The organism is uncultured Sphingobacterium sp., from assembly GCF_964277905.1.
GTDB classification, from domain to species: domain Bacteria; phylum Bacteroidota; class Bacteroidia; order Sphingobacteriales; family Sphingobacteriaceae; genus Sphingobacterium; species Sphingobacterium siyangense.
On sequence record NZ_CAXYKD010000020.1, the window covers coordinates 1 to 57,671 of the forward strand.

Annotated in this window: 53 protein-coding genes, 1 tRNA gene and 1 other RNA gene (1 of these 55 running past the window's edge); 36 read left to right on the forward strand and 19 right to left on the reverse strand. The window is 39.9% G+C overall.

The window, feature by feature from the left end; translation table 11 throughout:
- Nucleotides 1-7: 7 nt before the first annotated feature.
- Nucleotides 8-92: transfer RNA gene (locus tag ACHWSC_RS08625), tRNA-Ser, on the forward strand.
- Between the two features lie 66 nt (nucleotides 93-158).
- Here the strand turns inward: ACHWSC_RS08625 and ACHWSC_RS08630 are convergent.
- Nucleotides 159-1,049 carry a winged helix-turn-helix domain-containing protein gene (locus ACHWSC_RS08630; RefSeq protein WP_394676476.1) on the reverse strand — a complete coding sequence of 297 codons (891 nt, stop codon included), beginning with the start codon at nucleotides 1,047-1,049 and terminating at the stop codon, nucleotides 159-161.
- 172 nt (nucleotides 1,050-1,221) lie between these two features.
- On the opposite strand from ACHWSC_RS08630, the gene ACHWSC_RS08635 reads away from it, so the two are divergent.
- Both ACHWSC_RS08635 and ACHWSC_RS08640 read left to right on the forward strand, forming a co-directional pair.
- Entirely contained in the window at nucleotides 1,222-1,764 is a 543-nt protein-coding gene (locus ACHWSC_RS08635; RefSeq protein ID WP_394676477.1) for a hypothetical protein, read from the forward strand.
- A gap of 316 nt (nucleotides 1,765-2,080) precedes the next feature.
- Nucleotides 2,081-2,617: an ExbD/TolR family protein gene (locus ACHWSC_RS08640; RefSeq protein ID WP_394676478.1), complete on the forward strand. Its 537-nt coding sequence runs from the start codon at nucleotides 2,081-2,083 to the stop codon at nucleotides 2,615-2,617.
- A gap of 187 nt (nucleotides 2,618-2,804) precedes the next feature.
- On the opposite strand, the gene ACHWSC_RS08645 is transcribed toward ACHWSC_RS08640, so the two are convergent.
- Nucleotides 2,805-3,371, reverse strand: a complete 567-nt coding sequence (locus ACHWSC_RS08645; RefSeq protein WP_394676479.1) for a hypothetical protein — start codon at nucleotides 3,369-3,371, stop codon at nucleotides 2,805-2,807.
- 188 nt (nucleotides 3,372-3,559) lie between these two features.
- Between ACHWSC_RS08645 and ACHWSC_RS08650 the strand changes: the two genes are divergently transcribed.
- Nucleotides 3,560-3,952 (forward strand): group III truncated hemoglobin, encoded by a 393-nt coding sequence (locus ACHWSC_RS08650; protein WP_394676480.1) that lies wholly within the window; start codon nucleotides 3,560-3,562, stop codon nucleotides 3,950-3,952.
- Nucleotides 3,953-4,061: 109 nt separating this feature from the next.
- On the opposite strand, the gene ACHWSC_RS08655 is transcribed toward ACHWSC_RS08650, so the two are convergent.
- The 3 genes from ACHWSC_RS08655 to fbaA form a co-directional block, all read right to left on the reverse strand.
- Nucleotides 4,062-4,730: a sterol desaturase family protein gene (locus ACHWSC_RS08655; RefSeq protein ID WP_236582760.1), complete on the reverse strand. Its 669-nt coding sequence runs from the start codon at nucleotides 4,728-4,730 to the stop codon at nucleotides 4,062-4,064.
- A 234-nt stretch (nucleotides 4,731-4,964) separates the two neighbouring features.
- A complete protein-coding gene (locus ACHWSC_RS08660; protein ID WP_088162828.1) occupies nucleotides 4,965-5,639 on the reverse strand; it encodes a head GIN domain-containing protein in 675 nt (224 codons plus the stop codon).
- Between the two features lie 135 nt (nucleotides 5,640-5,774).
- Nucleotides 5,775-6,854: a class II fructose-bisphosphate aldolase gene (gene fbaA, locus ACHWSC_RS08665; RefSeq protein WP_046672381.1), complete on the reverse strand. Its 1,080-nt coding sequence runs from the start codon at nucleotides 6,852-6,854 to the stop codon at nucleotides 5,775-5,777.
- A 315-nt stretch (nucleotides 6,855-7,169) separates the two neighbouring features.
- Between fbaA and ACHWSC_RS08670 the strand changes: the two genes are divergently transcribed.
- From ACHWSC_RS08670 to ACHWSC_RS08695, 6 genes are all read left to right on the forward strand, one after another.
- Nucleotides 7,170-7,517 carry an ArsC family reductase gene (locus ACHWSC_RS08670; protein ID WP_394676481.1) on the forward strand — a complete coding sequence of 116 codons (348 nt, stop codon included), beginning with the start codon at nucleotides 7,170-7,172 and terminating at the stop codon, nucleotides 7,515-7,517.
- Between the two features lie 169 nt (nucleotides 7,518-7,686).
- Nucleotides 7,687-9,633, forward strand: a complete 1,947-nt coding sequence (locus ACHWSC_RS08675) for a M1 family metallopeptidase (protein WP_227550236.1) — start codon at nucleotides 7,687-7,689, stop codon at nucleotides 9,631-9,633.
- Nucleotides 9,634-9,754: 121 nt separating this feature from the next.
- A complete protein-coding gene (locus ACHWSC_RS08680) occupies nucleotides 9,755-10,441 on the forward strand; it encodes a carboxypeptidase-like regulatory domain-containing protein (RefSeq protein ID WP_075994047.1) in 687 nt (228 codons plus the stop codon).
- Nucleotides 10,442-10,557: 116 nt separating this feature from the next.
- Nucleotides 10,558-10,971: an Rrf2 family transcriptional regulator gene (locus ACHWSC_RS08685; RefSeq protein ID WP_088162831.1), complete on the forward strand. Its 414-nt coding sequence runs from the start codon at nucleotides 10,558-10,560 to the stop codon at nucleotides 10,969-10,971.
- Between the two features lie 7 nt (nucleotides 10,972-10,978).
- Nucleotides 10,979-11,626 carry an NAD(P)-dependent oxidoreductase gene (locus ACHWSC_RS08690; RefSeq protein ID WP_394676482.1) on the forward strand — a complete coding sequence of 216 codons (648 nt, stop codon included), beginning with the start codon at nucleotides 10,979-10,981 and terminating at the stop codon, nucleotides 11,624-11,626.
- Nucleotides 11,627-11,758: 132 nt separating this feature from the next.
- Nucleotides 11,759-13,243, forward strand: coding sequence for an amino acid permease (locus ACHWSC_RS08695; RefSeq protein WP_201669563.1), 1,485 nt, complete (start codon nucleotides 11,759-11,761; stop codon nucleotides 13,241-13,243).
- A gap of 66 nt (nucleotides 13,244-13,309) precedes the next feature.
- Here ACHWSC_RS08695 and ACHWSC_RS08700 read toward each other — a convergent pair whose 3' ends face one another.
- Entirely contained in the window at nucleotides 13,310-13,852 is a 543-nt protein-coding gene (locus ACHWSC_RS08700; protein WP_201638664.1) for a DUF1543 domain-containing protein, read from the reverse strand.
- Between the two features lie 156 nt (nucleotides 13,853-14,008).
- Here ACHWSC_RS08700 and ACHWSC_RS08705 point away from each other — a divergent pair, with 156 nt between their 5' ends.
- Nucleotides 14,009-14,878, forward strand: coding sequence for a serine hydrolase (locus tag ACHWSC_RS08705; RefSeq protein ID WP_394676483.1), 870 nt, complete (start codon nucleotides 14,009-14,011; stop codon nucleotides 14,876-14,878).
- Between the two features lie 94 nt (nucleotides 14,879-14,972).
- On the opposite strand, the gene ACHWSC_RS08710 is transcribed toward ACHWSC_RS08705, so the two are convergent.
- The 4 genes from ACHWSC_RS08710 to ACHWSC_RS08725 form a co-directional block, all read right to left on the reverse strand.
- Nucleotides 14,973-15,515: a hypothetical protein gene (locus ACHWSC_RS08710; RefSeq protein WP_088162833.1), complete on the reverse strand. Its 543-nt coding sequence runs from the start codon at nucleotides 15,513-15,515 to the stop codon at nucleotides 14,973-14,975.
- 86 nt (nucleotides 15,516-15,601) lie between these two features.
- Nucleotides 15,602-16,489 carry a bifunctional 5,10-methylenetetrahydrofolate dehydrogenase/5,10-methenyltetrahydrofolate cyclohydrolase gene (locus tag ACHWSC_RS08715; RefSeq protein ID WP_088162834.1) on the reverse strand — a complete coding sequence of 296 codons (888 nt, stop codon included), beginning with the start codon at nucleotides 16,487-16,489 and terminating at the stop codon, nucleotides 15,602-15,604.
- A gap of 64 nt (nucleotides 16,490-16,553) precedes the next feature.
- Nucleotides 16,554-18,344, reverse strand: coding sequence for a translation elongation factor 4 (gene lepA / locus ACHWSC_RS08720; RefSeq protein ID WP_046672392.1), 1,791 nt, complete (start codon nucleotides 18,342-18,344; stop codon nucleotides 16,554-16,556).
- A 144-nt stretch (nucleotides 18,345-18,488) separates the two neighbouring features.
- A complete protein-coding gene (locus tag ACHWSC_RS08725) occupies nucleotides 18,489-19,478 on the reverse strand; it encodes a cation diffusion facilitator family transporter (RefSeq protein ID WP_394676484.1) in 990 nt (329 codons plus the stop codon).
- A 267-nt stretch (nucleotides 19,479-19,745) separates the two neighbouring features.
- Here ACHWSC_RS08725 and ACHWSC_RS08730 point away from each other — a divergent pair, with 267 nt between their 5' ends.
- From ACHWSC_RS08730 to ssrA, 3 genes are all read left to right on the forward strand, one after another.
- Nucleotides 19,746-20,951 carry a pyridoxal phosphate-dependent aminotransferase gene (locus ACHWSC_RS08730; RefSeq protein ID WP_232475608.1) on the forward strand — a complete coding sequence of 402 codons (1,206 nt, stop codon included), beginning with the start codon at nucleotides 19,746-19,748 and terminating at the stop codon, nucleotides 20,949-20,951.
- A 172-nt stretch (nucleotides 20,952-21,123) separates the two neighbouring features.
- Nucleotides 21,124-23,154 carry a M3 family metallopeptidase gene (locus ACHWSC_RS08735; protein WP_394676485.1) on the forward strand — a complete coding sequence of 677 codons (2,031 nt, stop codon included), beginning with the start codon at nucleotides 21,124-21,126 and terminating at the stop codon, nucleotides 23,152-23,154.
- A gap of 272 nt (nucleotides 23,155-23,426) precedes the next feature.
- Nucleotides 23,427-23,794, forward strand: a transfer-messenger RNA (tmRNA) gene (gene ssrA / locus ACHWSC_RS08740).
- Between the two features lie 34 nt (nucleotides 23,795-23,828).
- Here the strand turns inward: ssrA and ACHWSC_RS08745 are convergent.
- Nucleotides 23,829-24,860: a glycoside hydrolase family 18 protein gene (locus ACHWSC_RS08745; RefSeq protein ID WP_120333311.1), complete on the reverse strand. Its 1,032-nt coding sequence runs from the start codon at nucleotides 24,858-24,860 to the stop codon at nucleotides 23,829-23,831.
- Nucleotides 24,861-24,946: 86 nt separating this feature from the next.
- Complete coding sequence (locus tag ACHWSC_RS08750; protein WP_394676486.1) at nucleotides 24,947-26,140, reverse strand: DUF5009 domain-containing protein; 1,194 nt, start codon at nucleotides 26,138-26,140, stop codon at nucleotides 24,947-24,949.
- Between the two features lie 452 nt (nucleotides 26,141-26,592).
- On the opposite strand from ACHWSC_RS08750, the gene ACHWSC_RS08755 reads away from it, so the two are divergent.
- The 3 genes from ACHWSC_RS08755 to ACHWSC_RS08765 all read left to right on the forward strand — a co-directional run bounded on the left by ACHWSC_RS08755 (nucleotide 26,593) and on the right by ACHWSC_RS08765 (nucleotide 28,677).
- Nucleotides 26,593-27,636 carry an alpha/beta hydrolase family protein gene (locus tag ACHWSC_RS08755; protein WP_394676487.1) on the forward strand — a complete coding sequence of 348 codons (1,044 nt, stop codon included), beginning with the start codon at nucleotides 26,593-26,595 and terminating at the stop codon, nucleotides 27,634-27,636.
- A 12-nt stretch (nucleotides 27,637-27,648) separates the two neighbouring features.
- The gene (locus ACHWSC_RS08760) at nucleotides 27,649-28,152 is read left to right on the forward strand and encodes a GNAT family N-acetyltransferase (protein WP_075994058.1); all 504 of its coding nucleotides are present in this window, start codon (nucleotides 27,649-27,651) and stop codon (nucleotides 28,150-28,152) included.
- 81 nt (nucleotides 28,153-28,233) lie between these two features.
- Nucleotides 28,234-28,677, forward strand: coding sequence for a hypothetical protein (locus ACHWSC_RS08765; RefSeq protein ID WP_394676488.1), 444 nt, complete (start codon nucleotides 28,234-28,236; stop codon nucleotides 28,675-28,677).
- A 61-nt stretch (nucleotides 28,678-28,738) separates the two neighbouring features.
- Here the strand turns inward: ACHWSC_RS08765 and ACHWSC_RS08770 are convergent, their stop codons facing one another.
- Entirely contained in the window at nucleotides 28,739-29,557 is an 819-nt protein-coding gene (locus tag ACHWSC_RS08770; protein WP_120333307.1) for a universal stress protein, read from the reverse strand.
- 117 nt (nucleotides 29,558-29,674) lie between these two features.
- Nucleotides 29,675-30,562 (reverse strand): sugar phosphate isomerase/epimerase, encoded by an 888-nt coding sequence (locus ACHWSC_RS08775; RefSeq protein ID WP_313187461.1) that lies wholly within the window; start codon nucleotides 30,560-30,562, stop codon nucleotides 29,675-29,677.
- A gap of 264 nt (nucleotides 30,563-30,826) precedes the next feature.
- Between ACHWSC_RS08775 and ACHWSC_RS08780 the strand changes: the two genes are divergently transcribed.
- Nucleotides 30,827-31,009, forward strand: a complete 183-nt coding sequence (locus ACHWSC_RS08780) for a hypothetical protein (RefSeq protein ID WP_088162842.1) — start codon at nucleotides 30,827-30,829, stop codon at nucleotides 31,007-31,009.
- A 477-nt stretch (nucleotides 31,010-31,486) separates the two neighbouring features.
- Nucleotides 31,487-31,960 (forward strand): helix-turn-helix domain-containing protein, encoded by a 474-nt coding sequence (locus tag ACHWSC_RS08785; RefSeq protein WP_394676489.1) that lies wholly within the window; start codon nucleotides 31,487-31,489, stop codon nucleotides 31,958-31,960.
- Nucleotides 31,961-31,969: 9 nt separating this feature from the next.
- Here the strand turns inward: ACHWSC_RS08785 and ACHWSC_RS08790 are convergent, their stop codons facing one another.
- On the reverse strand, nucleotides 31,970-33,025 hold the full coding sequence (locus tag ACHWSC_RS08790) for a fatty acid desaturase (protein WP_394676490.1): 1,056 nt from the start codon (nucleotides 33,023-33,025) through the stop codon (nucleotides 31,970-31,972).
- Nucleotides 33,026-33,203: 178 nt separating this feature from the next.
- On the opposite strand from ACHWSC_RS08790, the gene ACHWSC_RS08795 reads away from it, so the two are divergent.
- Both ACHWSC_RS08795 and ACHWSC_RS08800 read left to right on the forward strand, forming a co-directional pair.
- Nucleotides 33,204-33,698, forward strand: coding sequence for a hypothetical protein (locus tag ACHWSC_RS08795; protein ID WP_201667302.1), 495 nt, complete (start codon nucleotides 33,204-33,206; stop codon nucleotides 33,696-33,698).
- Nucleotides 33,699-33,992: 294 nt separating this feature from the next.
- Nucleotides 33,993-34,655, forward strand: coding sequence for a DUF6266 family protein (locus ACHWSC_RS08800; protein WP_394676491.1), 663 nt, complete (start codon nucleotides 33,993-33,995; stop codon nucleotides 34,653-34,655).
- A gap of 343 nt (nucleotides 34,656-34,998) precedes the next feature.
- Here the strand turns inward: ACHWSC_RS08800 and ACHWSC_RS08805 are convergent, their stop codons facing one another.
- Nucleotides 34,999-35,409, reverse strand: a complete 411-nt coding sequence (locus tag ACHWSC_RS08805; protein WP_075994065.1) for a hypothetical protein — start codon at nucleotides 35,407-35,409, stop codon at nucleotides 34,999-35,001.
- A gap of 231 nt (nucleotides 35,410-35,640) precedes the next feature.
- Nucleotides 35,641-37,503 (reverse strand): von Willebrand factor type A domain-containing protein, encoded by a 1,863-nt coding sequence (locus ACHWSC_RS08810; protein WP_394676492.1) that lies wholly within the window; start codon nucleotides 37,501-37,503, stop codon nucleotides 35,641-35,643.
- Nucleotides 37,504-37,584: 81 nt separating this feature from the next.
- On the opposite strand from ACHWSC_RS08810, the gene ACHWSC_RS08815 reads away from it, so the two are divergent.
- The 5 genes from ACHWSC_RS08815 to ACHWSC_RS08835 all read left to right on the forward strand — a co-directional run bounded on the left by ACHWSC_RS08815 (nucleotide 37,585) and on the right by ACHWSC_RS08835 (nucleotide 43,041).
- The gene (locus ACHWSC_RS08815; protein ID WP_088162847.1) at nucleotides 37,585-38,163 is read left to right on the forward strand and encodes an RNA polymerase sigma factor; all 579 of its coding nucleotides are present in this window, start codon (nucleotides 37,585-37,587) and stop codon (nucleotides 38,161-38,163) included.
- A complete protein-coding gene (locus tag ACHWSC_RS08820; protein ID WP_394676493.1) occupies nucleotides 38,150-39,421 on the forward strand; it encodes a carboxypeptidase-like regulatory domain-containing protein in 1,272 nt (423 codons plus the stop codon). The genes ACHWSC_RS08815 and ACHWSC_RS08820 overlap by 14 nt, the downstream gene beginning before the upstream one ends.
- 180 nt (nucleotides 39,422-39,601) lie before the next feature.
- Nucleotides 39,602-41,572, forward strand: a complete 1,971-nt coding sequence (locus ACHWSC_RS08825; protein ID WP_394676494.1) for a DUF3857 domain-containing protein — start codon at nucleotides 39,602-39,604, stop codon at nucleotides 41,570-41,572.
- Between the two features lie 394 nt (nucleotides 41,573-41,966).
- On the forward strand, nucleotides 41,967-42,518 hold the full coding sequence (locus tag ACHWSC_RS08830; RefSeq protein ID WP_394676495.1) for a dihydrofolate reductase family protein: 552 nt from the start codon (nucleotides 41,967-41,969) through the stop codon (nucleotides 42,516-42,518).
- Entirely contained in the window at nucleotides 42,508-43,041 is a 534-nt protein-coding gene (locus ACHWSC_RS08835) for a MepB family protein (protein WP_394676496.1), read from the forward strand. The genes ACHWSC_RS08830 and ACHWSC_RS08835 overlap by 11 nt, the downstream gene beginning before the upstream one ends.
- Here the strand turns inward: ACHWSC_RS08835 and ACHWSC_RS08840 are convergent.
- Nucleotides 43,038-44,522 (reverse strand): PLP-dependent aminotransferase family protein, encoded by a 1,485-nt coding sequence (locus ACHWSC_RS08840; protein WP_394676497.1) that lies wholly within the window; start codon nucleotides 44,520-44,522, stop codon nucleotides 43,038-43,040. The two genes, ACHWSC_RS08835 and ACHWSC_RS08840, sit on opposite strands and share 4 nt — an antisense overlap.
- Before the next feature lie 143 nt (nucleotides 44,523-44,665).
- On the opposite strand from ACHWSC_RS08840, the gene bioB reads away from it, so the two are divergent.
- Genes bioB through bioD form a run of 6 tightly spaced genes read left to right on the forward strand, consistent with a single transcriptional unit; the run spans nucleotide 44,666 to nucleotide 50,364 of the window.
- Nucleotides 44,666-45,745, forward strand: a complete 1,080-nt coding sequence (gene bioB / locus ACHWSC_RS08845; protein WP_394676498.1) for a biotin synthase BioB — start codon at nucleotides 44,666-44,668, stop codon at nucleotides 45,743-45,745.
- A gap of 23 nt (nucleotides 45,746-45,768) precedes the next feature.
- Complete coding sequence (bioA, locus tag ACHWSC_RS08850) at nucleotides 45,769-47,070, forward strand: adenosylmethionine--8-amino-7-oxononanoate transaminase (RefSeq protein WP_394676499.1); 1,302 nt, start codon at nucleotides 45,769-45,771, stop codon at nucleotides 47,068-47,070.
- Nucleotides 47,067-48,227 (forward strand): 8-amino-7-oxononanoate synthase, encoded by a 1,161-nt coding sequence (locus ACHWSC_RS08855; protein ID WP_394676500.1) that lies wholly within the window; start codon nucleotides 47,067-47,069, stop codon nucleotides 48,225-48,227. Before bioA ends, ACHWSC_RS08855 begins: the two co-directional genes overlap by 4 nt.
- Complete coding sequence (locus ACHWSC_RS08860) at nucleotides 48,224-48,922, forward strand: DUF452 family protein (RefSeq protein ID WP_394676501.1); 699 nt, start codon at nucleotides 48,224-48,226, stop codon at nucleotides 48,920-48,922. The genes ACHWSC_RS08855 and ACHWSC_RS08860 overlap by 4 nt, the downstream gene beginning before the upstream one ends.
- Before the next feature lie 5 nt (nucleotides 48,923-48,927).
- Nucleotides 48,928-49,677 carry a malonyl-ACP O-methyltransferase BioC gene (gene bioC, locus ACHWSC_RS08865; protein WP_394676502.1) on the forward strand — a complete coding sequence of 250 codons (750 nt, stop codon included), beginning with the start codon at nucleotides 48,928-48,930 and terminating at the stop codon, nucleotides 49,675-49,677.
- Nucleotides 49,678-49,731: 54 nt separating this feature from the next.
- Nucleotides 49,732-50,364, forward strand: a complete 633-nt coding sequence (bioD, locus tag ACHWSC_RS08870; protein ID WP_394676503.1) for a dethiobiotin synthase — start codon at nucleotides 49,732-49,734, stop codon at nucleotides 50,362-50,364.
- A gap of 93 nt (nucleotides 50,365-50,457) precedes the next feature.
- Here bioD and ACHWSC_RS08875 read toward each other — a convergent pair whose 3' ends face one another.
- Nucleotides 50,458-52,971: a phosphocholine-specific phospholipase C gene (locus ACHWSC_RS08875; protein WP_394676504.1), complete on the reverse strand. Its 2,514-nt coding sequence runs from the start codon at nucleotides 52,969-52,971 to the stop codon at nucleotides 50,458-50,460.
- A gap of 160 nt (nucleotides 52,972-53,131) precedes the next feature.
- On the opposite strand from ACHWSC_RS08875, the gene ACHWSC_RS08880 reads away from it, so the two are divergent.
- The 4 genes from ACHWSC_RS08880 to ACHWSC_RS08895 all read left to right on the forward strand — a co-directional run.
- Complete coding sequence (locus tag ACHWSC_RS08880; protein ID WP_201667286.1) at nucleotides 53,132-53,818, forward strand: response regulator transcription factor; 687 nt, start codon at nucleotides 53,132-53,134, stop codon at nucleotides 53,816-53,818.
- Nucleotides 53,815-55,194, forward strand: coding sequence for an ATP-binding protein (locus ACHWSC_RS08885; RefSeq protein WP_394676505.1), 1,380 nt, complete (start codon nucleotides 53,815-53,817; stop codon nucleotides 55,192-55,194). The genes ACHWSC_RS08880 and ACHWSC_RS08885 overlap by 4 nt, the downstream gene beginning before the upstream one ends.
- Nucleotides 55,195-55,374: 180 nt before the next feature.
- Nucleotides 55,375-56,709, forward strand: a complete 1,335-nt coding sequence (locus tag ACHWSC_RS08890; RefSeq protein WP_394676506.1) for a TolC family protein — start codon at nucleotides 55,375-55,377, stop codon at nucleotides 56,707-56,709.
- A protein-coding gene (locus ACHWSC_RS08895) for an efflux RND transporter periplasmic adaptor subunit (RefSeq protein WP_075994078.1) crosses the window boundary here: on the forward strand, nucleotides 56,699-57,671 show its 5' portion. It continues 119 nt past the right edge of the window; 973 of the gene's 1,092 nt are visible here — the first part of the coding sequence; the start codon lies at nucleotides 56,699-56,701; its stop codon lies off the right edge, out of view. Before ACHWSC_RS08890 ends, ACHWSC_RS08895 begins: the two co-directional genes overlap by 11 nt.

Consider the following 57,671-nt stretch of genomic DNA (forward strand, 5'->3'; position numbering starts at 1 on the left):
TTGTCGCGGAGAGTTGGCAGAGTGGTCGAATGCGGCGGTCTTGAAAACCGTTAACTGTCACAGGTTCGGGGGTTCGAATCCCTCACTCTCCGCAGAAAAAGCCTTTCAGAAATGAAAGGCTTTTTGCATTTTAGCCCAATTTATCGCCTTACTCTGTCTTAAGAACTTACCTCAAGTTTATATCCTTTACCACGTATAACCGTAATTTTGATATTCGGATCAAACTCCAGTTTTTTCCTAAGTTTTGATATAAACATATCTAAACTGCGCCCAACAATAATCCCCTCATCTTCCCAAATCTCTTTTTGCAGCCGGGTTCGCGCTATCGTCTGGTTAGGAGACAAAGCGAAAATATGCAGCAGACGGGTTTCCGTTCCAGTGAGATCTATGGTGTTTTCATTAATGACCATTTCTCGCTCCTGCGGATTAAACAAAACGGCCCCAAAGGTTAAAATACTGTTATTTTGATCGTCTAACACAATGCTTCGCCTCCGATCCGATTTCCAAAAAATGAATCCAGCAAATGCTAAAAACAACAGAATACCAAGAAAATAGCTATTCGCTGCTGTAATTATCCCGCTCGGTTTAAATTTAATATTGATCATGTAACATCCTTGAGGTTGCACTCTACCTCTACAAGCAATAATATCATCTTTTTTATTATGGGAAATAGCATATCCATAAGCTACACTCGAATTGCTACAGTTGAGCACATTAACGACATAATCACGGCCAAGAGGATCATTGACCAACAGGCGCTGAATAGTACTCACCAGTGAGTCTGGTTTAAAGGTGATTTCATTCTCAAACCTGATCTGATATTCATTTTCTTGAATCTTTTCTACCGGAAGTACCCTTGATCTACTGTCTCCCGACTGCGTAAGCAGTTCATCTCCTATCTTCCTTAGCAAAACTTCTCTCCTAGCGCTATCAAAATTGTCTGTGCCAATCATATCAAAAGCAACAAAGGCCATAGCAATAAACAAGAGTATTATGCCGCCATACAAGTACTTGCGGTTCCCTGAGAAAATATTTCGGCTTTTAGACATACGATTTACAATTTATTTACAAAGATTACATCACTATTTACAATCTAAATCCCTCTATATAAGTATCATCAAAGTAATTTTGTTACATCACTCTAAAACAGATACGAGAAAAAAAGCTTGAACGGATCTAATTTACTGGGATAAATCTAATGTTCATTAAACTTTTAAAAATATGAAAAAAATTATCTACGTATTGGTTTTACCGCTCGCTATAGGAAGCGGCTTGGCCTTTGCCAATCGCGAAATCAAAAATGAAACCTTAAACAAAACGGCGCCGAATTCGCGCACTCCTACTGAAATGACCGCCGAAAGAAATAAATGGGAAGCGAGCCCCAATGGTATAAAATTCAAAAAATGGAAAGAATCTTCCGAAGGTATAAAAGTACTTGACAATGCTGCGAAAATAAAGAATCAAATAAAGAATTCTACCGACATAGAGGCGGTTGTAACTTCTCTTTACCTTCCACTAGGTGCACAGTTAGGTTTCGGAGTAATGGTTAGGATTAATCGTGAAGACTATATTCTAAGTTTTGGTCTGGAAAATTCTAATGAATTTCAACAATTGAAAAGTCTGAAAGTAAACGACAAAATAACGATAAGGGGGCGTAGTGTCATGTTCGCGCCTAAGTATTCGTATCCAATAGTAGCGGGCGACTATGTACAAAGAGATAACAAAATAATTTATAAACGCATCCCTAACCAAGGCGGTTGCTAAGTAACTTACCCACCACTCCGCAAGAAAAGCCTTTCAGCATTGAAGGGCTTTTTTGCACACCACTAGAAAAACTTCGACAACCTAGCAAGCACCCTAAATTGATTGAAAGGACAAAATGACAAGAGAATTGATCAAATCGGATCAACAACGAACAAACTAAAACATAACATAAAAAACTGATTATCAACAATTAAGAAAAAAAACACAGAAAGTACTTGAGAAAAACCGTAGTTTTTAAAAAAATACTGTGGAATACATTCTTCTCTGACATCATAATAGTGAGTAACAACAACGTGTTAACCTAAAAATGACGATCATGGCAGAATTAAACCAAAAAACGCAAGAAACGGGAAAGAAAAAAATAAGAAGTAAAAAAATGGCTCCTAAAGTAGATTTAACAGCCATGGTAGACCTCGCATTTCTTCTCATTACATTCTTTATGTTGACCACAACATTAAATAAACCATCTGCAATGGATATCGCTATGCCAGACAAAAGTAAATCAGATGTAGAAAGTTCGGTTCTTATTGATGAAAACCGCACCGCGACCCTCATTCTAGGCGAAGGAAAATTCATGTGGTATCATGGGGATTTCAAAAAACCGATCAGCTCTTCAAAAGTACCGGTAGATATCGAGAATGGGCTCTCAGGCGTTATTGCACAGTTAAAAGCTAAGATAAGCGCTATGCACGATACAAAGGACATGATTGTATTGATTAAGCCTAGCAAAGAAGCGCGCACAAAAGACGTTATTCAGACGATCGATCAATTGAAGGGCCAGCATATTGCACGTTATGTGATCAGTAAAACACAAATCGAAGAAGAAAAGCAATTGCTCACTGTACTCCAGTAGCATTGATTTGAGCGATGTCCTATCCATGCATTGAAACAACCTATTGAACGAGCCTTTAATAGGTAAAATCAATTAATGTCATCAAAAAAACATGGGAATGATTTCTATCTGATAAAATAGACAATAACAAGTTTACCGAAAGGTCGTATGATCGATCTTTCGGTAGATTCCAGCCCAGTACGGTAAATTATCTTTTATCCAGATTGTTCCAATAACGTTCCACATTTTCTTTTACCTCAACCGGTAGGGACGCGTAATTGTCTGAAAACGTTGTTTGACTATAACCATCTGCTTCCTCCGCACGGAGACGATAAAACTTATTTTTATAAAGCACTAGACCAATACAGCTAAGCTGCTTTTTTAGGTCATCCTTGGGATGCCTTGAATAGATAAATAATGCATCCAATTTACCATCCTTATCGGCATCAAAAAATGCCTTTCGAGATTCCCAAATCGAAGTAACGATCCCTTCTTCGGATATCAATTCATCAGCCACAAGCTGCCACATTCCTTCGATCTGCTGAAATTGTTGTACATAAAGTTTGTCGGGGTCAGCACCCCGTTCTTCTTTTGAAAACACTATATAATTATCTTCTTTTGGAGTTTGAATGCGTTCCACTTGTAACACACGCTTCCCCTTAAATGGAAAACCAGAAGATTGAAAATTTTCCTTATTGATCGAAATTGTTGTAACCTGCGCCTCAACAGCATAAAATCCCATCGATAATAGGATTAAAAGAACGTATTTTCCCATATGTTTTTCCCTTAGTATTAAGTCAATTTACTGACAATAAAAGAGAATTACAATATTTCAACGAGACATCTTTACATCCAAGTGATGCGAATCTCCATAAATGTCACTACATTTAAGCTAGATAAACATCATGAAGAAGCTTTTGATCCAGCTATAGGTCTTTATTCATGAGCTTAGATCATACGCCGATGAAACAAGATATTCAAACACTCGATGACATTAAAGTATTAGTAGATCAATTTTATACGACGATACGTAACGATACTTTGCTCGGACCTATTTTTAAAGAAAGAATCCAAGACAATTGGGCAATGCATCTTGAGAAGATGTATAGTTTCTGGCAGACTATCCTACTGGATGAACATCGTTATTTTGGCAGCCCCTTTCCACCTCATATTGATTTACCCATTGATGCGCAACATTTTGGTCAATGGCTCAAATTATTCGAAGCAACAGTAGATGGCCTATACAGTGGACAAAAGGCCGAAGAAGCCAAATGGCGTGCGCAAAAAATGGCCCAAATGTTTCAGTTCAAACTGGAATATCTGCACGCCAACCCCAACAAGAAACCATTGATCTAAAGTTAGCCTACAAAGACTACTTGATGGTATTGTTAAATAAAAAGAAAAATTAATCCATAAAAAAAGCCCTTGGAAACTTCCAGGGCTTTTTTAGTTGATGTGATTCAATTTATGCTTTTTCTTCCTTTAAGGAAGTAGAATCTTTTTTGGGTTCCTTTTCTTCGAAACCTGAGCGTAAAATTTCATCCCATAAGGAAGAACTCACTCCAAAACCTTTTTCTGGATCAGAATAATGGTGCAACATATGGTGCTGCTTGATCCGTTTGAAAATACCGCTTTTAAAATTAGCATGGTGCATCGCATAATGACATTCGTCATAGATCAAATACCCCACCATAAAACCTGAGAAAAAACAGGCTAAGATAAACTCATTCGAAAAAAACAATGTAAAACCAAGATACACCAAAAGAGCTAGTGGAATACTCGCTGACAACGGCATCACCAAACGCATACGGTCTCTTGGGTAATCATGATGCACACCATGGAAAATAAAAGCGATTCGCTTTCCCCATTCCGATGTCGGATGAAAATGAAACACCCAACGATGTAACGCATATTCAAAAGCAGTCCAAAAAGCTAAACCAAAAATAAAATACCCAATGTATGTTAAAAAGGAAATCTCTCCCCAAACTAGCGCTTTATACGAAAAGAAAACAACCACGGGTACATAGAAAATCAAAGGTACACTCCAATGCACTTTCGTCAAAGACTCTAAAAAGTCATTCTTGAACATGCGCGTAGATTCCGTAGAATTTGAAACATAATTACGCTTTGCCATAATACTATTTTTATTATTCCCTCACAAAAATAAGTATTTTAAGCACAAATGAAGAAGGTTTCTGATGAGAAAAACAAAATAACTGACCTTTTTAATAAAAAGGTTAAACAACAATCATTACCCCAATCAAGCTAAACCCTTTTTATTTCATCTATTCCCTCAAATTTCCACTCTTTTCTATAAAATCAACTAAAATGAACTCGCACTAAAATTGACAAATCCAAGACAGTTTACTTATTTAAAGTTGACTGTTCCTCCGGCCATTTTCTTTTCTACGCGTTGTTCTGGTTTTCCATAGACATCAATGACGCCGCCCCCACGTGTTTTGGTTTCGATGGAATCAGTAACATAAACATCTGCTTTACCACCACCATTCACAGTGACCGTCGTGATACTCGTCTTAAAATCTTTTCCTTCATATTTGCCGCCAAAGTTTGAAATGATCTCCTGTTTATTTGCCTTTCCATACAAAGCGATTGTAGCCCCTGAGGTCACTTTAATTTCAGCTGTTTTTACCGCTGTATAGAGATCGACCAAGCCCCCTTCTGAAGCATATACTTTTAAGTGGTCAGCAGCAACTGGATTATTTGTAGTTGCAAATACCTTGGCTCCTTTTTTTGCCTCCACATTGTTCAAACTCTTGTAATATACCTTCACAGAGATATTCCCCCCTTGCAGCATATTCAACGTATTCATTTTCAAAACCAAGGATCCATTTGTGTTGACTACCTTAACATTCTCATGGTTCTGTCCTTCAAACGTCACCAAGGACTCGTCGGATTTAATCAGCTCCACCTGAATCTTGTCCGTCGCTACAACCGAAGAAAAATCGCCAACATTTTGCTTCACCTGCCCAAACCCCATTTGGGCAATTAATAAAAGAATTACACTGACTCCTAAAAATTTCATATTTATTTGACTTTTTATTGTTGTTCGTCAAAAAATAAGCCAATTCCTATTAAGAACAATATTTTTAACCTATTTTGACATAAAAAAGGCGCCCTATCTAAGGGCGCCTTTATGATCTATTTTTTCAACCTATGCTTATAGTTTGCTATTAACGTCTACCGCATTCAAATCAGCGAACGCTTCTTTCAGACGAGCAACAAAAGTTTCTTCACCTTTACGTAACCAAACGCGTGGATCGTAATATTTTTTATTTGGAGAATCAGCTCCTTCTGGATTACCGATCTGACCTTGCAAATAATCATGGTTTTTCGCTTCATAAGCTCTTACACCATCCCAAAACGCCCATTGCATATCCGTATCAATGTTCATTTTGATCGCACCGTATGAAATCGCTTCTGCAATTTCTTCCGGAGAAGAACCAGAACCACCGTGGAATACGAAGTTTACTGGCTTTTCAGCAGTAAGATTATATTTCTCACGAATATATTCTTGTGAATTATGTAATATAACTGGTTGCAATTTCACATTACCTGGTTTGTAAACACCATGAACATTACCAAATGCAGCTGCCACTGTAAATTTGTCAGATACTTTAGACAATTCTTCAAAAGCATAGGCAACCTCTTCTGGTTGGGTATACAGTTTTGAGCTATCTACATCCGAGTTGTCAACACCGTCTTCTTCACCACCTGTAACACCCAGCTCGATCTCCACAGTCATACCAAGTGGTTTCATACGCGCTAAGTATTTAGCTGAAATTTCAATATTTTCTTCAATTGGCTCTTCCGATAAATCCAACATGTGAGAAGAGAACAATGGTTTTCCGTGTTGCGCAAAGAATTTCTCGCCAGCGTCCAACAAACCGTCGATCCAAGGTAAAAGTTTCTTAGCTGCGTGATCTGTATGCAGAATAACTGCTACACCATAATGCTCAGCTAATAAATGAACATGTTGTGCTGCAGATACCGCTCCCAATACGCAAGCTTGTAAATTATCGTTGTTCAAGGTTTTACCAGCGTAGAATTGCGCTCCACCATTTGACAATTGAATAATTACAGGAGAATTTACTGCTTTCGCAGTTTCCATAACCGCATTGATAGAGTTTGTTCCGATAATGTTTACCGCAGGCAAAGCAAACTTATGTTTCTTCGCAACCTCAAACAACTCTTGTACTTGATCTCCTGTCAATACACCTTTAAAATCTTTTAGGCTCATATTTCTGTTATTGATTTATTTTAATCTTTCATTAAACTTGAAGCTACTAAATTATTAAAAATTATTATTACTTCCTAATTTTTATAGTGTACTAAATACACTATCATTTCACATGGGATATAGAATGTTAACAAATCATAAAACCCTGACTGTTCAATTGAATAGGAACTTCCGGTTGCTCCTTTTTTCAATGGCATTGACAACAAAATATCCACAATTATCCTTAAATCACAGATAATACACCATAGAAATATGAATTATTTTAAAAATTGTATCGGGATTGATTAAATTTGGATTCACCAAATTGTCACTATTATGCTACAGGTATACGGTATCAAAAATTGTAACACAGTAAAAAAAGCACTTACATGGTTGGAAGACAATAATGTTCCCTTTCAATTTCATGACTTCAAAAAAGAGGGCGTCAGTGTGGATAAATTAAAAGAATGGGAAAAACAGGTAGACTGGCAAGCTCTAGTGAATAAAAAGGGAACTACATGGAAAAAGTTATCTCCGGAAACTCAAGAGCAACTCATTGACAGTGATAGTGCCAATAAAGTACTTCAGGAAAATACAAGTATGATTAAACGTCCTGTTATTGAACACAATAAAGGTGTATTACTCGGTTTTAATGAAGCAGAGTACGTAACAAATTTAAAATAGTTCCACAAAGCTTCCAGGAATGGAGGTTCTAAAAAGCCTCCAATTATCCAAAATAAACCTTTAAGGTCCCTTTCTATCCCTTTTATTATAAAACGTCGTTTGCGTTTTTTTTGGCTCAATGTACTTTTCATTGTATATTGGAGCAAATAAACATAATTTAAGTAGACGTATGATGAAAAGAATTGCACTGGCTTCTTTAAGCCTTGTTGCGTTGAGCTATGCTTATCCGGCCTTTGCACAGGAGAAAACATCCAATTACAGCTATACAGAGGCCTTTGCACCCTTGTTTTTTAAAAATAATGGCAATGAATATCGTTCCGCAGCAGGAAAACCGGGCCCTGCCTACTGGCAAAATGCAGCCGACTATAAAATTCAAGCTTCCCTGAACGATCAAAATGATCAAATTACAGGATCTGTCGAGATTACCTATAGCAACAATAGTCCTGACAATATGAACTATCTGTGGTTACAATTAGATCAAAATATGTTTTCACAACATGGCCGTGGTCAATTGATTTCCCCCTTGACCAACAGCCGTTATGGTGATGGTAACTCAACTTTTGATGGTGGATATCAGATACAATCTGTTACGGATGTAAACGGGAATACCATCGAACATATTATTGACGATACCCGTATGCAACTTCGACTTCCTGCTGCATTAAAAAGCAAGGGCGGCAAAATAACTTTTAAGATTAAATACCAATACACCGTTCCTAAATATGGTGCGGACCGTACAGGTATACTTGACACAAAAAACGGAAAAATCTATGCCATTGCACAATGGTTCCCGAGACTGTGTGTCTATGACGACATTAGAGGTTGGAATACCCTTCCTTATACAGGACCGGGAGAGTTCTATCGTGAATTCGGAAATTACCAGGTTGAGATCACTACCCCGGCAAACCACATGGTTGTATTGGGTGGCGAATTGTTAAACCCACAGGAAGTATTTACAGCTGAACAACTCAAGCGATATCAACAGGCACAACGCAGCGACGAAACCGTGATCATCCGCTCCGCCGAAGAAGTTAACGCAAAAAACTCTAGGCCTGACAAGAAAACCTTAACCTGGAAATATCAACTTAATAATGCGCAAGACATTGCTTGGGCATCCTCTACGGCATTTATATTAGATGGCGCGAAGATCAATCTACCGAGTGGAAAAAAATCCCTCGCTTTGTCAGCCTATCCAATTGAAAGTAACAGTAACAATGCCTGGGAACGCTCGACGGAATACACGAAAGCTGCAATTGAAATCTATTCAAAAAGCTGGTTTGAGTATCCTTACCCTGTAGCGGTCAATGTAGCCTCCAATGTCGGTGGAATGGAATATCCAGCCTTGTCGTTCTGTGGCAATCAGGCCAAAGCAGGCTCACTTTGGGGTGTTACCAACCACGAGTTTGGTCACAATTGGTTCCCAATGATTGTAGCATCCAACGAACGTGAACATGGCTGGATGGATGAAGGGTTCAATACATTTATTAACGAACTCGCAACAAAAGAATTCAACAATGGCGAATATTACCGTAATCAGGCGAGCAGATCGTACATCTTTACTGCCCGTAATCTTGAACCGATCATGAGTACCCCGCAAAACATGAAAGAACGTAATATTGGTGCTTTGGTCTACTATAAGCCAGCTTATGGACTGAAATTATTGCGAAACGAAATCATCGGTCCTGAGCGTTTCGATTACGCCTTTAAAAAATATATCCAAGAATGGGCTTACAAACACCCTACTCCGGAGGATTTCTTCAAAGCTATTGAAAATGGTGCTGGAGAAAACCTAAACTGGTTCTGGCGCGGGTGGTTTGTCAACAACTGGCAAATGGACCAAGGTATAAAATCGGTATCTTATGTCAACAACGAGCCAAAATTTGGCGCACTTGTCACCGTAGAAAACCTCGAAAAATTACCGATGCCAGTTATTGTTGAAGCTACAACCGTATCGGGCAAGAAGATTCGAAAAAAACTACCAGTGGAAATCTGGGAAAGAAACGACGTATGGCAATTTAAAATTCCGACCACAGAGCCACTGCAATCTGTACAGTTAGATCCTGACATGGTCATGCCGGACAAGAACCCAGACAATAATTCGTGGAAAGCAAATTAGCAGATTTTCAAAATCTATTCGTTATTTTTGGCTAGAGAACGATCATGAATGTACGGCGTAAACAAAACGGCAAATACCCTGTTCATTCATAGATTGAAAATACATAACTATATTTATTCACATGAAAATCTTACAAACGATTCTAAGCTGCTTACTTATTACACTAATGAGTGGACATCTTGTTGCACAGGAAAAAACCAAGGGGATTATTATGGAACTTGTCAGCGGTGAGAAAATTGAGGCTGCACAAATTCAAAATTTAAGAACCAAGGCTGAAGTACAGACCAATAGAGATGGCTCCTTTGCAATTGACGCCAATGTTAACGACCTCTTGTTAATCAAGGCTGTGGGATATGAACAAGATACTGTTTTCATTTATGATACCAGCTTACGCAGAATCTATTTGAACAGAATGAATAATGTTATCGAACTTAGTGAAGTTGTCGTAGAAAGGATGACAGACAGTAGACTTGCTGCTGAAATCCAGCGCGAGAAGACTTTAGGAAAGTATTCCGACGCAAGTCAAAACCGCGGCGGAGTGCGAATTTCTCCAAGCCGTATATTTAGCAAAGAAGGAAAACAAGCACGTTCAAATTATAAACTCTTAGTCGATGAACGTGAGAAAAGAGCAGTTGATCGAAAATTCACCGAAAATCTGATCAAAGAATTGACTCCGCTCAATGGTTCGGATCTAGCCCTGTTTAAGGAAAGATTTAGACCTTCCTATAAATTTATTCAAAACAGCAGCCAAGAGACTCTGAAAGTCTATATCATGGATAGCTATAAAAAATTTAACGAGAAAAAATAAAAAACAAATACTTTTATCACGTGATTGTCAGAAGGTTTTAAACTGTAATAGTTTTTATTTCAGTTTAAAACCTTTTCTGTTACTTTGTGTTATAATTTTAGAAAAATCAGCAAAGGATGTTACACAACTTGAGGTTCGCAACAGCATTACACATTATGGTTCTGGCACAGTTAGAAGAGTCAAATCAATGGCTTTCTTCTGAATATATTGCGTCAAGCATCCAAGTCAATGCAAGCGTGGTTCGCAAAGAAATTGCATCTCTCAAAACAGCATCTTTACTAACGAGTAAAGAAGGTAAGGGCGGCGGTATTCGCATAAATCCCGAGAATCCAACGATTACCTTGGCTGATATTTATATCAGCACCAAGCAAACCGATTTCGGCGGGAAATTTAACAGTCCCAATCCGGCATGTGTTGTTGGCAAAAATATCAACTCCAAACTCCAGGACCTGTATCAGGAAGTCGACACTGATATTGTACAGCGTTTGGAAAAGATAACCCTGGCTGATTTTAGCAAAACATTTAATTAAAGGAAGCATGAAAGTAGCAGTAATTGGATCCACAGGATACGTAGGATCTCATCTCGTAAAAGAATTGGTAGACCGCAACTATGACATAGTCGCTATCGCCCGCCACATCGAAAATATTCCATCGAGTGAAAAAGTAACCAAACTCCAAGTAGATATCAATGATAATAATCAATTGGTTTCTGCCCTAAAAGGTGTTGATGTTGTTGTTTCGGCTTTCAATGCCGGATGGACCAACCCTAATCTTTATGAGGATTTTACAAAAGGTGCATTGGCCATCCAACAGGCTGTTAAAGATGCCGGTATCAATCGTTTCATTGTTATTGGTGGTGCTGGAAGTTTATTGATTGATGGAAATAGACTGGTCGATTCACCGGATTTTCCCAAAGAAATTAAACCTGGGGCATTCGCTGCAGCAGATTATCTGAATACCATCCAGAAAGAAGATCAACTTACCTGGACCATGTTTAGTCCCGCTATAGAAATGAATTCCCATGCTGGTGGAACACGTACCGGAAAATACCGCACAGGCCTTGATGCTCCTGTATTTGATCAGGAAGGTCGTTCTAGATTATCAGTAGAGGATCTTGCTGTAGCAATAGCAGACGAAATTGAGAACAAACAATTCCTCAATAAACGCTTTACAGCAGCGTATTAGTACCCAAACAAGCATTTGATTCAGATTTTATTACAAAAGGGAGGAGCAATCTTCCCTTTTTTCATTGAGATCATTTATATTTGACATTAATTAAACAATTGAAAAGCTAAATAATCGTAAAGAATTAATCCTATGCTATTTAAAAAATCGATTCCTCAACTCATTGCTGAAGCAAATGAAAATGGAGAACACACGCTAAAGAGGACACTGTCCAGCTCGGGCCTTATCGCCCTCGGTGTCGGGGCCATCATTGGGGCAGGACTTTTCTCCCTAACAGGGATTGCCGCTGCTGAAAATGCAGGGCCAGCTGTTATCCTATCTTTCATTATCGCAGCAGTAGGCTGTGGGTTCGCAGGTCTTTGCTATGCCGAATTTGCCTCTATGATTCCTGTTGCCGGAAGTGCTTACACATATTCCTACGCCACAATGGGTGAATTTGTCGCCTGGATTATCGGCTGGGATCTCGTCCTAGAATACGCACTGGCAGGAGCTACAGTAGCCGTCAGCTGGTCCCAATATTTCAACCAGCTCCTGATGATATTCCATATCCAGCTCCCCGATACCCTACTCAAAGGCCCTTGGGAAGGTGGAGTGGTCAACTTACCTGCTATCATTATTGTTTGTTTACTGTCGCTATTGCTAATGCGTGGTACACAGGAATCATCCCGTGTAAACAATATATTGGTTATCCTAAAAGTCGGTGTTGTATTGATTTTTATCGCCTTGGGATGGAGCTTTATCAATCCTGCAAACCACGATCCATTTATCCCTGTAAATGCAGGTGAAGAGCTTGTAAAAAGTGGACAACAAAGCTTCTGGTCATTTTTAAAGAGTGATGACTTCGGTCACTTTGGTATCAGTGGTGTATTGCGCGCTGCTGGGGTTGTCTTTTTTGCATTCATCGGCTTTGACGCGGTGAGTACAGCTGCCCAGGAAGCGAAAGATCCAAAAAAAGGTATGCCAATCGGTATCATCGGCTCGTTAATAATCTGTACACTTTTGTATGTTTTATTCTCTTACGTAATGACAGGTATCGAAAACTATACGATGTTCAAAGGTGATGCTAAACCAGTTGCGACAGCCTTTGCTCGAACAGGCTATCATTTCTTAAATACAGCGTTGATTATTACGATTATTGCAGGATACACTTCAGTTATTCTCGTGATGTTACTTGGTCAGAGCCGCGTATTTTATTCGATGAGTAAAGATGGTTTGCTTCCAAAGATATTTTCAGACTTATCCAAAAGACAGACTCCTTGGAAAACAAACGCTATTTTCATGGTATTCGTAAGTATATTCGCAGGTTTCGTTCCAGTTTCTGACCTTGGGCATATGGTAAGTATTGGTACCCTATTTGCCTTCACCCTCGTATGTGTAGGTATTCTAGTACTACGTAAAACAGACCCTAATTTGGAGCGCCCATTTAAAACACCATTGGTTCCTTTCGTTCCGATCATGGGTATCTTGGTCTGTATTTTAATGATGGCGTCATTGCCAATTGAAAGCTGGGAGCGTTTAGCGGTCTGGCTCGCTTTAGGCTTATTGATTTACTTTGTATACGGTAAAAAACATAGTGTCATTAGAAAACAACATCAGAACCAACAAAATATTGGTTAAACATAAAAAAGGCTTCTTATTAAAGAAGCCTTTTTTATGTTTAAGAAATTCAATAGCACATTCTTATTACAGCGCACTCAGTTTAAAATATCCATTCGCAATGGTATCTTCTTCTAGACCGATCTTTGGCGTAATTTGAATACTATACAGCTCTTTATCATGAGGTAATAGCAAATCTTCTATCTCATAAATATCATCAACATCCAAACCATACTTATCATCGATATGTGCCGAACTGTGATGCTTCCAAAAAACAGTGCGTTTTGCCTTTTCAGTCGCCTTTGCCAAACTAGATGCTACAATAAGTTCTTTGTAATGGAACTCGTCAAATTCATTCGGTTTGTAGCCACCTAAATTGACAAAAAACAACTTCAATTCTGAATCAATAGCCTGTTCATTCCCCCTTTCAGTAACCTTGATCTCATATTCCCCAATCTTATGGACAATACGGTACGCATCAATGTGAATTTTACCGTCAGCCTCGGGCCAAAAATCTTTAATGGGATCGACAAAATCCTTCAGTTCATTACCAATACCAAAGAAAATGTCATGCTGTTCTGTCCGCCTATTTTTCGGTTTACAGCCGATCAAAATCATAAATAATTTCATAGTCAAAAATCAGTCTTTCAATGTCCGTGCTAGAATATCCAGTTTATTTTTCATCGATGTCTGTGCGTACGAATCATGGATATTTCATAACTTAAGCCCTATAAACAATAAAAATAACTATTATCCACCACATTTAACATATATTATATCTTCACAATGCACAAAATATTCCTATCATTTGCGTTACTATTCTTATCATTACTGTCCTTTGGTCAAAAAGCCGCTACCGATAAAAAACTCGAATCACAGATTAAACAGCTGATTCAGGGTTTTCAAGGCGATGTTGGTATTTATGTACACCATCTCAAAAAAAACAAAGAAGTCAACATCCAGGGCGACAGCATTTTCCCGACGGCAAGCATTGTCAAAATCCCCATTTTAGTCGGCATCTTTGATAAAATTGAAAAAGGTGAACTACAACTTGATCAGCAACTGCTCTACCGTGCTAGTCAACGATATGGCGGCTCAGGGCTGATGCAATTTTTTAAGGACAGTACACAAGTTGATCTGAAAACCTTGGTTGCGCTTATGCTATCTTATAGTGATAATGTAACCAGCATTTGGAATCAAAAACTTGCGGGAGGAGGTGTCGCGATCAATAAATTAATGAGCGAGCTTCAACTAACCCAGACGCGTGTCAACTCACAGACAGAGGGACGGAAGTCAGATTGGGAAAGATATGGTTGGGGACAGACTACACCAAAAGAAATGGCCGACTTGGTCACACTAATCCGACAAGGCAAAGTTGTATCCCCAAAATCTTCCGATCAGATGTATCGTTTTATGGGCAACATGTTCTATGATGAAAGAGGGCTATCGCAAATCCCATCCACTGTTAAAACAGCTTCAAAAACAGGCTCTTTAGATGACGTACGCAATGAGGTCATTTTGGTCAATGCGCCGAAAGGAGATTACGTTTTCAGTATTTTCACCAAGAACAATACAGATAAAAGCTGGGGAAAAACAAATGAAGCAGAGGTTCTTACCCGTAAGCTTTCCAAATTATTATGGGATTACTACCAATAAGCCTATTTAAGTCAATGTTATAAAGATGTGATATAAAAAGGGGGGCACTCAAAAAAGTGCTCCCCTTCCCTATAGTTCAAATGAAAGACGTCAACTAATTTTTCAACGCTTCACCTACATTTTTAGCTTTCCGACTAATATCGTCACCTACTTTTTTGGAAGCATCTTTTACATCTTTAGCAGCCTCCTTGGTTCCAGTAGCAACATCATTTGCAACTTTCTTCGTACCTTCAGCGACATTTTTTGCAGCATCTTTTGTTTTATCAACAGCCGTGTTTGTCGCATCCACTGTCGCATCTTTTGCGTCTTTCAATCCCTCTTTTACATCCTCTCCGGCATTACGCAATGCATCTTTTGTTTTTTCCCAGGCAGTATTGGCTTCTTCAGAGGCAACGCGAGCTTTTTCTTCAGCGGCCTTGTCACCTTTTGCGATAGCTTCATCCAAATCCTTTTTCGCTTGTTCTGCTTTCAAACGAGCATTTTCTTCCGCATTTTTTAAATCTGCGATTGCAGCATCTACATGCTCACCGACTGTTTTTGCCGAATCTGTCGCTGTAGTGTCTTTTTTCTCCGAATTGTTGCAAGAAGACATTACCAATGCTCCTGCTACGACTGCTAAAAGTGCAATTTTCTTCATTATAAATTGATTTATGAGTGTAGTTTTCAACGGCCCATCAGAGCTCGCATACATCAATTTACAACTTCTATGCCAAATAGACAAAATTATTGCTTCGGATAGATCGTTCCTTTCGCAGCTTCCAGTGTATTTTTCAACAAACCGACGATCGTCATTAAACCAACTCCCCCCGGTACAGGTGTAATCCAGGATGCTTTAGGAGCAACATTTTCAAAATCAACATCCCCATATAGCTTAAAACCAGATTTCGTTGCTGTAGAAGTTTCTCTATTAATACCGACATCAATTACTACTGCACCATCTTTAACCATGTCTGCTGTAACAAAATTTTTCTTCCCGATTGCCGCAACAACGATATCACCACGCAAAACCTCTGTTTTAAGGTCTTTTGTACGACTATGTGTTAATGTCACAGTACAATTACCTGGATTGGAATTACGAGCCAGTAAGATACTCATTGGCGATCCTACGATATTGCTTCTTCCAACCACTACGGCGTGCTTGCCTGCTGTATCGATCTTATAATAATCCAACATCAACATAATACCATATGGCGTAGCTGGAATAAAACAAGGAAGATTACGTTGCATACGTCCGAGGTTGATCGGATGGAAACCATCCACATCTTTGCGGTAATCAATTGCTTCGGTAACTTTATCCGGATCAATATGTTTTGGTAAAGGCAACTGCACAATCAAACCATCGATAGACTCATCCTGATTGATTTCTTTGACCTTAGCGATCAATTCATCCTCTGTTATGTTTTCATCATAACGAATGTTTGTTGATTCAAAGCCGACCAGTTGACAGTTGCGCATTTTGCTAGCTACATAGGTTTCGCTACCACCATCATTCCCCACAAGGATAGCAACCAGATGAGGCTTACGGCCAGTCTGTGTAGTAAATTCAGCCGCATCTAACGCAATTTGCTCTTTAATTTTTTCGGAAACTAGTTTACCATCTAATAGATTCATGTTTAGGAGATTTTATTGTATTTAAAAGGAGCCCAAGAGCTCCTTTATTATTGTGTTATTTTGATTAATCTAATTTCAATACCGCCATAAATGCAGATTGCGGAATCTCTACGTTCCCAACCTGACGCATGCGTTTCTTACCTTTCTTTTGTTTTTCCAAAAGCTTACGCTTCCGGGAGATATCACCACCATAACATTTTGCCGTAACATCTTTACGTAAAGCTGAGATCGTCTCTCGGGCAATAATCTTTGCACCGATTGACGCCTGGATACGAATTTCAAATTGTTGACGTGGTAACAGTTCTTTTAGTTTTTCACAGATCTTTTTACCAAAATCATATGCGTTGCTCCGATGTATCAACGATGATAAGGCATCTACTGGTTCATCGTTCAATCGAATATCCAATTTTACCAAATCTGACTTGCGATAACCAATCTGGTGGTAATCAAATGAAGCGTAACCTTTAGAGATTGTTTTCAACTTATCATAAAAGTCAAATACAATTTCTCCCATTGGCATTTCAAAAACCAATTCAACACGATCTGATGTCAAATAATGCTGGTTCATGATCGTACCACGTTTCTGGATACAAAGTGACATAATTGGTCCAACGAAATCCGATTTCGTAATAATATTAGCTTTGATATATGGCTCTTCGATTGAATCCAATTTACTTGGATCCGGTAGATCTGAAGGATTATGTACGATCACCTCCTCTTTATCTTTGGTCATATAGGCCTTATAGGATACGTTGGGAACTGTCGTGATCACCGTCATATCAAACTCGCGCTCTAGGCGTTCTTGAATAATCTCCATGTGAAGCATACCCAAGAAACCACAACGGAAACCGAAACCCAAGGCTGCCGACGACTCTGGTTCAAACACCAAAGAAGCATCGTTTAGCTGCAAACGGTGCATCGATTCACGCAACTCCTCGTAATCCTCCGTATCTACAGGATAAATACCCGCAAAGACCATCGGTTTCACCTCTTCAAACCCTTGGATAGCCTCAGAACAAGGACGATCTTTATGCGTAATGGTATCCCCTACTTTCACTTCACGTGCCTCCTTGATACCAGAGATAATATAACCTACATCACCGGTCTTAATGACTTCTTTGGGAACTTGATTCAACTTCAGTGTACCAATTTCATCGGCAAAATATTCTTTCCCAGTAGCAACAAATTTCACGCGGTCGCCCTTGCGGATTTCACCATTTTCAACTTTAAAATAAGCCATGATACCACGGAATGAGTTGAAAACAGAGTCAAAAATCAAGGCTTGCAAAGGTCCATCAGGATCACCCACTGGATGTGGAATACGGTCCACAATAGCTTCCAAAATATCTGGAACACCAAGACCTGTTTTACCAGATGCAGGAATAATCGCATCACGGTCACCACCGATCAAATCCACAATCTGATCTTTGACTTCTTCCGGCATAGCACCAGGAAGGTCCATTTTGTTAAGAATTGGGATGATTTCCAAATCATGTTCCAACGCTAGATATAGATTTGAAATCGTTTGCGCCTGAATACCTTGAGATGCATCAACGATCAATAAAGCGCCCTCGCAGGCAGCAATTGAACGCGACACCTCATAAGAAAAATCCACGTGTCCCGGGGTATCAATCAGGTTCAAGATATATTCCTGACCATCTCTTTTATAATTCATTTGGATGGCGTGACTCTTGATCGTAATACCACGTTCACGTTCCAAATCCATATTATCAAGTAATTGTGCCTGTGCCTCACGCTGACTGATGGTATTGGTATACTCTAAAAGGCGGTCTGCCAAAGTACTTTTGCCATGGTCAATATGCGCAATAATACAGAAATTACGAATGTGCTTCATATAGGATTTTTAAACTCTTTTGCTAAAAGGCAAAGATACCTTTTTTTATATATATTTATATAAACTAGCTTTTTTTTAGTTTACTATACGCGAAGAAATCAGACCAGACACTATTCCTATTAAGAACGAAAGAAACTGCATTCGCTATTCAGCAATAGCATATAAAAAATGTTTCTGATTTCGTGTAACATTGTCTGTGTCCCAAGAAATTCGTCCCCGAAATTGCTCCGAACGAATTGGGCAATTATCGACCTGACAATATTGGCAGCACTGTGGAAGACAAGGATCCGCATGAACAAAAAATTCGGTCCGTACCGACATTTCCTTATTGACAATCTTATCTACAGCAGAAATTTCATCATGCACCTGGATCAGGTCAAGGTAACGGGGTAGTGTGAGATGACAATCCACATGGAGTTCGTTCCCATAGCGCTGTACACGAAGATTATGAACATCAATCCATTCATCTTTCCGATTGCGCTCCAAGATTTCGACGACATCCTGTACGAGCGCTGTATCCGATTCATCCATCAATCCACCGATAGATTGGCGAAGTAGCTTATAACCATTGAAGAGGATAAAAAGCCCCAGTACAATTGAAATGACCACATCGATCCATTGGAAACCTGTCAGTCTCATCAATAATAACCCCAGTATCAATCCGACCGTACTATAGGCATCTACCTGCAGATGTTTTCCGTCCGCCACCAAGGTAATAGCCCCCAATGCACGTCCACGCTTCATGATATAGAATCCTACTGCAAAATTTATCACAGATGTAATACCAATTAGATAAATCCCTTGTTCAAGGTGTGTTAACGATGCAGGAAAGAAAAGATTGTAACAAGCCTTGGCTAAGATAATGGCGCCAGCGATAAAAATAAGTCCACCTTCTAAAAACACCGAAAAGAATTCCACTTTACCATGCCCGTAAGGATGATTCTCATCCTTAGGCTGCGCCGAAAGATAAATACTATAAAATGCAAAACCCGAAGCAATCACATTAACGATACTCTCTGCCGCATCTGTAAAGATTGCACTGGAGTCCGTTAAAAAGTAGGCAAAAAACTTCACAATCATCAAACCTATTCCCGTAAAAAGCGATAATAAAACCAATCTTCTTTGTCTTGACATGATGCTTATCTTCTATATGAAACCTTCTATGAGCTAATGATGAAATGAGGACTAGCCAGCATTTTTGTGAGCGCAAAGGTAAAGATATAACGACAAATCAGAACGATTAGTTTTGAACATCCAACATCAGGGATCAATTAAATAACTGTGCTAAATCGCTTCAACTGCCCTTTTATTAAAAAAGCCCAATAAAAGAGCTACTTTTCTTTGTAAATTCTCAAAAATAAAGAAGATTATTTGCAACGTATATAATATCTTTGTCTTACCATGAGCACATCATCATACTTATCAGACAGGATAAATAATTTGTCCGAATCGGCTACACTTAAAATGACCAAGTTGGGCCGCGAATTAGCCGCAAAAGGCGTTAATGTAATTAGCCTTAGCGTAGGTGAACCTGATTTCAACACCCCTGAGCATGTAAAAGATGCAGCGAAGAAAGCCCTAGATGAAAACTGGACGCGTTATTCGCCGGTACCGGGATACCCTGAATTGCGCCAGGCAATTGTAAACAAGTTGAAGACAGAAAACAATTTAGATTATGATATCTCTCAAATTGTTGTTTCTACAGGTGCGAAACAATCCCTGTCTAATGTAATTTTGACTTTGATCAACCCAGGTGATGAGGTAATTATCCCAACACCATATTGGGTATCATACTCCGAAATGGTCGTTTTAGCAGAAGGAAAATCGGTATTTATCAATACAGAGATCGACAATAACTTTAAGATTACACCAGCACAATTGGAAGCGGCAATTACACCAAAAACCAAATTGTTTATGTTCTCTTCGCCAAACAACCCTACAGGAACAGTTTACAGCAAAGATGAATTGGCTGCATTAGCCGAAGTTTTCGAAAAACATCCACAGGTATTTATCCTATCCGATGAAATCTACGAACATATCAACTTTGTAGACAAACACGAATCCATCGCACAATTTGAAAGCATCAAAGATAGAGTAATTATCATCAATGGCTTTTCAAAAGCATTTGCAATGACGGGATGGCGTTTAGGTTATATCGCCGCCAACAAAACCATTGCTGCCGCAAATGATAAATTACAAGGACAGACAACCTCAGGTACATGTTCAATTTCTCAACGTGCGGGTATCGTCGCTTATGAGCAAGGATTAGAATCTGTCAACAAAATGAAAGAAGCTTTCGCTCGTCGTCGCCAATTGGTATACGATCTATTGACTGAAATCCCTGGCGTAAGAACAAATCTTCCAGAGGGTGCATTCTATTTCTTCCCAGAAATCTCTTCGTTCTTTGGTAAAAAAGACCAAGATGGTAATGTCATTAAAAACTCATCTGATTTGGCATTGTACTTATTGAATGTTGGTCACGTAGCTACAGTAGGTGGAGATTCATTCGGTAACGACAATTACATCCGCTTGTCTTATGCAGCCTCAGACGAAAGTTTGATCGAAGCTTTAAAAAGAATCAAAGAAGCATTAGGAAAACTGGCCTAATCTCTTATCCAAATATAAAAAAGAGCTCCTCTGAGCTCTTTTTTTATGCAGTTCTAATTTTCCCCCTAAATTTTCGGCGCAGCCTAAACGCCTGTTCGGTCAAATATCATCTCAGCCCCATAATTTAAGCAGATGTTATCGCTTGAAATAAATATTTATTACATTTACTCCTATGAGTATTTTAACAGAGAAATTTAAAACGCTGCACGACACGGCTCCGTTTTCACAGATAAAAAACGAAGATTATATTCCCGCATTTGATGAAGCTATTCAGAAGACAAAAGATGAAGTCGATGCTATCGTCAACAATCCCGAAACGGCAACTTTTGACAATACCATCGCTGCTATGTCCTACTCTGGACAGACACTAGATCGTTTGTCCAATATCTTTTTCAATCTCCATTCCGCTGAAACCAATGCTGATCTCGAAAAGATCGCACAGGATGTCGCCCCAAAACTATCTGCTTTGGGCAATGATATCACCTTAAATTTCGATCTTTTCAAAAGGGTTAAGGCTGTATACGATCAGAAGGATCAACTGACATTGACGGCAGAGCAAACCACCTTATTGGAAAAATCCTATAAAGATTTTGTACGCAACGGTGCCCTTTTAAATGATGAACAGAAAGAAAAGCTCCGCGAAATAGATGCCGAGCTATCACTTTTAAAATTGAAATTCGGGGAGAATGTCCTGGCCGAAACCAATGCCTATCAGCTGTTGGTAACAGACGAAAAAGATCTTGCCGGACTTCCAGAGGGTGCTGTAGAAGCTGCACATGCTTTGGCTAAAGCCAACGAAAAAGAAGGCTGGCTTTTTACTCTGGATTTCCCGAGCTATCTTCCTTTTGTCACTTATGCCGACAATCGGGAACTTCGCAAAGAAATTACCCTCGCCGCAGGCCGTAAAGCTTTTCAGAACAACGAGCACAACAACGTGGACAATGTCCTTAAAATTGTAAAACTGCGCTTCGAACGGGCCAAATTATTAGGCTACGCCACCCATGCAGACTTTGTCCTTGCCGAACGTATGGCGCAAAACCCAAGTAAAGTCACCGAATTCCTAAACGACTTACTTGGAAAAGCGAAACCAGCAGCAGTGAAAGAATTTGCAGAATTATCCCAATTTGCAAAAAACATGCATGGCATAGACCAATTGGAAAAATGGGATGGCGCCTATTATGCCGAAAAGCTGAAACAAGAACGCTTTAATCTGGACGATGAAAAGCTCAAACCTTATTTCAAACTTGAAAATGTCTTACAAGGTGCATTTGAAGTAGCCCATCGCTTGTTTGGCATCAACTTTAAGGAAGTCGATACAATAGATACCTACCACGAAGAAGTGCAAACATTTGAGGTCAGTAAAGACAACGGCGAATTAGTCGCTATCTTCTATGCCGATTTCTTCCCGCGTAAAGGAAAGAGAAATGGAGCCTGGATGACATCTTTCAAACCACAGTACATTCAACAGGGTAAACAAGAACGTCCGCATGTCTCCATTGTTTGCAATTTTACGCGTCCTACAGCTTCAAAACCTTCACTGTTGACCTTTCAGGAAGTGACCACATTATTTCACGAATTTGGACATGCCCTACATGGTATGTTAGCTGATAGCACTTATCCTACACTATCTGGAACCTCTGTATATTGGGATTTTGTCGAGCTGCCGAGTCAGGTGATGGAAAACTGGTGCTACGAAAAAGAAGCTCTTGAGCTATTTGCCAAACACTATGAAACTGGCGAAGTGATCCCGATTGAACTTGTCGAAAAGATCCGCGAAAGCGCTTCATTTCTGGAGGGTATGGCAACAATGCGCCAATTGAGCTTTGGTCTATTGGATATGGGCTGGCATGGACAGGACCCAACGGCAATCTCGGATCTGAAAGCATTCGAAGATGAACAGTTTGCCTCGACAAAACTCTATCCTGATGTCAAGGAAAATGCCATGAGCACAGCCTTCTCCCATATTTTCAATGGTGGTTATTCTTCGGGCTATTACAGCTATAAATGGGCCGAAGTACTGGATGCAGATGCATTTGACTACTTTAAGCAAAACGGTATTTTCAATCAGGAAATCGCAGCCAAATTCAAGGATAATATTCTTTCAAAAGGTGGAACCGAACATCCAATGGTCCTTTACAAACGTTTCCGCGGACAAGAACCTTCGGTAGAACCTTTGTTGAAAAGGGCTGGATTGATCAAATAATTGGATTGATCAAATAATTGGATTGATCAAATAGTAAAAAAGCTGGATTTTATATCCAGCTTTTTTATTGGAAACATAAATCCATCAAGAACTTCCAGCCTATCAAAATCCCTGTAAAAATAACAGAACACTCAGCCAATCAAATAAGGTTCGATTCTTAAGCTATTTTATTAAAGCATCATTTGTTTCCCATTCAGAACCAAAGTATTAAACAAGAATCGCACGTATCTTGCTGATTAAGCAAAAAAATAGTACCTTTGTAAGACATAATTGGGGTTGACCGGAATTGACAGGATGGAGACGGTTATGTAAGCATGTAGTGCGTTGTTAGTAGAGCACTTTAATCTGAACTTTCAGAATTATAACTGGCGAAGAAAACTACGCCTTAGCTGCTTAAGTTAGACTTAACATAGCTATTTGTCCCGTTAGATCCTGTTCTTTGGTTTAACATTCGGGGCATCGAACAATAGAACTGGCAAGTGTGATGTTGCTATGCACTTGTGAGAAACAGCAACTACGGCGTACGGTATAGGTAAGCGACTCACCTTCCCTCGCTCGACAATTAAAGAGAAGCTAAACATGTAGAAAGCGTATACAGTACCATGACTGGACGAGAGTTCGAATCTCTCCAGCTCCACAAACAAAAAAGCCTAACTCACGTTAGGCTTTTTTGTTTATTCTAGAATACCTTTGTAGACGGCATCCCGTAAGACACCTCCTGCTGTATCTCCCGCGTATTCCCAGTACATCGCACCGAGTAGTCCTGTCGTGTGTACATAATCGCATTTAAGTGCAATCGATTCTGGCGTTTCATAAGTCAGTACAAAATCCCCTTTATCGTTGACAAGATAATGCGCTTTAGCTTCATCGTCCCATTTCTGCTCAAAGCCCTGCAGTGAAAGCAGATCTTTATAATCGATAAAACCCTTGACTTCAGTTTTATTGCCCCGACCATAGAATGGAATTCCCAGCACCAATTTTTCAACAGGCATACCGCCCTCGATATGAGCCTTAACGGCCTCCACACACGTTGTATGTCCAGATAAAGGCGAACGGTGCAAACTCGCGTGATGATAAGGCGGATGCCCCGAATCATAAGTCATGATATTCACAAAATCCACATCATTCTTAATCTTGTCAAAAGCAATATACTTACCGTTCGCAACAGAAGCCAAAGTCAACAGTTTCTTCTTACCAATAGCCTTGCGGATATCGTGCATGAGCAAGGTGAAATTCTCCGTATCCGCTAAAGAAGACGAGATCCCTGCAGAAGAATTCGTTGGATATTCCCAGTCGATATCAATACCATCAAGATTAAATTCCCTCATCACACGCCAGCAGTCTTTGGCAAACTTTTGTCGATTAGATTCATTAGCAGCCATTTCGCTAAACCGACCGCTTCCCCAGCCGCCAACGGACAGCAATACCTTGAGATGTGGATGTGTTTTCTTAAGATCCGTAATAGCCTTCAATCTGGATTCATTATCTATACGTAGGCCGTCAAAGCTGTCGCTGACATGTGCAAAAGCATAATTGATATGCGTCAGATAAGTCGGATCAGGCATCACTTTAGACCAGGAAGTGACATAGGCGATAACAACTTTTTTGTTTTTCGCTCGTGCACAACTTACACTAGGATACAACAATAAAGTCAATAACAGAACAGTGAAGGTCTGACCAAATATTGATTTCAATTTACATTCCATAATAGCTTTTTATTTTGTTTCTAGATGATATTGATCGTCCTAAAATATAATCCGTAAAGCATTCTCATTTGATGCTTACTCGCTAACTAAAGTTTCAGATAAATATGTAGCTTCTTTAGCAAGATTGCATACCACAACATGGCTAAAGCCCAAAGCAATGAACCGGCAATAGCTAAGCTCATATAATCCGATTGCTTATAAAAGAATAGTGGAAGATGAAAACCCCAACAGACAAAGTAAATCAGATCAGGAGCAAGATAGGTCGTTAATGAGTTCTTTCCGGCCGCCTCAAACAATCCTATCCCGCGATGGTAGCCTTTCACATCAATGAAATAATAAAGTGGTATCAAAAGCAATACGCTAATCCCGCAACAAACCAATGCCCAGCTCGGCGTACCATGGATTTTGGATAAAATAAACCAAAAACGCAATACAAAACCTGCAACTAGCCAAATCAAACCAATAACCAGCAAAAAACGCAACAATATCCGCGGATTTGCCGCATAACGTTTCATAAGCATCCCTATGGTTGTTCCGGACAGCACAATACAGGGTATATTGCCAGCTAGAAGAACATGTAAGTATCTTCCGACACCAGGGAATTCAACTTTAAATCCCACTTGGCTCAGCATATTGAGTACCAAAAACAGCAACCAACCACATACAACCACAATTATCTTTCCCCTGCTCAATAAGAAAATAGAAGCCGCGGCAAAATATCCCCATCCAATCAGCCCTAAAATCCCCCACCACCCTACTTCCAAGCCTTTTCCATCCGACGCTTTGAAAATATACAGGAGATAAATGATCCCTATGATACCAACTGCACGCAGCCCCTTATAAATGGACTGATATTGCATGTCCTTCGGATAATGATTCCAAATCAGAAAAACGAATACATACAGCAGTGCCAACCACAACAAATGTGACATCCCCGTCAGCTGTGGATCAACTCGCGAACCATTCAATATCAATACCCCAATAAGCAATAAACTCAATGTTCTGAACAGAATATGAACAAAAATGACCGTTGTCGATGAACCTATCTTTTCCCTGGCCGCAACAGCATAAGGCACTGCCATTCCAACCATAAAAAGAAATCCCGGAAATACCCAATCCGCCAATCCCATTCCGTCCTCTTCCGCTTCCGAATGAACCAGCCATTTAGGTACACCTGGAATAAACAAGTCATTGACAAATAACATCAAGAACAGCGTGAAACCACGCATAACATCCATTGAACGGATTCGGATTTTAGGTACAGCTTGCAATGCGTTCATAATTGATTCGTTGTATTCAAAAAAGTAGCTAACAGCATAGCTAGCCAATCTCTTCCCTAGATCCTTCTTAGCTAATTTTTTAGTGATTTTATGGCGACCGGAACTCGGTGAAAAATTCCTACTTAGAAAAGTTCCTGTATAACTAAACGAAAAGACAAGCTATTTCGCTAAGATCTATCATCAATAACGCTGATGTCTCTTCGTTGAGTGATCTAAGATGAGAAAAAAATAACACTATATAGTGAAATATTTGTTCAAATTAGTGTAAATTTTACTCATAAAACACAGAAATCGTGCAATTTACCCCTGTGATCGATATAAACCAGCCAGAAGCACAACAAGAAATGTTTCACATGTATGAATTGTTACCTTTATGAAGGGTAATTGTATTGCATATAAAAAGCAATTTATCTAAGTTTGACAAAAACAGATTTAATATAAAGCCGATCTTCATGAAATTCATTCTTTTTATCTGCTTGTTATCCGCAACACAGGCTATCTTCGGGCAGAATATCAGAGTCGTCAATAATGAATCTTCCCTTTTTGAACTCGAAAACCCGAATGGTAAAATTGATTTTTTAGTCATTGATCCTGATCCACAAATTAAGAAACCTCTATTTTTGTTTTGTCAAGGCTCGTTACCCTTGCCGCTATACTTTAATTACAAAAAAGAGGGATTAAATCTTTTTGGAGGAGGATTAACCAACTTTAACTACCAGGATATTATTAAGTCATATCATCTCGTCGTTATCTCAATGCCAGAAACTCCTGTTATCGTCGACGAATCTCAGCTTAATGACTCTTATTGGTATTATGGTGACTCAAAAGATAAAAATATCCCGAGTATAGCGTACCAAAAAGCAGACTATCTAGATAATTATGTAGACCGAGCCGTTGCAGTATTAGATTATCTTAGCGGAAAACCTTGGGTCGATAATTCACAATTAGTTGTATTCGGTCACTCTCAGGGAGGACACGTAGCCTCCAAACTAGCCTATCGCTATAAAAAAGTAAGTAAATTAGGCCTATCAGGAACTAATATATTTGGACGAATAGACCAAGATATACGACAAGCAAAACGCGATGTTCAAAAAGGAAAAATTTCCTGGCAACAAGCCGCTCAAAAAATTGAACAAACATATGCGTTTTATAAAGATGCCAACAATCCAGAAAAATTAAAAAACAATCCCAATTTGCGTTCCTGGCAGTCATTTTCGCAACCTGCTATTGACGAACTATTGGCCTTTAATAAACCAATCTATCTCGTCTTCGGTACAGAAGACATTGTATCTGAATTAAATGATTTAGTACCTCTTTATTTTATAAAAAATCAGAAAAGCAACCTAACTATAAAACGCTATTATAATCAGGACCATAATTATTTTGAAGTTCAGAACGATGGCCGGCCCGATTACAACAAGCCCCATTGGAACGAGGTAATGAATGGCTTTTTAGCTTGGGCATTAGAATCAAACCAAACAGTCAACAACAATTAAACAGTACAAACCATGAATCAATTAAAATTTCGCGACGCAGCACAACATGATTTACCACGCATAGTAGAAATATACAACTCTACAATAGCCTCCCGAATGGTTACTGCAGACACTGCCCCAGTATCTGTTGCCAGTAGACAAAAATGGTTTGACGAACATAACGCTTCGAAAAGACCCCTGTGGCTGATAGAAGATGAAAATAACCAGATACTTGGTTGGGTAAGTTTTCAATCTTTCTATGGTCGTCCAGCTTATGATGCAACAGTAGAAATCAGTATCTATTTGGACGAACAGCAGCGAGGTCGAGGCCTGGGTAAACAGATTCTCCAGTACTGCATTGATAAAGCTCCAGATTTAGGCGTACATACCTTATTGGGATTTATCTTTGCACACAATCTTCCAAGCATTGCATTATTTGAAAAAATGGGTTTCAAGGAATGGGCTAACTTACCCAATATAGCAACCTTAGATCAGGAAGAACGTAGTCTAAAAATATTAGGTATACGAATTAAATAATAGCATGACTACCTAAGCTGTCACCAAAAATAAAATTGTTAAATTAAAGTATTAACTTGATAAGATTTATAATTCGGTAATATGAAACATTTAATCCAATTCTCCTTGATGTTGATTGCTTATGTATTTGTTTTTTCCAGCCCCCTGTTGGCACAAAATCCAGACCGTACTAAAACTATCCCGATCGCAAGTGATTCGGCATACAGCAAGATAATACAAGTGCTTCAGGATGGTGGTTATTTTATTGTACAGCTCGATCGACCTTCGGGATTTATTCAAACCAGTACATATCTTGAAAACAATAATCTCCTAAGCAATAAAGAAGGAGAAAAATTAATTTTCAACTTCCTGATCAGCCCTTTACAAGCTAAAAGATCAAAAATAGTTCTAAATATATTTTCAATAGAAAGGCGTAAAGGCGGGAGTTTTGACGCACCTAATTATTATGATGAAGATAAAGGAATCGTCCGGGACAATAAAGCCTACCAGCAAATTTGGGATAAGATACTCCCGCTATTTCAATAAGTACAATCAAGATAAAGCCCAGTTGATCTCAGCTCACCTGGGCTTTTATAGTTAAAAAGAATTAGATCGAGATTGTCAGCAAAGGAACATCCAGCCCCGAGGCCATCATACGCGTCTTACTTCGATGGGTCAATGAACTCCAAAAACCGTACCTATAGGGGATCATAACCAACAGATCCGTACTGCTTTCTTTTACCTCATCCCGGATAGCTTTTACGACCTCATTGGACGTTACATTTTTGTAGTAATAACTTACGATTCCCATCACATCGTTGATGGTTTCCCTCGTTTCTTTTCCTTTTTCCTCATTTAGCTGCTCCACTGTTTTACGAATGTTGAGAACCTCCAGTACCGCGCCAAACTCAGCGGCAAAATCCTTTACTTTTTCAAGAATTTCCTTTTGCACACCACGAACAATATCACAGGCAAAAAGAATATGCTCCAGACCCGTAAATTTTGCGCCCAGCGGAACTGAAAGGATTGGTATTTTTAACTTACTAATGGCTGCCGTGGTCGTATTACCAAGCATATCTTGATCAAAGGAACGTTTGGCCATTCCCATCACCAACAAATCGGCATTCGTCTCATGAATGCACTTGGTAATCTGGTCATAAAACAAGCCCGCTGCCAGATAAGGAATAGTCAAAACACCACTCTCGGCAGTAATAGCCTCGGCTTTACGTCGTAAAACCTTACTTTGATGTTCAAAAATCTTGAACATAGAATCGGGAGAAAGTCGAGCGTTCATCGCATGGATGGAAGGATTTTGAAGAGAAAATAAAACGAGCTCGTATTCTTTTCCTGCGAAAACTTCCATAATAAACTTTAAGGCATGTTCGGCCTCTTCAGCGTAGTCTGTGGCAACAATAATCCGTTTCATATGGTCTAATTTAATTCAATAAAAAATCCCTTTTTATTACATTCAAGTTAACGAAAAATAATAAATCTATCAAACGGAGAATTGTCTCAACTGGGTCAATTTTCTCCCGATTTCCGGCTATTTTAAGTAGCTAGCTTTTACAAAAGAAGCTTTTTTTAGATAATCAATGCTTTGTTGTAAACCGGTGTAAATATCGTTACGTGTTTCTTCCAGCTCAACAAAAATATATTGCAGGCCAGCAACTTTTGAATTGTTAAAAATTGCATCAAAACCGACCATACCACTTTGACCAATCTCACGATGGTCCTTAATGTGCAAAGCCTTGAATCTGCCGGCATATTTATTGAAATAATCAACAGGACTAACTTGTCCCATTACGGCCCAATACACATCCATCTCGAAAAATACATTCTCAGGATTTGTATGCTCTATCATATAATCGTACATCACTTTATCTTCCACTTTTCTAAACTCATGCGAGTGGTTGTGGTATCCGTATACGATTCCTTGCTGACGGCATTTCGCACCCACAGCATCAAGGTAGCGACATTGCGTTTCCAGATCCTTAAGTGTTTTAGGCACATCCATCCACGGCGTAACAATATATTTCATTCCAGCTGCCTTATGTGTAGCAATGCATTCGTCCCACCATTTTAACGATTCCGTAAAATCTCCAGAAGCAAGCTCCTTTTCTGATAAAGTCTTCGTTGCGTGTGATGAAATTACTTTCATTCCAGCCTTTTCTACTTTTGCCTTAAACTCTTGTGGGCTCAGATTATATAATTTGCCATCCTTGTATCCAGCGGCTTCCACTCCTGTATAACCCAATGCTGAGATCTTTTGTAGAATCTGGTCGAAATTTGGGTTTTTCCCGATTTCTTCACGTACAGAATATAACTGTAGACCAATTTCCTTTTTTGCAGCTTTCTGTTGTGCAAATGTTGGACTAACAGCCAACATCATACATCCAGCTACCAATGTTCCGATAAGAGTTCTTCTTTTCATTTAGTGCTCAATTATTTATTATAGACTTCGTTCAACGCAAAATTATTTGTAAACGCAGCGTTTACAGGTTGTTTAGGTTTATCGCGTTAAATATAGCCGCAATGTATGCAAATACTCGAAAAAACACAATGCTTTACCGTTTTATTTATTCACATCGCGCACTCAGTGCCACAAAACAGGTCTTTTATATGAATTAAAAATTGGCCTAACTCAACGATTTACAGTCCACCGCTGTTCTACGTATGATAACAAACAAATTGAATCATGGAAAATAAATATGACATCCCCGAGCATAACGACCAAAAACAGGAGGAGAAATTACCTGAGGTTGCCATTGAAGAAAAAGATGATGAACCCGCTGGACGAAATTTAAAACGTACACTTATCATCGCAGTCTGTGTATTGATCGTATTTTATCTGATTTATTATTTTATGAGTGGACGATAATGTGCAACTCACCACAGCTCCGGCGGAACTTGACGGATTCTTGGAAACCGAAGCTGGGTAAGTCGACTGGGTTCGCCATACACAATCTGGTAGAAACTGACCATAGAACTGGCCATCGTGCTGACGTACTATGCCATTTACCTTAGCTCCGGCGGAACTTGACGGATTCTTGGAAACCGAAGCCAGGCCAAATGACACTATGCTCTTAAATTATTTTGTTTTTCATTTGCCCATGTTTATATGATGAATAATCATTTTGGTTATTTTACACAGGACGGTGACGTAGAGTCTATTTACTAATCGAGAGAAAGATTTATTCCTATCCGATATTTAATCCAATATAGACTTTCACAAAACATACCTTATTCCAGATTAAAAATATCTGTTACAACAAATATAAAACAAAAAACAACAAACACAAATTTTTAAACAAAATAATAAACTATATTTTGCGCAAATTGTCATTCAATTCGTTGTATGACGGACGAAGACAAAGCATTACTGGAAACAATTGGTTTACGCTTTCGCGCGAAACGAAATGATCTATATTATTCATTGCGGGATCTATCCCATCTAACGGGCATTTCAACAGGAACACTCAATGGCATAGAAAAGGGAAAAGACTTAACGCTCACAAATTTTTTAACCTTATGTCGTAGCCTGGAAATTCAACCAACGATATTTTTTCAGCATGATATTGTCTTTAATTCTCCTTACTCCCTACCTCCTGATGCGCAGGAAAGAATCACGCTAAGCAAAAAACTGGATGACCTCGTCTATCATTCGGATTTTTTCTACTCAGCACGACGTGTTTCGGAGGTATTGGTCCAATTGGGTATTGACAAAAGCCAAAGCAATAAATTCTCTGTTTACCTATCAAACTATTGTGAAGAAGGAACTCTTGTCTATCAGCAGCACGGTAACTATAAAACCTATCATAAAAAAAGGTAAAAAAAATTACTAAACCTTTTTGTTGGAAAGTTCACGAAAACGGTTTGCCCTTCTAAATGTTCCCAAATCATTAAAACGAACCCCATACTTCCGTAAGATTTCTTGTGCCTTCTTACGACCAATATGACGTACGTAAAATGTTTCATTGACAACAAAATGATGGATGCTATGTGTCCAGCCAAAAAAGAAACAAAACAATTGCATCGGAAAAGTCCACCAAACTGTCAATACCTGCGTTTGCTCAATAACATTTCCAGCTTCGACATCGCCAAAATAATGCATGTTTGATGTAATAAAATGTAAACAAAATTGGCGTAATAAGTTTGGTAATAGAATAGCATAAATGATCCAATGCAGACTTATCAACATGTTATCAACATAGTGTGGAAAACTCAAATTCACCTCAAAAACCACTCTTAACCAACCAAATAATAGGTCTGCAAAGAAGAAATATAAGATCACATGTGCAAAAATTGTTACTGGAACAATGCTTAAAAACATAATCCGTTTTAGTTTTGAAGAAGTCTCCAATTTTAGATTTCCATTTTTCACCTCTTTGTCCATATCATTAAACATACGATGCAGTCGAAAGAGCCCGCCCAATACAACATCGGCCGTTGTTACCAAACGTTTGATAGACCACTGCTCGCCATTCGTCACACTGCGTTCCTCAACATCATGTAATGTACCCGAAAATTTATGATGATGATGATGCAAGGTCCTGCGTATCCAGGGATTGACAGTCAGTGGGCGTAATATCCATACACTAAAAAGCATAAAATGATGAACCACTTTTTGTCTTTTAAAATAAAGCCAGTGAATCAGATCATGTTCTATTTCATGTAAAACACCCATAAAAAAGGCATTACTGACAATCATAAGCCAAGTTGGAACAAGAGCGCGAGACCAAGCTATCGATACAACAACAATGGCCAGGATCGCTAGTGCAAATATGGCCATTCCGATACTGTTCTGACTTTTTAAGATGGGGTACATTCCTTTAAGCTGTTGATAGGAAAGATTTATTTCCCTCCTAATCTGGCTCGACTTTTCCTGATGTGTCAATTCGATGTGATTTTATCGGTAAAAATAAGGATTTTTTCGCAGACATCTAACATGTTAGGTAGAATGCCCCCACCTACCAATAACCATAATAGGCTCTAAAAAATATTTCCAAAAACTGTAACAAAACGAACGGGTCTAATACTAATGAATTAAAATAAACTTATAAACATAAACAGGTATGGAAAAGAAATCAATTTACAACTGGAAGAATAATTTGTTCGGAACTAAATCAACCCTCTACCGCAATGAAGCAGTTATAGGAAGTTTAGAATCTATCAATTGGAATCTGGACGCTCATGTTTCTATCCACAACGATCAGTTTCGTTTCAAAAATAAGGGATTTTTCAACCCATACACGGAGATTCGCAATCAACACAATGAACTGATCGGCGATATTGAATATGATACCTGGACAACTAAAGCCACTATTAGCCTAATCGATAAAAAATACACGTGGAGATCAAAAAATATGTGGATGACCTCCTGGCAAATTGAGAACGAGCAAGGGGAAGTTGTCGAAATCAAACCTTCTTCGCTCAATAATGGAGGGAAAATAGAAAGCTTTGAACATAGCGAATTGATCTTGTCTATTAGTTTATATCTTCAAAAACGTATTACACTGATGGTTTCTATGGTTGCCCTGATCCCACTATTTACCGTACTACTAGGTTAACGTATCAGCAAACTTCTAATATATATCAGTCAAAGCAGATCACTCCTCGGATCTGCTTTTTTTGTGCAAACCATTACGTCAGCAACAAGCGATCTCATCCAAAAAAAATAATTCCCTAAAAGGGATTTGATAGGGACTTTATAGGGACCTTATAGGGACCTCATTCGGATAAAACCGTCTTAACTACCTATTAGCTCCCTATTATGTAACATGTTATTTACAATTATTCAATGTATTAAACTAAACTTATCTATTCGTTGTGTGTTAGTAGCCCTACACATTTAATCTGATATTATGGCAAATGTAACACAGGGTGTAAACGGTCCTCCCTCAGGCAAAGTGGGACCTGTAGTTTTTTGTAAGTGGAAAGAGATCAATTATGTTAGGTCTCTTCCGAGAGTGAATAAAAAAAGAGCACTTTCTGAAAAGGAAGTAAACAACCGAAACAAATTTGGACTTATGCAACAATTCTTAAGCCCTTACACGAAAGTCATACGGCTCGGCTTTTCAACCTACGCCAAGAATATGACAGCTTATAATGCTGCAATGTCCTACAACCTTCACCATGCCATGCAAAAAGACGATGAAGGTTTTCATATCGATTATGAAAAGATTGCCTTAAGTCGAGGTTTGGACGAAGAGATTACAGGGGCAACATTTCAATTGTTGAACGAAACTATCCATATCACTTGGGAACTAAAAAACTCCGAAAAACTCTTGTATGACGATCTGACAGATTTCCGAACCTTGGTACTTCTCATTCCTGAGAATCCAATAAACGCTTCACAAGGTGTTTTACTTAATAATTACATTATGGATTTACAAGAATCTATTCAAATACCGAAACTAACCCAAAGTGATACATATCATCTATATCTAGGTTTTATTGCAGCTGACGGGACTAATCGAAGCATGAATAGCAGCTATCTCGGAAATATAAGCTTGGAAAGAGGATAAAGGTGCTCCAGGGAAATAAATTCATCAACAGGAGAAATAAGACCATTCGGAAACAAGAACACAACACACTTAATTACAATAAGATAACAACATTTTAACTCTGAATTTATGTAAACACCTTAAATTAGTATAAACGATGTGATTTACAATCGATGGTTTCAACAGCCACATCAATTTCGGCCATGAAGCCAATCGTCTTTATATCTAGTAGGCATTTGGTTACCCCCTCAGCAATCCTCAACACATATCCATGTGCAAGCCCTACTACTTTCTCTATTCAGTTCGGCAAGCTCATACCTTGCCGAACATTCTATTACCGATCGGATCAGCTCGGCTATATGACTTAACTACCAAAAGGATCGGTCTTTTTTTCGGTTTTTACGATTTTAATCAGATGCTCCAACGCATTTTTCAGACGTTTGGCATCTTCTTCCGTTTGGATTGCCCATAAAATTTCATCCGTACTTGGCGAGGACTTAAATCGAATTTGATAACCTGATTTTACTCTTGCGATGACAAGTACATCTGATTTGGCAATATCACTTCGAAAATGCTGGCCACTGGAAAGAAAGACTGTTAACACTTTCCCGTCTACCGTCACCGTATCAATTTTTGTATCCTTATAATGGTAGGCAACCTTATACAGCTTATTAATATAAGCCATGGTCTGTTGTTTATTCAAGCTCGCATTTTGGGCTACCGATGGTACTGTAATACCAATAGCCAAAAGAAAGCACAAGAAAAAATTCTTCATTTATCTAGCATTTTTTATTTCCATACACCGCAACAACCTATCGCTCGGATTGTACTTACTTACCAAATATCACATAACGACAATCAGCAGAAGCAAAATACGTTCCTTTTATTGATGACCTAAAAATATAGATTTTATTTACTTTTTTGGCTATTGTTCCACAAACTAAACTATTTCCAGCAGCAGCATTTCGATTGCTGCTACTGAAAATCCTTATTTAGTCATTTTTATTTATTCTTTCGATCTCGATAAATCTCGGGCATTTTCTGCAATACGGATAAATTCAGCACGATAACCTTCCTCATCTTTGCCTTTAGAAGCTTTTGCTCGCGCTATGAGCTGATCAAAATTGGCCTTTTGCTTAAAATCAGAATCACGAAGTAATAGACCTAGTTCCGCTACCGCAGTTACGAATCGTAAATCTTCACTCACACTGTTCAATTCCGTAACAGAAGTTCCGACCACCTTTTGCTGCAACTTGCTTTTCTCCCCTTCAGGCTCCTTATACCGAAATTTAACTGTTGCCAGTTCAGCATTTCTCCGTCCGGCTGCCTGATCCGCTTGCTGTTGATATTTTAAGGGATCTACCGTTCCGATCAGCCTCGACTCTACACCGACGGGTACAATTTCATATAAGGCTGTCACCACATGTCCTACGCCCATGTCACCACCCATCTTTTGATCATTATTAAAATCCTCAGCCTCCAGCAAGCGGTTTTCGTATCCCACTAAACGGTATGCCTGCACATAACTGGGATTAAATTCGACCTGAATCTTGACATCTTTAGCAACGGTAAACAAAGTTCCCCCAAATTCGGTTACCATCGCTTTTCGTGCTTCAGAAATATTGTCTATATAGGCATAATTCCCATGCCCTTTGTCGGCAAGGATTTCCATCTTACTGTCCTTCAGATTTCCCATGCCATACCCCAATACTGTGAGGAAAACCCCCGATTTACTTTCTTTGGAAATTAATTCTTCCATCGATTCGTCACTACTCTCCCCAACATTGAAATCGCCGTCACTAGCCAAAATGATCCGGTTGTTTCCTCCTTTGATAAATTGTTGCTTCGCAATTTCATAGGCCTTCTTAATTCCTGCAGCACCAGCAGTACTTCCACCGGCTTCCAGCTCCTCAATAGCCGATTTTATTTTCATCTTTTCATCACCGGGCGTACTCTCCAGTTTTACCCCTGCCGATCCAGCATAGGTCACAATGGCTACATGGTCCACAGCACGAAGCTGATCGACCAACATTTTCAGCGAAGCTTTCACCAAAGGTAGACGCCCCGGTCCCATCATTGATCCCGACACATCGATCAAAAACACCAAATTGGAAGCTTTAAGATTCGCTGTAGGAATATCTTTCGCCTTTAACGTGACGCGCATGAGCTGATGCGTTGTATTCCAGGGTGCCTTCGTCAATTCGGTGACGATATTTACAGGTTCACCATTTTTAGGTCCAGCCACTTGATACTGAAAGTAATTGATCATCTCTTCAACCCGTACCGCGTCTTTTTCAGGTAATGTTCCCGAATTGATAAATCGACGTACATTACTATAGGAAGCAGCATCAACATCGGCTGCAAAGGTCGATAAAGGCTCTTTACGTGGATTGATAAAGCTATTTTCCTTCAACTTTTGATAAGATTCTTGGTTCTGATTAGGCACATACGCCGTTCCTCTAATATACAAACCCGATACTTGCCCATATATAGCCGCATTAACATTCATCACCGATGCCGTCTGACGCTTCGCCTTGTCCTCATATCCGGTCACCACAACCTCATCCAGCGCATTATCTTGCTGCACCAATGCCACATCAACCTTTGACCGATGGTTGACCGCTATCCGCTGCTCAAGATATCCGATATAACTAAAAATCAAGATGTTTTTGCCATCAAGGACTTGAATACGATAGTTTCCCTTGTCATCGGTCTGCACATGCGCCTTGGTTGCAACATTGCTCACCTGTACCCCCACAAGGGCAGTTCCTGTATTCGCATCGACAACCTTCCCCCTAACCTCATATCCTTGCTTGGCATATCCGCCTAAGGATAACAACAAGCCTATTACAAAAAGTATTGCTCTCATATCTTTTACAATTTTGCCAAGGGATGCCTCAAATATTAAATTTCCATAAACCAGAAAAAAAAAATATTTTTAACCAATAAAATGTTCGCATTCAAGTCGTCAAAAATAGATACAGCACAAGACCACGAGCTCTTGCTGCACTACCAGGAGTCTAAGGAGCTTCAGGTATTGGGTGATCTATACCAACGACATACGGAGATGGTATACTATGTTTGCTTACGGTATCTCCAAGATTCCGAATTGAGTAAAGATGCTGTCATGAATATCTTTGAAGAATTAATATACAAAGTCAACAAACAAGAAATCAAGGACTTCCCAAGGTGGCTTTATGTATTAAGCAAGAACCATTGTCTGATGTATTTGAGGTCTCAAAAGAACAAAACTCAAATTTCTTTGGATGAATTTGTGAAATTTCCGGGAGACATGCATCAGTATGAACAATATGATGAAAAAGAAGAACAGCTAACAGCCATGGAAGGCTGTCTGGGAAAATTGCCAGACAAACAGCAACAGTCGGTTAGACTCTTCTTTTTGGAGGAAAAATGTTACAAAGAGATTAGTGAATCTACCGGTTATAGCTTGAACGAAGTAAAAAGCTATATTCAGAATGGAAAACGGAATTTAAAAAATTGCATGGAGGCTTGGAATGAGCAACAGTAATTACGACATAGCATACTTAAAGAAATACGTCAACGGCGAACTATCTCCTACGGAGATGTATGCGCTTGAACGGGAGGCGCAACGTGACCCCATGTTGGCGGATATTCTTATAGGTATTGAAATGGATCAGAATAAAACCGTAATTACAACAATCAACAACCAAATTGCCCAACGTATTGAAAAAGACAATTCCGCTAAAATAAAGATCTTTGATTGGAAGAGACTTAGCATCGCTGCAGCAGCAGTGATCGTGTTGGGGGTTGGTCTTCTTCTTTACCGTCAACAGGACAAAAATTCATCCGAAGCGAGGCGTACCGCTGAAGTAAGTATTACGCAGGAAAAACCCAAAACAAAGGTTACAGCAGCAGATTCTATCATTCCTTCAGATGATATCGCTTCAAAAATAGGACCTCAAGATCATTCGCCACAATTAGTAGATAATAACAGACCGCGGCTTCATGAACAGCACCCACTGGAAGAGGTGACCGTTTTATCCCGGGAACCCTCCCTACGTGTAAAATCACTGGAAGAAATGAAGGAAGGTCTCAATAATGATCGCCCTGTATTTGGATTAAGACCTACAGACAGCACAATTGTTATCGGTTATGCGCCAATGGCAAAGAAAAAAGATGCTTCCCAAACGATTATGATTCGAGGAACCTCAAGTTTAAACAATGCACTTGCAGGCAGAGCTCCAGGTATTTCGATCCCACAACAACAAGGTACACCGCTACAACTTACGATTCGGGACAAAGAGACAGGCTTGCCTATTTCGGGAGTGACAATCATTCAACCCAATAGCAAGTTTGCTACGAATACCGACGCACAGGGACAAGCGACCATCCAACCCAGTACAATGGATTCACTCGTCGATATCATGGCGCTGGGCTACAACTCAGTTGCATTGAATATGCGTCGCAGCAAAAATACAACAATCAAACTGCAACCTTCCGGCGCCACACTTGATGAAGTCGTCGTCACAACGATGTCTTCACGCAAATCAAAAAGTGCCGAACCGATCTGGGGCTGGAGATCGTTCAACAATTACATCAAGAAAAAAACAGCTAAAAGCCGTTATGAGGGCACTGTCCGTTTAAGCTTCTATATCGATAAAGATGGATTCCCAACAAATATCAGCATTCTCCAAAGTGCAAATGATTACCTCGATGCCAAAGCCAAAGAAATCCTACTTTCGGGACCAAAATGGAGAGGCGAAGACTACCGCTATGTCACGTTAAGCTTCGAATTCACCTTGTAAGTACGCTATCTTTGCGCATCTCATCAGACTACAACAAAAGTTTATCTCGCTACCGGGACAAATAAGCAGTCGAAATTTATCGATCCATTTATCTTTTCAATCAATTTTATTTATAAGGGTTTGGATTTAAAATTATTTCATACTTTAGTGTTATAATTCTTAACCATACAGTCATTTTTTATGAAAAGTTTTTTCACTGGCCTCCTCTTGCTTAGTGGTATATCCCTACAAGCACAAGATTTTTCGTTCGGTAAAATAAAAAAGGAAGATTTTGCCATTACTATTGACAAAATAGATACAGCAGCAAATGCCTTTGTCTTACGTGAATATGGATCAGCCGAAGTTAGTTATGATAAAAACAAAGGTCCGGTTGTTCAATTTTTCAGACACGTCCGCATTAAAATATTAAATAAGGAAGCTTATGATTACGCTAATTTCAGCATCCCTTTATATAAAAGTGGAAACGAACGCGAAGTCCTTATGGACATCAAGGGAGCATCCTATCACCTCGTCGGTGATAAGGTCGTGGAAACAGAGATGACGAAAGCGAATATTTTTAACGAAAACGCTTCAGAAAACTATGCGGTAACGAAAGCGGCCATTCCGCAGGTCCAAGAAGGTACAATTATTGAATACCGTTACCGTACAGAATCTCCATTTATCTTTAACCTAAATGCTTGGGAATTTCAGGAAGATCTTCCGAAACTTTATAGCCAATACGTCACGCGTATTCCCGAAGTTTTTCATTATAAAGCCAATTTAAAGGGGGGATTAGCCGTCAGTGATCGAAAGGTTGAAAATTACAACACCGGGCTAAACTCTCAAGTTGGAGAAGTCTTAGGCAATAAAACCATTTATACCATGGAAAATATCCCGGCTTTCCATACCGAAGATTACATGACTTCTTCTAAAAATTTTAGGTCAATCATTTTCTTCGAGCTTGGTCGGTACAGCATTCCAATGGGACCGACAAAAGACTTCTCGCTCACGTGGGAAAATGTCAGAGATAAACTCGTGCAGGACGAAAGTTTTGGTGGACAAGTAAAGCGAAAAACGGCATTGAAGGAGTTCATTGAACCCGTCTTGCAGGATTCAAAAGATGATCTAGAAAAAGCGGTACGGCTGTATACATATTTTCAGAAACAAATAAAATGGAATAACCGCCATTCGATCTACGCAAAAAATATCAAAGAAGCCATCGAAAAGAGAACAGGCAATAGCGCCGATATTAACCTTGGACTGGTCAATGCCCTCCGTTATGCGAAGCTAGATGCCATCCCTGTTATTTTATCGACACGTGAGAATGGCTATGCAGGGCTCTATGCACCAGCGATATCAGAGTTCAATCACGTTATTGCCCGGGTAAAAATAGGTGAAAACTACTACCTGCTGGATGCGACCTCTCCCTATGAGATGTTTGGAAATATTCCGATGAAATGTGTCAATTTTCAGGGAAGATCAATTCCCCTCGAAGGCGAATCTGACTGGGTAAAACTTGAGGCAAATCTTTCATCTAGTTATAGTAATTTCTTCTATGGTGAACTGTCGGAAGATGGTGCATTAAAAGGAAAATGGATTACCTCACGTAACGGTTATGGTGCTTCCAAAATGCGTGAACGCCTTCAAGGAAGTAATTCTGAAGAAGAATTCTATGAAAAAATAGATGAAGAAAACAATCGCATCAAAATCAACAGTTTTAAAGTATCGAATCGGGAATCTCTTGACAAACCACTAACGGAGGAGTTTGAAATTGAGATTAAGAATTTTGCAACCCTACAAAATGACCAACTTCTATTCAATCCTTATATTGACACCAAAATGTCCAAGAACCCCTTCAACCTAACGGAGCGGAATTACCCAATCGACTTTGGTTCTTTAGTCCAAGAAGAGTGCTACATTGAAATCAAACTACCAAAAGGCTATGCATATCCAACGGAAGGAAAGTTAAAAAATATCAGTATGGCCCTTCCTGAACGTGCGGCACGGTATATTTTCAAAATCAATAATACAACACCGGACGTTCTGATAATAGAATCTGCAACACAATTAAACAAACCCTTGTTTATGCCGGAAGAGTATTTTGATTTAAAAGAATTCTTCAGCCGAATCATCCAGGCAGAAAAATTAGATGTTGTACTCAAAAAAATATAACAATATCGCTTAACACAAATTTCATTTTATATTGACGATTAGCTTAAATAAGGGTGATAACTTTGAATATCAAAAAAATAGTAAAATGATTAAAGATTCAGATTTATTCGAACTAGAGAATACCTTCCTTGGTGAAGGTTTCGAATTAGATGGTGATGATATTATCACCGATGAAGACTAGGTCTTCACTTTTTTAGCAAGTATTATTCCCCTTATATAATCTCAAAGCCCAGACATTCTTTGCTGGGCTTTTTCTTTGTTCCATTCTTCACCAATTTGGCCAAAACTTATTATTTCCCTATCTTTATGTTATCCTGATGATCCGATATTGAGCTAACCCAGCTCCTATTATTTTACGGAAACACAAGCAACAGGTTTAAAGCAAATAAAACACATGAGAAAAATAATATTGGATCTGGCCATGACCTTAGATGGATTTATTGAGGGTTCAAATGGAGAGGTTGACTGGTGTATTATGGATGATGACATGGATTTCGATGGCTTTTTGGCTTCGATCGATACCATCTTTTATGGTCGTGTAAGCTATGATGCCTGGGGTAATTTCCAACCGGACGCTACGGCCGATGAAACAGAAATAAATCTTTGGAAAAATGTCCATGCGAAGAAAAAATATGTTTTTTCTAGTCAGGCAAGGCAAGATGAAAACGCTACTTTCATCCAGACTGACATCGCAAAACAAGTTCAGGAAATAAAAGCACAGCCCGGAAAGGATATTTGGCTATATGGTGGAGCGCGTCTAATTAAAACATTCATTCAAGCTAACCTTGTTGACATCTATCGCATTTCCGTTCACCCTATTGCCCTGGGAAGTGGCAAGCCTTTATTCGAAAACTTACCTGAACGACTATCCCTAAAACTTGTTCAAAGCGTCACATTCAAATCGGGAGTTGTTCAGTTAATCTATACCCCCCAACATGAATCTTAACCATCAGGCAGCCCCACAGATCGCTGATGATATGATCAGGAAAGTGATAGATCAACTCGAAAGCATACTTATGCTCCAGTGCTCTAATTTATCACAAGATCAAACAGGTAGGGCCTATTATGGTGTTAATTTTCAACTGGGCAACAAACACTTCAAATTTAGAAAGGCCAAGATAACACCAAAAAAAGTGGGATTATTCGTTGCGCTCTGGAAACGTGACACCGATGGCCAGACCATACCTTTTACTGCAGATGATCATTTCGATTATTACCTTATTTCGGTTGAACAGGACCAGCATTGCGGCCTATTTGTCTTTCCAAAACAGGCGTTAGTTGAACATACAATCCTCACAGCGGGTTCTCAAATGGGCAAACGCGGATTCCGTATTTATCCAGATTGGAGCATGCCAACGAACAAACAGGCTACCAAAAGTAAACAATGGCAGCACACATACTTTGTGGATTTCTGTGGTCCCCACCAAGAAGCCAAAAACAAATTGACCCATATACTGCAAAGCAGCTAGTTGATTTTTTCGACCAAATCAGCATAAGCTGCACGCAACAAAGAAATTGCCGCCACCATACTTTGTTCGTCAAGATGAGCAAACCCCAACCGCAATGCAGTGACCGTTTTATTTTGATAAAGGCAATTACTCGGCAACAACAGTCCCTGCGACCGAACTTTCTCCTGCAAGGCTGTCAGTGAAACAACTGTATTAAACTGTATCCAAAAAGCCAGTCCCGAAGCCGGGACTTCAAACCTGATCTTATCTTCAAAATGCCGTAACAGCAATTGTGCAAACAATTCTTTTCGCTCTGCAATTGTTTTCTGAAATTTACGCTGATACCGAAAGATATCACCCTGGTGGATAATCTCACCCAATGTTTTCTCGATCATAAAATTCGGCTTTCCGAAGATGTTCAAATACTTTTTTCCCTCTTCCAACAGATCCTGAGGTGCGATCAAAAAATTCATTTGGAAACCAGGGTCAAAGAAACTACCGAAAGCACCTGTATAAATCACACGGTTGCCGCCATTTTTCCGGAAAAGTGATTCACCTTTCTCCTTAAAAAAGGAAGACTCAAAATCCACATCATCCTCAATAATGATAAAGTTATACTGCTCGGCCAATTGTAACAGTTGAATTTTCCTACGCTCGGAAAGATTAACCGTCGTTGGATACTGACACCTGGTATTGAGGTAAACACACCTGATTTCTCCGGGTTTAAATTGGTCTCCGATCTTATCTACAATCATCCCCTCCGCATCTACCGGAATGGTTTTTAGCTTGGCCCCAGCTTGACTAAAGATCATGTTAGGTAAAAAATAACTTAAATTTTCTACCAGTATAATATCGTCGGGCCGGATCAATAATCGGGATAAAATTGAAAAAATCTGTTCGCGACTGGCAATCGGCAACAAGAAATTCCGGGAAAGATGAAACCCTCTTGTTAAATTCAGATAATAGCTTAACTGATCCCTAAAAAACAAATTTCCCTCAGTCGTCGTCGGAAAATCATCACTTTTCTTTTTCCGTTTCACCATGGATGCATAAAAACGCACCAGTTCCTCCGCTCCAATGACATTATAATCAGGTGTCCCGTCCGTAAAATAGTACCTTTCGGGAACCTCTGAAATAGGCATGTCCAATATGAGTTCCTTTCTAAAAAAGTAAGGTGCAAAATCAGGTGGCTGTCTAAATGCTTCAATCGCCGCACCGGAAGTACCGATAAGCTCAGGATTTTTCACAAAAGTCCCGCGATTAGCCAAAATTTTCACCCAACCCTGTTCCTGCAATTCCGCTAAAGCGGCTACAATGGTTTTTCGGTGCACGTTCAGTTCTTCAGCAATCTTCCGGCTTCCGGGCAACAGATCTCCATCTTCCAATAGATTTCGCTTGACGGCATTGATAAATTGATAAACGATCTGTAGATAGATGGCATCTTCCTTACGGCGATCTATCTTAATAATGGAATGAAAACCTATACTAACCGGACTACTCATTATGTTTATTTCGGACTACCAAAGTTATCATTTAAACTATAATCTTTGCAATCATCATGAAAAAATAATCGCATTGAATTACGAAATCCGAATGGTCATTAAGTAAAATAGATTTGATTTTAGCATAAAAACTTAGCATTAATATGGAAACAAAACCAAAATGGACGCAGGAAGAAGTTGTCGCTTTATACAACAAACCAATAATGGACCTGCTTTATGATGCGGCATCGATACATCGGAAATATCACAACCCGAACAAAGTACAAGTGTCCACATTGATATCAATAAAAACAGGTGGCTGCCCCGAAGACTGCGCCTATTGTCCCCAGGCCGCACGTTACCATACGAATGTAAAAGCAGAAGGCTTAATGAGTGTAGAGCAGGTAAAAGAGCAGGCACTAACAGCCAAAGCTGGAGGTAGCTCAAGGATCTGTATGGGAGCCGCCTGGCGCAATGTTAAAGATGGCCCTGAGTTTGACCATGTACTTGATATGGTCCGTACACTGAATAGACTTGACATGGAAGTCTGCTGCACGCTAGGAATGCTGACCGAAAACCAAGCACAACGCCTTTCAGAAGCTGGACTATACGCCTACAACCACAACCTCGATTCCTCTGCCGATTACTATAAGGAAATTATCTCGACCAGAAGCTATGATGATCGCCTTCAAACGATCGAAAATGTACGTAAAACAAACATAACCGTATGTAGTGGTGGTATTATTGGGATGGGAGAAAGTATAGACGACCGTGCCGCGATGTTGATCACACTTGCTTCACTCATCCCACAACCCGAATCGGTACCTATCAATGCGCTCGTTCCTGTAAGCGGTACTCCAATGGAGGTCATGGAAACAGTTTCGATATGGGAAATGGTACGCATGGTCGCTACAGCCCGAATTTTATTGCCCACCACACAAGTTCGCCTTTCTGCAGGACGCACCAACATGAGTAAAGAAGGGCAAGCTTTATGCTTTTTCGCGGGAGCCAATTCGATTTTCTCAGGCGACAAACTCCTCACCACGCCCAATCCCGATGTCAATGAAGACATGGACATGTTTAAAACATTAGGCTTGGTGCCACAACAGCCATTCGAGAAAAAAAATCAACCCGAAACCATCGCAACTGAGATGGCGCATTACCATGATCTTGGTGAAAGACCAAAATGGTCAAGACCCGAACATAAAATCCAGCGCAACATCGCTAAGCAGCAAAACAAATAACAAAACAAATTAGGCAGACCATCATGGAAAGAGAAGAAATCAACCAACACGACCTTATCGATGATTTTGATAAAAAGCATCTATGGCATCCGTATACAACCATGACAAATCCCTTACCTGCCTACAAGGTTAAACGGGCAGATGGTTGTATAATCGAGCTGGAAAATGGACAGCAGCTTATAGATGGTATGTCCTCTTGGTGGTGCGCCATCCACGGCTACAATCACCCCGTCCTTAACGCTGCGGTCACAGCTCAGCTCAGCAGCATGTCACACATGATGTTTGGTGGACTTACGCACGAACCAGCAATTGCTCTCGGTAAAATACTGCTTGACATCACCCCTGCCTCACTCAACAAAATATTTTATGCCGACTCGGGTTCTGTTGCGGTAGAAGTTGCGCTTAAAATGGCTATTCAATACTGGGTATCACAAAAAAAGACCAATAAAACAAACTTTGTCACGGTTCGTTCGGGCTACCATGGTGACACCTGGAACGCGATGTCGGTCTGTGACCCCATTACTGGCATGCACCGCATCTTTGACAATGCTTTACCCAAACGCTATTTTGCCCCTGCCCCAAAAATAGGGTTTGAGCAAGAATGGGATGCCAATGACATCCAACCCTTGGCAGATCTAATCTGCTCACACAAGAACGAATTGGCCGCTCTCATCCTTGAACCTATCGTCCAGGGAGCCGGTGGAATGCGTTTTTACCATCCGGAGTACTTGCGTCAGGCAGCACATCTCTGCAAAGAAAATCAACTTCTTTTAATCTTTGATGAAATTGCTACCGGGTTTGGGCGCACGGGTAAGCTCTTTGCCTGGGAGCATGCCGGAATAGTGCCCGATATCATGTGTATCGGCAAAGCCTTGACCGGTGGCTATATGACGCTATCCGCCGTGATCACTTCAGATCATGTTGCGAATACAATCTCCAACGGTACACCAGGTACGTTTATGCACGGTCCAACTTTTATGGCCAACCCTTTGGCTTGCGCTGTAGCCCACGCTTCCATCAAACTACTGTTGGCAACTGACTGGAAAGCGAAAGTAACGTTAATCGAAGAACAATTGAGACGGGAACTTAGTGCTGTAACAACGCTGCCCCAAGTCGAGGAGCTCAGAATTCTAGGTGCAATTGCAGTCATCGAGATGAAAAACTCCGTCGATCTATCCAGCATACAACAGCGGTTTATCGAAGAGGGAATTTGGGTAAGGCCATTCGGAAAACTGATTTATATCATGCCCCCTTTTATCATAAATGAAGGTGAGCTTCACAAGTTAACACAGGCATTGCTAGCCGTAATCAGCACAGTCCAATGATTGAAAACAGTCTAATCCAGCGCATTGAAGATGAATTATTTGCCCTTGAAAAACAAGGGAATAAACGAAAACTTCCCCTTATCACACAACAGGATAACACAGCACAGGAGCATGTTAAAGAGCGTTACAACCTCTCGTCGAACGATTATCTTGGACTTGCGACAGATCAGATACTTCGTCAAGAATTCCTAAACTCGGTAACAAAAGATAATGCTCTATTCAGCGCTTCCTCTTCGCGTCTACTCACAGGAAACCATGCACGCTATACGCAATTGGAAACAATGTTGTGCCAAATGTTCGGTACGGAGAGTGCATTGGTCTTTAACAGCGGCTACCACATGAATGTAGGCATACTTCCTGCAGTTTGTGATACGCAGACATTAATTCTCGCCGATAAGGGTGTCCACGCAAGCCTAATTGATGGTATCCGACTATCCAATGCGGCCTGCTACAGGTACCGGCATTCCGATTATACGCACTTAACGCAATTATTGACAAAATATGCCCATCGCTTCACAAACATCATCATCGTTACAGAAAGTATTTTTAGCATGGATGGTGATTGCACGGACCTCAACTATCTGGTCAGTCTAAAACAACGTTTCCCCAATACCTTACTTTATGTCGATGAAGCTCACGCCGTAGGCGCACGCGGAATACAGGGACTTGGCTGCGCAGAAGAACAGCAATGTATTGCCGATATTGATTTCCTGACAGGCACCTTTGGAAAAGCTTTAGCATCGGTTGGTGGCTACCTGCTATGTAAAGAACCAATCCGAAATTATTTGATCAATAAGGCACGTACGCTACTTTTTACAACAGCGTTGCCACCAATCAATCTATTATGGACTGTGTTTATTTTGGAACGCTTAAGTGACTTTACAGACCGGCGCCAACAGCTGCACAAAAATAGCCTATTGCTCAAACAGCACATAATTGCCAAAGGCTTTAATTGTCCGTCAGAGAGTCATATTCTACCGGTCATTATCGGCAATAACAAGGAAACGGTACTGAAAGCAGAAGACCTGCAGCGAAAGGGATTTTACGTGCTTCCCATACGCCCGCCCACAGTACCAGAAGGAACATCAAGAATCCGAATTTCATTGACAGCAACAATGACATCGTCCATGATCAAACAACTCGCAGCAAGCTTATGATACTTAAAAGAATCGCTCCTAAAAGAGTCACTCCGGTCGATAATTTGCTAGGGCAGCATCTTCAGGTAAAATCCAACGAAAAACTACTGTTATTCTTTGCAGGCTGGGGCATGGATGAACATCCTTTTTTGCACTATTCCCCAGTCGACAAAGATCTTATTGTTGCCCATAGTTATACGGATTTACTGTTGGACAAAAGTCTACTGGCAGGCTACCAGGAAATTGAGGTTTTCGCCTGGTCTATGGGGGTATGGGCGGCATCAACGGTACTGCCCGAACTTCAAAACAGCAATTACCCCATCAGCACATGTACTGCAATCAATGGAACACTATTTCCAATAGATGACGAAAAAGGAATTCCTAGCCAGTTATTTAAAGGAACATTGGATACACTGAGCAATAAAACGTTAGAAAAATTCAGATTACGCATGTGTGGTTCCAAGACCCTTTTTAACTATTTTCTTGAAAGAGCCCCCCAACGCGACATCGAAGACCTCCGTTCAGAGCTCATCGCGATTGAAAAAACAGCTGGTGCAAAATCAGCAGCGGCATTCCAATGGCATCAGATATATATAGGCAAAGAAGATCGAATCTTCAACTTAGAGAATCAAAAACGCGCCTGGCCCGGTACTGCATATACGATAATCGATGCTACTCATTATCCCGAACAATTATTTAAGCACCTTTTAAGATGATCATCATGATGGACAAACAAAGGATTAGGTCCCGTTTCGCTAAAGCGGCATCTAAATATCAGTCGGCAGCGATCGCCCAATACGAAATAGCAAAAAAAATGATCAGGTTGATGCAGGAGAACATACAGCTAAAACCGCAAAAAGTATTGGAAATTGGCTGCGGAACAGGTTTTTTTTCGCGGTTAATCCTACAGCATATCAAACCAAAAAAAATGATTTTAAATGATATCTGTCCAGAAATGATGCCCGAGGTAATGGATATCTTGACATCGTCGCACACGTTCATCTGTGCTGATGCAGAAACTTATACTTTTCCCAAAGACATCAATCTAATCGCGTCCAGTTCGACGATTCAGTGGTTCAACAATCCTCGCGCTTTCTTTGAAAGCTGCTATGGATCCCTTCCGGACTCCGGTATCCTTGCCTTCAGCACCTTTGGACATGATAATATGCACGAGATCAATGCAACGGCACATGTTGGACTAACATATCGATCTAAATCGGAACTTATCGCAGAACTTTTAGCGTTGAATTATAAGATCCTCGTTGCACAGGAAGAACATTTAAAACTACACTTTGAAAGCCCACTACAAGTTCTTGTTCACCTGAAGCAAACGGGGGTAACGGGAATAAAAAATCACCGGTGGACAAAAGGCACACTTCGGGCTTTCTGTGATAAGTATACATCGCACTATGGGACAGAAGAGGGTGTATCCCTAACCTACCATCCCATCTATATTATTGCAAAAAAATAACAGCTGAGCACTTCAATTACAAACAATCGAACAACCTACAAAAGAAATACAGCAATGAATGAAAATATCTATTTTGTTTCCGGCATAGATACCGGGATAGGAAAAAGTTATGCAACTGGCCTCCTTGCGAAACAATGGAATACAAGCGGTATACGCACCATTACCCAAAAGCTTGTACAAACTGGAAATACAACCATTTCCGAAGACATCGTCCTCCATCGCCAACTCATGGAAATCCCATTAACGGCAGAAGATCATCAGAAAATCACGATGCCAGAGATTTTCACCTACCCCGCCTCCCCCCATCTAGCAGCACGCCTGGATAATCGTGAAATTGACTTTAAAAAGATCAAACAGGCTAGCTTAACATTAAGCCAACGCTACGACGCTGTTCTTATTGAGGGTGCAGGTGGGTTGATGGTTCCATTAAGAGAAGATTATCTGATTATAGATTACATCCAAGAAATGCAGTATCCGCTTATTTTTGTCACCTCTGGAAAATTAGGGAGTATCAATCATACCTTACTTAGTCTGGAAGCGATCACCAAGCGCAGGATCAATCTACATACCGTTGTTTACAATACATTCCCTGTTCATAAAGACCGCACGATAAGTACTGATACGGAGTTGTATCTTCGTCGTTATATAGAAACAAACTATCCGGAGACCTTATTTGTTTGCGTGTAAATAAGGTCAAGCGGATACTATTGACGATATATAGCAACAGCAGGGAACCCATTCAATAAGAATTGACCGCCATCCCTGCTGAAACAGTACAGATTATGCTAATAATGGATCAGTTGTACACTCAACACCTGTTTCCAATCGCCCTGCGAGCTGAATGACGAAGCTGCTGTCTCCCTTGATTCGTACAGCAATATCATACCAATTTCCTTGACTTTCAACATCCAGGATCAATGGAACTTCTTCGGCGGGAGCTATTTCTTTCGTTGTGGCATATTTTCCATAGCTAAGGCTCTCGACAACTACCGTTACCCGCTGGTCACTCTTGTTCCTGAGCCTCAACTGCAATTTCCCTGTCGCTGCCTGAGTTAGCGCTTTCAGTTCCGCAGAAACGGTAGCCTCTAGTGCTGCTGCTCCTTTTTGTCCAGAAAATTTCCGATAAAAACCATTTGGACCGTGCAATTCAAAAGCATAGCGATCTCCTTCAAATCGTGCCAAGTCCCACTGATATGCCAAACGATCACCGGCCTTCACCGCAAAATTCCAATTACGGCAAGTTTCACTTTGCCCCTGTTCATCACGATATCCCAACGGGCTATAAACGTTGAAGGCTGTACCTGCGGTCCTTTTTCCGAAAAACTTGCTGTCTACAGTCATCGTTAGATGAAACACTCCGTCTTTCACAAAGCCCACCGCATCATGCGCATAAGGCAATGGCAAAGATCTACGAATCCCCCGCTCCTGTATTCGGTCAAATCCCGGAATCCATACATTTTTACTCGCGAGATCAGGATCTTTGACCTCAACAAAGCCTCGCGGATCATCTTTGAACTGCGCATTGTATATCGTTTCGATATATTGATTCCGATCAAGAAAAGGGAGTTTTTCCTTTTGCTGAGTAAAAGGTGTAAAAGCGGTTGTCAAATCACCACAGATTGTTCTACGCCATGCACTGATGTTTTCCAAATGCATATTCTTGTTCAGCTTTTTGTTAAAGAAAGATTCCAAAAATTGCAAAGTAGACGTATGATCAAATACCTGAGAGCAGACCTTACCACCTCGTGACCAAGGCGACGCAATATACATGGGAACACGAAAACCTAGGCCCACAGCCCCTTCACGTGCTTGCTTTTTAGGAATTCCCTGTTTTAGCTCATTTTCTAAACGAACCATCTCCACCTCCGTATCGATCCCAGGAGAACATGCCCCTGTATCTTTCTTCTTTAAATCAGGTACAAGGAAAGGTTTAACATGATCATAGTAACCATCATTTTCATCATAGGTAATGATAAAAATAGTTTTTTTCCAAACCTCAGGATTTTTCGTTAAGATATCTAAAACTTCAGATACATACCAAGCTCCATACCATGGCGCACTCGGGTGGTCCGAAAAATTCTGTGGACCGGCCAACCAGGATACTGCGGGCAATTTACCAGTATCAACGTCTTTGCGAAACTGATAAAGAATATCGCCTTTAGGGACTTCCAGCGTACCTTTTTTCCCCTGTGCCTTAAAATGTAACGTATCAAGCGACCTGTAATTGTTGTCCCCCTTGTTTACCGTAAACGCCCGCTCATTTAATGATTTCGTAAAATCACTTAGCTTTTTATAATTGTTTGGATTGAATTCCTTTAGTTCGGTCTCCGCTCGCTCAAGGGCCTCACTTTTTTTGCGAATATCAGCGCGTATCTTTTCGGCTTGTTCTTCGGAAGAAGGAGACTTCTCTTCCAACTTGGAAATCTGCATGGGCAAATCCCGAACCTGTGTTTCCAGGCTTCTGATATAGTTCTCCTTAAATTTAACTTGATAAGCCTGAAAAAATTCCAGCAGATTACACCCAAAATTGGATAGCCATGCCCTTTCCTGTCCGGAAAACCCGCCGCCACAGCTTGTCTCATTTTGATAAAAACGCCAGTTAATGCCATTCTTTTCAAGCAATTCCGGAAAAGTTTCCCAGGTCATTTTACCATAGCCAAAGTCATCATTCCGAATATTCGCTTTTTGCAGACCATCTTTCATCTCTGTAATTTTACCCGTCCAGAAAAAGGAACGGTTAGGCGTAGTGCTGGTCATGCCTGAGCAAAAATTCTGATCACATACTGTAAAAGCATCTGCTAAGGCATAATGAAAGGGCAAATCTTCGCGTGTAAAATACCCCAATGTTAAGGGCATAGCCGCATATTGTTTATTCCCCGATTGCTTCGATAACAGCCAATGATCGTAACGACCTTGGTTAAAGGCATCCACCTGGCTTGCACGACTATGTGGAAGAGAACCCATCCAGGTCACTTTACTTTCCTTCAGGTTTAATCGGAAAGGAGCATACGTTTTTCCCTCTTTATCCGTTTGATACCATACGGGTAAACCGTTCGGTAAACGTATCGAACGTGGATCATTGAAACCCCGAACTCCCGAAAGACTACCTAGCGTATGATCAAAGGATCGGTTCTCCTGCATCAGGATGACGATGTGTTCGGCATCTAAAAAACTACTTCCTGGGTCAGGGTCTATGGCAAAGGCTTTCTGGATCGATGCAGGCATGAAGCTGGCAATACCTGCTGCTCCTGAAAATAGTAGGGTCTTTCGTAGGAATTCTCTTCTGGTTTCCATAACACTTATTTATAATTTCGATTTGAATCTACTTAGATTTCTTTTTGTTTCATATTTCTTCGTGTAAATCTTATGTTACCAAATTAAGTACGAAGAAAACATCTCTTTGATTGGATGACAAAAATTTGTTTATTTTTACGAAAAGACAACAGATATAAATATGGTGGACATTTTGCTGCTCGAAGACGACAAGGTACTCTCTAAAGAGATCCGATCTTTTCTATTAAGCCAGGGCTTTACCTGTGATCAAGCCTTTGATGGAATTGATTTTTTGGCCAAAACACACCAGAAGAAATATGGTTTTTATCTATTGGATATCAATGTCCCCAAAATCAATGGATTGGAAATCTGTAAAAAGATAAGAAGCCATGACGCCTTTACACCAATTATTATTCTCTCGGCATACGATGATATAGATGATAAAAAGGAGGCATTTCTCCGGGCTGCTGATGACTATCTGGTTAAACCTTTCGTCTTAGATGAATTGCTGATGCGCATCTATTCCCTGTTACGTCGGCAACAACATAGCGAAAGCAATGAAACAAAAACATTGGTAGTCGATGATCTGATCATTTATCCTGATGAAGCCCGTGTATTACGTGCAAATGAAGAAATTAATCTTACTCAAAAAGAATTTCAACTGCTGCTTATCCTGGCACAGGCAAAGGGTCGTACCTTGTCCAAGCAACATATATCGGAGGAAGTATGGCAAAATCAATTTCAGACAACACAGAATACTATTGAAGTTTATATCAACTTTTTGCGTAAGAAGATTGATAAAAACTTTGAGAATAAACTGATCCATACAAGACCTGGCTTTGGTTATTACCTATCGGCAGAAAAATGAATTTAAAGAAGAAAATAGCGATTAGCTTTAGTATTGCATTCTCCGTCCTTTTTGGTATGGCGATGTTGATTATCTACTATGCTAGTTTCGATTTTCGGAAAGATCAATTTCGCCAGCGACTGATTGATAAATTGGACAATATTTCCCATTATATCGCCAGTAACCCCTATTTCAACCGCCAGTCATACAAAAACTATTTTCACGATGACGAAGATGGCCTTTTCTATGAAGATGTTATCATCCTTGACAAAAACAAACAGCTCGTCTTCAGTACCGTAAAGGATCAGACCATTACCTGGAATGCTTCGATTGTCAATCGGCTAAATCAGGAAAAACAGATCTTCTATTTTCAGGACCAATATGAAACGCTGGCCAAATACTATCGCATCAACGGTTTACCTTATTATATTATTGTAAAAGCACAGGATTACTCCGGAAATGAAAAAATGGACCATCTGGCGCTCGTCCTAACGATATTATTTGTCCTGAGCGCTGTTCTGGTCTGGATATTTAGTTATAACCTCATCCAGCGCCTATTGATCCCACTCGATAAATTAAAAGATAATATTACGCAGATTAATGCCAGTAAACTTACCAAACCTGTCGAGTATACCGGTCATACAGATGAGATTGCTGTACTAACCCGAGCATTTAATACCATGCTGCTGCGACTTTCGGCTGCTTTCGAATCGCAGAAAGAATTTAATTCCAGCGCCTCCCACGAGCTGCGAACACCGCTTGCCCGAATGTCTTTTCAGCTGGAGAACCTTTATCATCAAAATCAGCTGAGTGAAGATGTAAAGCAGGTCTTGCGTAACATATCCAAGGAAACCTTGCATCTTTCGGAGGTAACCGATTCGCTGATGTTACTTTCAAAGTTCGACTCTGAGCGTTTGAAAATGACCTATAAGGAAGAGCGGATCGATGAAATTATCTTTATGGCCTATGAAAAAGTAGCCAAGGTATTCCCCGACCTGCAACTGGATTTTTCAATTAGTGGGATCGAAGATCCAAAACTTAGTATTTTCTGTTCCGCACAATTGATTGAAATTGCTTTTGTGAATTTATTTAAAAATGCTGCGCTTTACTCCGATACCAGGGAGGTAAAAGTGATGATTCTTGAATCAACCTTCGAACTCAAGGTACTTGTCAGCAATACTGGTCCGGCCTTGAGTACAATCGACCAAAAGCGGATTTTCGATGCGTTCAGCCGCGGTGAAAATGCAAATGAAACAACAGGATCAGGCTTAGGGCTACGTATCGTTCAACGTATCATGCAATCGCATCAAGCAACAATAGCATATCAAGCAGATCTAAAACAATCTACGCATACTTTTGTATTACTATTTAAATTGTTTCTCAACCAAAAAGGTTAGTTGCAAAAATCGCTCCAAATTAACTAGAAGCCATTAAGCAACAAGTAGATACATTTATTAACCGATGCTTTAGGCTTCTTACCTACCTGAAAGACATGCTAATTTTAAGCTTTTTTTAAGCATTTATTAAGGGGCTTTTAATATTCGACCAGTTATTTTGTTACACAAGTTTTGATAAACATGACAAAGAAACCTTTAATATTTTTATTGCTTTTCAATAGTATGGCTTTTGCTCAACAAAAACCGCCACAAGCAGATTACACGAGCATTCATGAAAGTTCACTTGGGAATAAGCAAAGTGATGTCTCGGGAAAACAGATGACACTGCAGAAATGCGAAGAAGCATTCGTCAGCAAGAACCTTTCCCTCCTGGCGCAACAATATGACATCAGCCAAGCAGAGGCTGACGTCATACAAGCCAAAATATGGGATCTACCACAATTGCAGTTATCTGCCAATGCCTACGACCCACAGAACAAAAAAGCATTTCATATTGGTCAATCCAAGGAAGCGAGCGTATCCCAATTGATTTATCTCGGTGGAAAAAAGAAGAATGAAGTGGAATTTGCTAAATCAAATGTTGAACTTGCTAAATTACAGTTCAGTCAATTGCTAGCAAGCCTCCGTGCGCAGCTACGTACAACCTTCTACTCGCTCTACTTTGAGCAACATAAATTGGCGGATATTAAAATCCAGTTGGATTACCTAAATAATCTACTTGTAGCTTATAAAGAGCAAGGAAAAAAAGGAAATGTTTCTTTAAAAGATCAAGTTCGTCTTCAAACAATGGCCATCGATCTCAACAACGAAAAAACAACAGCGATCAATAATAGCATCAATCTACAGCAGCAATTACGTGTGCTTATTTCCAGTCAGGAAGATGTATTACCGAAGTTAACAGATCAAGAAGCAGATCAGGAACTTGCCGTAAAGCCAACTATGGCTTTGGACAAAATCTATCAATTGGCCTTGGAAAACAATGCCGATTATCAATTTGCCTTAAAGACCGCTGAAAGCTCACAGTTATTTACAAAATGGCAACAGTCTTTAAATACACCTGATATTAACCTTGGCCTTTCCTACAGCCAGAATGGGGGGGTATTCCACAATGAGCTCAATGTTACAGCCGCCATTCCGATCCCGTTGTGGAAACAAAATAAAGGAAATGTTATCAAAGCGAAATACGCCGAAGAAGAGGCAAAGAAAAATATTGAAGTCCAACGGCAGCTATTGGAGTCACAGATCCGTTCCAACTATCAGTCATGGGAAAATCAATATAACCAATATTTTACCATTACTCCAGACGACCTTCACAACATCGCTGTGGTCTATGATGGCATATTCAATAATTTTAAAAAAGGGAATATTTCTTTAGTTGAGTTCACTGATTTTATGGACAGCTATCGCATATCTATTCTTAAGTTATACGATATGAAAAAGGAAATTATTCTCAACGCCGAACAATTAAACTACCTGGCTCAAACTTCTATATTCAATTCAACTCATGTCAACTAAAAAACTTCTTATAGCCACTGTGGCAATAGTGCTACTTTACTCTTGCCAAAATCATAAAGAAACAGATAATGCAGCCATTGTCAAAGGTTTCGAAATTAGTGAGACGATGCTTAAATCGACAAGTTTTGCTACGGTTAAAAAAGAAAATGTGACCGAAGAACTCAACTTTTTTGGAAAGATATCGGCCGATCAAAACAATTACATCGATATTTTCCCACTTGTTGGAGGGAATGTTGTCTCCGTTAATGTTTCTTTGGGTGATTATGTCCATAAAGGTCAGGTATTGGCAACAATCAGAAGTACGGAAGTCGCCGGTATACAAAAGGATCTTTCGGATGCCAAAACCGATGTATTACTCGCCGAGAAAAACTACCGTGTAGCTGAAGACATGTATAATGGCAAACTGAGTACAGATAAAGACATGCTGGAGGCAAAAGGACAATTAACCAAAGCCAAAGAGCAACTACGCCGTTCAGAGGCCGTCAGTCAGATCTACAATGTCCGTACAGGCAATATTTATTCGGTCGTATCTCCAATCGATGGTTACATCGTTCAAAAGAACATCAATAAGGATATGCAGTTGCGTAGTGACCGCAGCGACAACATCTTCGATGTGGCCAATACAAAAGATGTATGGGCAATTCTTAACGTCAACGAAACGGATATCGACAAGATTAGTATGGGCATGCCCGCTATTGTGTCTACCCTGAGCTACCCGGACAAAAAATTCCAGGGCAGTATCGATAAAATCTTTAAGATCATCGATCCGCAGACGAATTCAATGCAGGCACGGGTAGTGCTAGACAATAAGGATGGTTTACTTATTCCGGATAGTAAAGCAACCATTAAAGTATTGCATCGCTCCAATACCGAAGCACTAGCAGTTCCTTCTGATGCGGTTATTTTCGATCAAAACAAATATTTCGTATTAATCTATAAATCCCAAAATGATATTAAGATTC

Bases quoted from the DNA above. Each gene is read 5' to 3' on its own strand.
- ACHWSC_RS08630 (WP_394676476.1), bottom strand. From the start codon at position 1,049: ATGTCTAAAAGCCGAAATATTTTCTCAGGGAACCGCAAGTACTTGTAT.
- ACHWSC_RS08635 (WP_394676477.1), top strand. From the start codon at position 1,222: ATGAAAAAAATTATCTACGTATTGGTTTTACCGCTCGCTATAGGAAGC.
- ACHWSC_RS08640 (WP_394676478.1), top strand. From the start codon at position 2,081: ATGGCAGAATTAAACCAAAAAACGCAAGAAACGGGAAAGAAAAAAATA.
- ACHWSC_RS08645 (WP_394676479.1), bottom strand. From the start codon at position 3,371: ATGGGAAAATACGTTCTTTTAATCCTATTATCGATGGGATTTTATGCT.
- ACHWSC_RS08650 (WP_394676480.1), top strand. From the start codon at position 3,560: ATGAAACAAGATATTCAAACACTCGATGACATTAAAGTATTAGTAGAT.
- ACHWSC_RS08655 (WP_236582760.1), bottom strand. From the start codon at position 4,730: ATGGCAAAGCGTAATTATGTTTCAAATTCTACGGAATCTACGCGCATG.
- ACHWSC_RS08660 (WP_088162828.1), bottom strand. From the start codon at position 5,639: ATGAAATTTTTAGGAGTCAGTGTAATTCTTTTATTAATTGCCCAAATG.
- fbaA (WP_046672381.1), bottom strand. From the start codon at position 6,854: ATGAGCCTAAAAGATTTTAAAGGTGTATTGACAGGAGATCAAGTACAA.
- ACHWSC_RS08670 (WP_394676481.1), top strand. From the start codon at position 7,170: ATGCTACAGGTATACGGTATCAAAAATTGTAACACAGTAAAAAAAGCA.
- ACHWSC_RS08675 (WP_227550236.1), top strand. From the start codon at position 7,687: ATGATGAAAAGAATTGCACTGGCTTCTTTAAGCCTTGTTGCGTTGAGC.
- ACHWSC_RS08680 (WP_075994047.1), top strand. From the start codon at position 9,755: ATGAAAATCTTACAAACGATTCTAAGCTGCTTACTTATTACACTAATG.
- ACHWSC_RS08685 (WP_088162831.1), top strand. From the start codon at position 10,558: ATGTTACACAACTTGAGGTTCGCAACAGCATTACACATTATGGTTCTG.
- ACHWSC_RS08690 (WP_394676482.1), top strand. From the start codon at position 10,979: ATGAAAGTAGCAGTAATTGGATCCACAGGATACGTAGGATCTCATCTC.
- ACHWSC_RS08695 (WP_201669563.1), top strand. From the start codon at position 11,759: ATGCTATTTAAAAAATCGATTCCTCAACTCATTGCTGAAGCAAATGAA.
- ACHWSC_RS08700 (WP_201638664.1), bottom strand. From the start codon at position 13,852: ATGAAATTATTTATGATTTTGATCGGCTGTAAACCGAAAAATAGGCGG.
- ACHWSC_RS08705 (WP_394676483.1), top strand. From the start codon at position 14,009: ATGCACAAAATATTCCTATCATTTGCGTTACTATTCTTATCATTACTG.
- ACHWSC_RS08710 (WP_088162833.1), bottom strand. From the start codon at position 15,515: ATGAAGAAAATTGCACTTTTAGCAGTCGTAGCAGGAGCATTGGTAATG.
- ACHWSC_RS08715 (WP_088162834.1), bottom strand. From the start codon at position 16,489: ATGAATCTATTAGATGGTAAACTAGTTTCCGAAAAAATTAAAGAGCAA.
- lepA (WP_046672392.1), bottom strand. From the start codon at position 18,344: ATGAAGCACATTCGTAATTTCTGTATTATTGCGCATATTGACCATGGC.
- ACHWSC_RS08725 (WP_394676484.1), bottom strand. From the start codon at position 19,478: ATGTCAAGACAAAGAAGATTGGTTTTATTATCGCTTTTTACGGGAATA.
- ACHWSC_RS08730 (WP_232475608.1), top strand. From the start codon at position 19,746: ATGAGCACATCATCATACTTATCAGACAGGATAAATAATTTGTCCGAA.
- ACHWSC_RS08735 (WP_394676485.1), top strand. From the start codon at position 21,124: ATGAGTATTTTAACAGAGAAATTTAAAACGCTGCACGACACGGCTCCG.
- ACHWSC_RS08745 (WP_120333311.1), bottom strand. From the start codon at position 24,860: ATGGAATGTAAATTGAAATCAATATTTGGTCAGACCTTCACTGTTCTG.
- ACHWSC_RS08750 (WP_394676486.1), bottom strand. From the start codon at position 26,140: ATGAACGCATTGCAAGCTGTACCTAAAATCCGAATCCGTTCAATGGAT.
- ACHWSC_RS08755 (WP_394676487.1), top strand. From the start codon at position 26,593: ATGAAATTCATTCTTTTTATCTGCTTGTTATCCGCAACACAGGCTATC.
- ACHWSC_RS08760 (WP_075994058.1), top strand. From the start codon at position 27,649: ATGAATCAATTAAAATTTCGCGACGCAGCACAACATGATTTACCACGC.
- ACHWSC_RS08765 (WP_394676488.1), top strand. From the start codon at position 28,234: ATGAAACATTTAATCCAATTCTCCTTGATGTTGATTGCTTATGTATTT.
- ACHWSC_RS08770 (WP_120333307.1), bottom strand. From the start codon at position 29,557: ATGAAACGGATTATTGTTGCCACAGACTACGCTGAAGAGGCCGAACAT.
- ACHWSC_RS08775 (WP_313187461.1), bottom strand. From the start codon at position 30,562: ATGAAAAGAAGAACTCTTATCGGAACATTGGTAGCTGGATGTATGATG.
- ACHWSC_RS08780 (WP_088162842.1), top strand. From the start codon at position 30,827: ATGGAAAATAAATATGACATCCCCGAGCATAACGACCAAAAACAGGAG.
- ACHWSC_RS08785 (WP_394676489.1), top strand. From the start codon at position 31,487: ATGACGGACGAAGACAAAGCATTACTGGAAACAATTGGTTTACGCTTT.
- ACHWSC_RS08795 (WP_201667302.1), top strand. From the start codon at position 33,204: ATGGAAAAGAAATCAATTTACAACTGGAAGAATAATTTGTTCGGAACT.
- ACHWSC_RS08800 (WP_394676491.1), top strand. From the start codon at position 33,993: ATGGCAAATGTAACACAGGGTGTAAACGGTCCTCCCTCAGGCAAAGTG.
- ACHWSC_RS08805 (WP_075994065.1), bottom strand. From the start codon at position 35,409: ATGAAGAATTTTTTCTTGTGCTTTCTTTTGGCTATTGGTATTACAGTA.
- ACHWSC_RS08810 (WP_394676492.1), bottom strand. From the start codon at position 37,503: ATGAGAGCAATACTTTTTGTAATAGGCTTGTTGTTATCCTTAGGCGGA.
- ACHWSC_RS08815 (WP_088162847.1), top strand. From the start codon at position 37,585: ATGTTCGCATTCAAGTCGTCAAAAATAGATACAGCACAAGACCACGAG.
- ACHWSC_RS08820 (WP_394676493.1), top strand. From the start codon at position 38,150: ATGAGCAACAGTAATTACGACATAGCATACTTAAAGAAATACGTCAAC.
- ACHWSC_RS08825 (WP_394676494.1), top strand. From the start codon at position 39,602: ATGAAAAGTTTTTTCACTGGCCTCCTCTTGCTTAGTGGTATATCCCTA.
- ACHWSC_RS08830 (WP_394676495.1), top strand. From the start codon at position 41,967: ATGAGAAAAATAATATTGGATCTGGCCATGACCTTAGATGGATTTATT.
- ACHWSC_RS08835 (WP_394676496.1), top strand. From the start codon at position 42,508: ATGAATCTTAACCATCAGGCAGCCCCACAGATCGCTGATGATATGATC.
- ACHWSC_RS08840 (WP_394676497.1), bottom strand. From the start codon at position 44,522: ATGAGTAGTCCGGTTAGTATAGGTTTTCATTCCATTATTAAGATAGAT.
- bioB (WP_394676498.1), top strand. From the start codon at position 44,666: ATGGAAACAAAACCAAAATGGACGCAGGAAGAAGTTGTCGCTTTATAC.
- bioA (WP_394676499.1), top strand. From the start codon at position 45,769: ATGGAAAGAGAAGAAATCAACCAACACGACCTTATCGATGATTTTGAT.
- ACHWSC_RS08855 (WP_394676500.1), top strand. From the start codon at position 47,067: ATGATTGAAAACAGTCTAATCCAGCGCATTGAAGATGAATTATTTGCC.
- ACHWSC_RS08860 (WP_394676501.1), top strand. From the start codon at position 48,224: ATGATACTTAAAAGAATCGCTCCTAAAAGAGTCACTCCGGTCGATAAT.
- bioC (WP_394676502.1), top strand. From the start codon at position 48,928: ATGATGGACAAACAAAGGATTAGGTCCCGTTTCGCTAAAGCGGCATCT.
- bioD (WP_394676503.1), top strand. From the start codon at position 49,732: ATGAATGAAAATATCTATTTTGTTTCCGGCATAGATACCGGGATAGGA.
- ACHWSC_RS08875 (WP_394676504.1), bottom strand. From the start codon at position 52,971: ATGGAAACCAGAAGAGAATTCCTACGAAAGACCCTACTATTTTCAGGA.
- ACHWSC_RS08880 (WP_201667286.1), top strand. From the start codon at position 53,132: ATGGTGGACATTTTGCTGCTCGAAGACGACAAGGTACTCTCTAAAGAG.
- ACHWSC_RS08885 (WP_394676505.1), top strand. From the start codon at position 53,815: ATGAATTTAAAGAAGAAAATAGCGATTAGCTTTAGTATTGCATTCTCC.
- ACHWSC_RS08890 (WP_394676506.1), top strand. From the start codon at position 55,375: ATGACAAAGAAACCTTTAATATTTTTATTGCTTTTCAATAGTATGGCT.